This is a genomic window from Methylotetracoccus oryzae (assembly GCF_006175985.1).
GTDB lineage: Bacteria > Pseudomonadota > Gammaproteobacteria > Methylococcales > Methylococcaceae > Methylotetracoccus > Methylotetracoccus oryzae.
Map to the genome: position 1 here is coordinate 113,083 of NZ_SRSH01000008.1, position 57,671 is coordinate 170,753.

Consider the following 57,671-nt stretch of genomic DNA (forward strand, 5'->3'; position numbering starts at 1 on the left):
GGCAACGGGATTCAGCGCGGATCTGCGGGTACTCGCGCGCCTTGGAGTGCAAACGCCCGCCGGTGACGACCTTCAGGGCACGGTCTTCGCGCCTTCCGTCGAGGACGAGTCGCTGCATAGCGAGATCCGTAGCTTGAGAGCTGCCGGGCGGACCGTGATCTGTGAGCTTCCCGGTCAGGCAGCCTCGCCGCAGGCCATGGGCTGCACCCACCGATTGGAGTCGCGGGCGGGCGCATGGCAGTTGACGCCGGTGGCGGAGTTCGACGGACCGGCTTGATTCGGTCTGCATAGCAGGGGTTTCTCTTCTGTTCTCGCGCCGGTTCGCGGGGTCTGAAATACCCCCGCCCCGACAGCTAAGCTCGCGCGGGTGCTGCCCGACGGAAGCCTTCGGGCCCAACATCATTTTGATTGGTTAGAGAGTGTTTTCATGGGAAAAAACGTCGTCGTCATCGGCACGCAGTGGGGCGATGAAGGAAAGGGGAAACTGGTCGACCTGCTGACGGAGAACGCGGATGCCGTGGTGCGCTTCCAGGGCGGTCACAATGCTGGACATACGCTGGTGATCGACGGTCGGAAGACCGTACTGCATCTGGTGCCCTCGGGGATCCTGCGGGCAGGCGTGCAGTGCCTGATCGGCAACGGCGTCGTCCTGTCGCCCGAAGCGCTGCTCAGTGAGATTGACGTGCTCGAAAAGGCCGGTGTGGCGGTACGCGAACGTCTGCAGATCAGCCAGTCCTGCGCCATCGTGCTGCCCCTGCACGTGGCACTCGATACGGCCCGGGAGAAGGCGCGAGGCAGCAAGGCCATCGGGACGACGGGGCGGGGCATCGGTCCGGCCTACGAGGACAAGGTGGCACGGCGCGGCATTCGCGCCGGCGATTTCCTGAATCCGGCCTTGTTCAGCGAGCGTCTGCGCGAACTCTGGGAACTCCATAATTTCGTGCTGACGCGGTATTTCGCGGAGCCTGGCATCGACTTCGACCGCATGCATGATGAGGTCATGGCGGTCGGCGAAAATATCCGCGGGATGCTGGGTGACGTCGCGGAAACCTTGTATGGCCTGCAGGCGGCGGGTCGCAACGTGCTTTTCGAAGGCGCCCAGGGCGCGATGCTCGACATCGACCATGGTACGTATCCCTTCGTGACCTCGTCCAACACCACCGCCGGTGGGGCTCCGTGCGGCACCGGCGTCGGGCTGCTCGATTTCGACTATGTACTCGGCATCACCAAGGCCTATTCGACCCGAGTCGGCAACGGCCCGTTTCCGACCGAACTGTTCGACGAGACGGGTGAGCATTTATCGTCTCGCGGCGCGGAGTTTGGTGCCACCACTGGCCGGCGGCGGCGTTGCGGGTGGTTCGATGCGGTGCTGATGCGTAAATCCGCCCGGCTCAACAGTCTGAGCGGCTTGTGTCTGACGAAGCTGGACGTGCTGGATGGGCTAGAGAGCATCGGTCTGTGCGTCGCTTATCGCCACGACGGGGCCGTGATCGATGTCGTGCCGCAGGGTGCAGAGAACTATGCCCGGTGTGAGCCGGTAATCGAAACGCTGCCGGGATGGTCGCAGTCGACGGCCGGGATTACACGGATGGACGAACTACCCGCCAATGCGAGGAATTACATCCGGCGCATCGAGGATCTGGTTGGGGTGCCGGTCGACATTCTTTCGACTGGGCCGGATCGTCAGGATACGATCATCTTGCGGGATCCGTTCGCGTGAACGGGGAAGGGTGGTGCCGAGGAGAGGACTTGAACCTCCAAGGGTCTCCCCACATGAACCTGAATCATGCGCGTCTACCAATTTCGCCACCTCGGCATGTCGAGCGCTTGACGCTCTCGAACAGCCGCGAAGAATAATGACTCGCGGCCAACCTGTCAACCATGTTTCCATTTTTTCCGTATTCCGCGCGTCATGTCGGTTCGAGAGACCGCGACTTGCCCGCGGTTGACAGCCGGCCTGACTCCGCGTGGGGCGCCGCTAATCTGATCTCCCATCCGTTTTTCGGTCGTGGCTATCCCGGCCGGCTCAACCTTCTTGCTTGCAGATGACTAACCCCTCTTCGACGAACCCCGCCAAATTCAAACTCAAGGACCCCTTCGCCGAGCGTGAGGCGGGAAAGTACGAGCGCCCCATTCCGAGTCGCGAACTGATTCTGGAAATGATGAAGGAGCAGGCGCGACCGCTGAATCTCGACGAGGTGGCGGCGGCGCTCGGTGTGACCGAGGAGGACGATCTCGAGTCGCTACGGCGACGGTTACAGGCGATGGAACGCGATGGCCAGTTGCTGCGCAACCGGCGCGAGCGCTACTGCGTGGTCAATCGCAAGGATCTGACAGCCGGACGGGTGCTCGGTCATGCCGACGGCTTCGGCTTCCTGCGTCCCGACGACGGCGGCGAAGACCTGTTTTTGTCGCCGCGGGAGATGCGCGCCCTGATGCCGGGTGATCGCATCGTGGCCAGCGTGACCGGCATCGATCGGCGTGGACGCCGTGAGGGTGCCGTCGTGGAAATCCTGGAGCGGAACACGCAACGGGTCGTCGGCCGGCTGTACATCGAGCGCGGTATCGCGTTCGTCGTGCCGGAACAGCGCAACATCAACCATGACATCCTGATCCCGGAGTCGGCCGTCGGCGAAGCCCGGAACGGCCAGATCGTCGTCGTCGAGATCATCGAGCAGCCGACGCTGCGCCGTGAGCCCATCGGTCGCGTGACCGAAGTGTTGGGCGACCACATGGCGCCCGGCATGGAGATCGAGGTCGCGATTCGTAGCTACGATCTCCCGAATGTCTGGTCGGAGGCCGTGCTGGCCGAAGTCGCGCCCTTCGAAGGGCAGGTTGCGCAGGACGCTCATCCGGCGCGGGTCGACCTGCGGCATCTGCCGCTCGTGACGATCGATGGCGAGGATGCGCGCGATTTCGATGACGCAGTGTACTGCGAGCGGACCCCCAAGGGCTGGAAGCTATACGTGGCGATCGCCGACGTGTCGCATTACGTCCGACCTCGTTCCGCTCTCGACAACGAGGCGCTATTGCGGGGCAACTCGGTGTATTTTCCGCAGCGGGTCATCCCGATGCTGCCGGAGATCCTGTCGAACGGGCTGTGTTCGCTGAATCCCGACGAGGATCGGCTCTGCATGGTCTGCGAGATGAGCGTCAACGTCGACGGCACCGTCATCCGTTCCCAGTTCTACCGCGGGCTGATGCGGTCCCAGGCGCGTCTGACCTATACCGAGGTGGCGAAGATCCTGGTCGACAGCGACAAGCATCTGCGGCGTGCGCGGCGACATCTGGTACCGCACCTGGAGGAACTGTTTGCGCTCTATAAGCGCCTGCGGTGGGCCCGCGAGGAGCGCGGCGCTATCGACTTCGAGAGCCGTGAGTCCAAGATCATTTTCGGCGAAGGTAAGAAGATCGAGAGCATCGTCGCGGCGGAGCGCAACGACGCGCATCGCCTGATCGAGGAATGCATGATCCTGGCCAACCAATGCGCGGCGCGCTTCCTCGCGCGCTCGAAGTTGCCGCATCTGCTCCGTGTGCATGATGGTCCTTCCGCCGAGAAGCTCGCCGACCTGCGGGCCTTTCTGGGGGAGGTCGGCCTGTCGCTGGAAGGCGGCGACAGCCCCGAGCCCATCCATTATTTTCAGGTGCTGGACAAGATCGTCGGCCGTGTTGACGAACACCTGATCCAGACCGTTCTGCTGCGATCCCTCTCGCAAGCCGTTTACAGTCCGGAAAAGAAGGGCCACTTCGGCTTGGCGTTGCCCGCCTACACCCATTTCACATCACCGATCCGGCGCTACCCCGATCTGTTGACCCATCGTGCGATCGTGCATGCCATTGACGGTGGGAAGGCGGACACCTTCGAGTATGCGCTGAACGACGTGCTGATGATCGGTGAGCAGTGCTCCAGCACCGAGCGGCGCGCCGACGAGGCCACGCGTGGCGTCGTCAGCTGGTTGAAGTGCGAGTACATGCTCGACAAGGTCGGTCAGACCTTCGACGGGGTCGTTTCGGCCGTGACGTCCTTTGGCCTGTTCGTGGAACTGCGCGAGATCTTCATCGAAGGATTGGTGCACATTTCCAGCCTCGACAAGGACTACTTCCATTACGATCCGGTAGGGCACCGGCTGGTCGGGGAGCGCACCGGCGTGCGTTACCGGCTCGGTGATCCGGTGCGCGTGACGGTGGTGCGCGTGGATCTCGACGACCGCAAGATCGACCTGGAGCCGGCCGCCAAGGCCAGTCGTCAGGACGATGGCGTAAAGAAGAGAAGGCGACGTTGAAACAGGCCCGGCGTGTGTTCGGGCTGCACGCGGCGGAGTCCGCGCTGCAGCAGCACGGTGGTGTGCCTATCCTCGCGGCTTATTTTGACGCGCAGCGGCACGACGCCCGCCTGGGCCGATTGGCGCAGGCCCTGGATGCAGCAGGGATCGCCACCGAACGAGTCGCCCGTGCGCAACTCGACCGTATGGCGGGCGGTGGCAATCACCAGGGAGTCGTGCTCGAGCTGAATTTGCCGGTAGAGCAGGGTGAGGAGGAACTGTTCGAGCGCCTTGCCGCAGCGAAGGCCTCGCCGTTATTGCTGGTGCTGGATCAGGTTCAGGACCCCCACAATCTGGGCGCCTGTTTGCGAACGGCGGATGCATCGGGGTGCTGTGGCGTGGTGGTCCCCAAAGACCAGGCCGTTGGCCTGACGGCGACCGTGGCCAAAGTGGCCTCGGGCGCTGCTGAAACGGTGCCGGTCTATCGCGTCACGAATCTCGCGCGCTGTCTGGATCGGCTCAAGGGAGCAGGGCTTTGGATCGTGGGAGCTTCGGGGCGCGCCGAGAAGACACTGCACAGCGCCGAGTTGACCGGCCCGCTGGCCGTGGTGCTCGGCGCCGAAGGCCGTGGCCTGCGGCGCCTAACCGAGCAGAAGTGTGATTTCCTGGTGCGCATCCCGATGGCAGGCAGCGTCGAGAGCCTGAACGTATCGGTTGCCGCCGGTGTGCTGCTTTACGAGGCGGTACGCCAGCGTTCCGCTCAGTCTTCCGTTTCGGGCAAATAATGCCCGTCGACCTGGACTTGCTCATGACTGCCCTCGATCATCAAACCCGCCTGCGAGGGCTTGAATCCCTTGCGGATCAGGTCGACGTTGACATAAATCAACGGTCCGATGAACAGCAGCGCCAAACCCAGAAGATACCCGCCCCGCCGCAGACAGTACCGCAGCTGCATGCGCGGCCACAGCCACAGATAAAGCTCGAGAATCACGCGCGCACCTCACATCGACGGTTAGAGTGAAGGGTCATTTCGTTTTGGGTGTCCGCAAGATAATATGCGCCTTCATCGTTCGGCGCTCGGGTTTCACTCGCTGAGATTATCGGTCTGATGATCGACTCTCTGGAGAAGAGACTCCGGCGCTGACTGAAAAGTTCGTCATTTCATTCCCTGGTTCCTATTTTTCATGACGTCGAATCCGTACCACGAGGCAGTCGAGGATAGCGTGCGCGCGCTGCGTTGGTCCGATGAGGGCTTGCTGGTCTTGGACCAGCGGCGGCTCCCGGACACCTGCGACTACCATTGCCATTCGACGGCCACGGGTGTGGCCGAAGCCATTGCCACCATGCAGGTTCGCGGCGCCCCGGCGATCGGCATCGCGGCGGCGTATGGCGTGGTACTCGCGGCGCGGGCCCGATTTGCGCAGAGTGCCGATGACTGGAAGCAGGCGATAGCGAGGGACCTGGAGGTTCTTGCCGCATCCCGTCCGACGGCGGTGAATCTGTTCTGGGCGCTTGACCAGATGCGCTCCGTCATTGCTGCAACGGTGCCGGGCACGTCGCCTGTCCCCGGTCTGCTGGCTAGGGCCGAGGCCATCCACGCCGAAGATGTCGCGGCGAATCGGGCTATGGGCGAGCTGGGGGCCGATCTGATCGGGGAGGCTGCCGGTGTGCTGACCCATTGCAATACCGGCTCGCTGGCGACCGGTGGCTATGGCACGGCACTGGGCGTGATTCGGAGCCTCTGCCGGCGCGCGCGGCGGGACGTGTACGCGACCGAGACCCGTCCCTGGTCCCAGGGCGCGCGGCTGACGGCCTGGGAATTGTCACAGGACCGAATACCGGCGACCCTGATCGCCGATTCGGCCGCGGGCCTGTTGATGCGTCGCCAAGGGGTGCAATGGGTGATCGTCGGCGCGGATCGAATCGCGGCGAACGGGGATACGGCCAACAAGATCGGTACCTACTCGCTGGCGGTTTTGGCTCGACAACACGGGGTCAAATTCATGGTCGTCGCACCGACCTCGACCGTCGATCGGAATTGCCGCTCCGGCAAGGACATCGTAATCGAGGAGCGCGATCCACGGGAGTTCCTTCCGCCCTGTTTCATCGGGTCGAACAGTACGATCAGCGCGTGGAATCCGGTTTTCGATGTTACGCCCGCTGCGCTGATCGACGTCATCGTGACGGAAAGGGGCGCGGTGCGGAATCCGGCGAACAGCGGTATGCAGGCTGTTCTGTAGACCATGGTAGCCCGCGGCACACCGCGTTACATGCTTCGCCGCGACAGCCTTAAGATCTTCGAATCAGGAAAAGGAGCCTAGACCCGACTATGTTGGATCCGCGTTTAGTTCGCACCGACCTCGATGCCGTGGCCAAGCAACTCGCGCGCCGGGGCTTTCAACTCGACACAGCGGCGTTCGCCGAACTGGAAGCCCGCCGCAAGGCGGTCCAGAGCCGTACTCAGGAACTTCAAAGCGAGCGGAACGCCCGTTCGAAAAGCGTCGGACAGGCCAAGGCCCGAGGCGAGGACGTAACCCCGTTGCTGGCCGAGATGCAGGGCTTCGGCGACGAGTTGAAGCGCAACGAGCAGCAACTCGACGCGATCCAGCGGGAACTCGAGGACCTGCTGCTGAACATCCCGAATGTATTGGACGGGGACGTGCCGGATGGCGCGAGCGATGCCGACAATCGCGAGATGTTCCGCTGGGGCGAGCCACGTTGTTTCGAGGTTCCGCCAAAGGAGCACTTCGATCTGGGCACCGCACTGGGCGGAATGGACTTTGAGGCGGCGGTCAAGATTACCGGTTCGCGTTTTGTGACCTTGCAGGGCCCACTGGCTCGTCTGCAGCGTGCCTTGACCCAGTTCATGCTCGACATGCATACGACCGAGCACGGTTACGTCGAGGCCTACGTGCCGTTCATGGTCAACGCCGACAGCCTGCGCGGCACCGGCCAACTGCCGAAGTTCGAAACGGACCTGTTCAAGCTGGTGCGCGATCCTCCGTATTATCTGATCCCGACGGCGGAGGTCCCTGTGACCAATCTGGTGCGGGACGAGATCGTTGAAGCCGACCGTTTGCCGCTGAAGTGGGTGTGCCACACGCCATGCTTCCGGAGCGAGGCCGGGTCCTACGGCAAGGATGTCCGCGGCATGATTCGCCAGCACCAGTTCGAAAAGGTTGAATTGGTACAGATCACGCGACCCGAAGACTCGTCGGCTGCCCATGAAGCGTTGACCGCCCATGCCGAGGCGATACTGAAAAAGCTGGATCTGCCCTTTCGTCGCGTCGTGCTGTGTGCGGGCGATACCGGTTTCTCGTCGGCCAAGACCTACGATCTGGAGGTCTGGCTTCCCGGGCAGAACGCCTATCGCGAAATCTCGTCGTGCAGCAATTTTCGCGATTTCCAGGCCCGGCGCCTGCGCGCGCGGTGGCGTAACCCCGACACCGGCAAGCCGGAACTGGCGCACACCCTCAATGGCTCCGGCCTTGCGGTGGGGCGAACCCTGATTGCTGTCATGGAAAATTACCAGGACGGGGAGGGGCGCGTCGTGGTGCCTGATGCTTTGCTGCCCTACATGGGAGGACTCCGCACCATAGGTTAATGGTGCCGTGCGTGCAGATCCGTTCTCCGAGGTTGACGCCAACCGGCTCAGCCAATCAAAATACTCGGTTTTTCGCAGCGTTGAATCACTCGCCTCCATGACGATCGCCGACCGTTCGGGGGATGGAAACCTGGTTTCCATCCGCGATCTCGTTTTTTCCCGGGATGAAAGAAAGATCTTTGACGGTATCGATCTCGACATTCGTCGTGGCAAGGTCACGGCAATCATGGGGCCCAGCGGTACCGGCAAGACGACTCTGCTGAAATTGATCGGCGGTCAGCTGCGGCCGGATCGGGGTACTGTCGTCTTCGACGGCAAGGTCGTGCATGAGCAGGGCTTGCGTGATCTGTATGCGCTACGCAGAAAAATGGGCATGTTGTTCCAGACGGGCGCGCTGCTCACCGACATCGACGTGTTCGAAAACGTCGCTTTCCCCCTGCGAGAACATACCCGCCTGCCTGAGTCGATGATTCGGACACTGGTCTTGATGAAGCTGCAGGCGGTGGGCTTGCGCGGCGCCCGTCATCTGATGCCGGCGCAGCTGTCGGGCGGCATGGCGCGGCGCGTCGCGCTGGCCAGGGCGATTGCGCTGGATCCGATGATGATCATGTACGACGAGCCGTTCACCGGACAGGACCCCATCTCGCTGGGCGTGCTGGTCAAGCTGATCCGCGATCTGAATCACAGTCTTGGCCTGACCAGCGTGCTGGTCTCCCATGACGTGCACGAGACGCTCTCGATAGCCGACTACATCTATATGATTTCGGAAGGCAAGATCGTGGGACAAGGCACGCCGGAAGAATTGGATCGCTCCGCTTCGCAGTTCGTGGCCCAGTTCGTTCATGGTCTCGCGGACGGACCGGTTCCGTTCCACTACCCGTCGGACGCCGACTATGCGGGCGACTTGATGGGACCGGTAAAGCGGCGGCCGGGAGCCCGCCATTGAGGGTCCTGGACGTGCTGCAGGGCTGGGGCATCTGGGCGCTCGGCGGCGTCCAGCGCATCGGCCGCGCTCACATTTTCCTGGCGCACGTGCTGTTGGGCCTGCCGGGCTTGCTGCTGCGCTTGCGACTGCTGGTGCGCGAGATGTATGTCGTCGGCGTGCTCAGCATGCTGCTGATCGCCATCTCCGGCCTGTTCGTCGGGATGGTACTTGCTCTGCAAGGGCACAATGTGCTGTCCGAATTCGACGCCGAGCAGAGCCTGGGTGTACTGGTCGCCGCGTCACTGGTGCGCGAACTGGGCCCCGTGGTCACCGCCTTATTGTTCTCGGGCCGGGCCGGGTCGGCTCTGACCGCTGAAATCGGACTGATGAAGGCCACCGAGCAGCTGTCCGGCATGGAAATGATGGCGGTCGACCCGATCAAACGGGTGGTGGCGCCCCGGTTCTTTGCGGGTCTGCTGTCGATGCCTTTGCTGGCAGCGCTGTTCAGCATGGTGGGGGTGCTTGGTGGCTATTTCGTTGGCGTCGGTTTGCTGGGTGTGGATGAGGGCGCCTTCTGGGCCCAGATGCAGGCCAAGATCGACTTCGAGGAAGACATCATCAACGGCATCATCAAGAGTTTGGTGTTCGGCCTGATAGTGACCTGGATCGCGGTATTTGAAGGTTACGATGCGGTACCCACGGCTGAGGGCGTCAGTCGGGCGACGACGCGCTCGGTCGTCTACTCGGCTTTTGCGGTGCTGGGATCGGATTTCGTACTGACCGCCCTGATGCTCAGAGGAGAGTGATTGATGCATTCGCGGGTCGTGGAAATTTGGGTGGGACTGTTCGTCGGGATTGGTTTCCTCGCACTGTTCTTTCTGGCCATGAAGGTCAGCAATCTTGGCGAGCTGAGCTCCAGTCGCGAGGGATATACGCTCTTTGCCCGATTCGAGAACACCGGGAATCTGAAAGTACGCGCGCCGGTTTCGATGGCCGGCGTGACGATCGGGCGGGTAAAATCGATCCGCTTCGACAAAGCGACCTACGATGCCGTGGTCGAGATGCGGATCGATCCGCAATACGACACCTTGCCGGAGGATACCAGCGCCAGCATCCTGACCGCCGGTCTGCTCGGGGAGCAGTTCATCGGCCTGACGGCCGGAGCGCTGGAGACGTACCTTAAGGACGGTGACCAACTCGAGCTGACGCAGTCGGCGCTGGTGCTCGAGCAGTTGATCAGCCGGTTCCTGTTCAATAAGGCCGAGGGCGGTGATAAGAAGGCCGACGCATCGGCTGCCGCGGAATCGAAATGAACGCCGCGCCGTTCCGTTCGGGTCGCGACGCTCCCGGGCGCGCGCAAGTGGCGGATGACGAGGTGCGTTTTGCCGTGCGACGCATGGGCGAGGGTTGTTATCACATTGCCGGAACGCTGAGCTTTCTGAACGCCCGTGCCGCTCTCAAGGCTATCGGCGACGTCATCGAAGGCGAACGCGGCGACGTGTTGCTCGATTTGGGGGAAGTTACCCGGGCTGACAGCGCCGGGCTGGCGTTGCTGATCGAGGCGATGCGGCTGGCGTGCCAGCGTGACGTGCGTTTGCGTCTGCGTAATCTGCCCGCGCAGGTCGAGGCGCTGGCTGTCGTGTCCGGCGTCGATGCGATGCTGCCACGCGAGGAGAAGGGCCGTTGAAAATCGTGAATCTTTTGCTAGGTGCCAATGGATAAATTACTGATAACGGGCGGTCAGCCGCTTTCGGGCGAACTGCGGATCTCTGGCGCGAAGAACGCCGCGCTGCCGATCCTTGCGGCTACGCTGTTGTCGGAAGGTCCGGTGACGATTGGCAACGTGCCACACCTGCACGACATCACGACGACGATGGAGTTGCTGGGGCGCATGGGCGTCGAGTTGCTGATCGACGAGAAACTCAACATCGAGGCGAACGCCGATACCATCAAGAACTTCGACGCGCCCTACGAGCTCGTCAAGACGATGAGAGCCTCGATTCTGGTGCTCGGACCGCTGGTCGCGCGTTTCGGGCGAGCGGATGTGTCGCTGCCGGGTGGTTGCGCCATCGGTTCGCGACCAGTGAATCTGCATCTTGAGGGGCTTAGTGCGATGGGTGCGGACATCACCGTCCGCAATGGCTATATCCATGCCGAGGCGAAGCGGCTGCGCGGTTGTCGGCTGGTCCTTGACCAGGTGACCGTGACCGGCACCGAGAATCTGGTCATGGCGGCTGCGTTGGCCAGTGGCACGACCGTGATCGAGAATGCCGCCCGGGAACCCGAGGTTGTGGATCTCGCGAACTTCCTGAATGAAATGGGGGCAAAGATCCACGGTGCAGGCACCGATATCATCGAGATCGAAGGCGTCGAATCGCTGTCGGGTGCCGGCCTCCACTACTCCATCCTGCCGGACCGGATCGAAACCGGCACTTACCTTGTCGCGGCGGCAATGACTGCCGGCAAGGTGAAACTCAAGAATACGCGTCCCGATCTGCTCGATGCGGTGCTGGTCAAGCTGCGTCAGGCCGGCGCTGAAATCACCTGTGGCGAGAACTGGATCGAACTCGACATGAAGGGACAGCGGCCGCAGGCCGTCTCGCTCCGCACCGCACCTTATCCGGCCTTCCCGACCGACATGCAGGCGCAGTTCACGGCGATGAACAGCATTGCCCAGGGCGTCGGCGTGATCACCGAGACGGTCTTCGAGAATCGCTTCATGCACGTGCACGAGATGCAGCGCATGGGCGCAAATATCGAGGTGGAGTCCAACACAGCGATCATCCGCGGTGTCCCGATGCTGACGGCGGCGCCTGTCATGGCGACCGACCTGCGTGCCTCCGCGAGCCTGGTGCTCGCGGGCCTCGTGGCGGAGGGGCAGACCGTCGTGCAGCGTATCTACCACATCGACCGCGGTTACGAATGTATCGAGGAGAAGTTGTCGCAGTTGGGCGCAACCATTCGTCGCGTGCCGCAGTGACGCCATGCTGACACTGGCCGTCTCCAAAGGGCGAATTTTCGAAGAGGCGCTGCCGCTGCTGGCGGCAGCCGGCGTTGTGCCGACCGTCGACCCCGACAAAAGCCGCAAGCTGATCATCCCGACCAACCGAGAGGACGTCCAGTTGCTGATCGTCCGCGCCTCGGATGTCCCGACTTATGTCGAATACGGTGCCGCCGATCTCGGCATCGCCGGCAAGGATGCGCTGTTGGAATACGGCCCGGAAGGGCTGTATGAACCGCTGGATCTGAACATCGCTCGCTGCCGCTTGATGACGGCGGCGCCGGTCGGCGGTATCGCGAGTCGGCGGCGTCTGCGCGTAGCGACCAAATATGTCCGTACCGCGCAGGGTTATTTCGCCCGACGGGGCATACAGGCGGATATCATCAAGCTCTATGGCTCCATGGAGCTTGCGCCCCTGGTAGGGCTGGCCGACTGCATCGTCGATCTGGTCGATACCGGCAACACGCTGCGAGCGAATGGTCTTGAACCGCGTGAGCTCATCATGGAGATCAGCAGCCGGCTCGTGGTCAACAAGGCTGCCATGAAGATGAAACACCGGGCCGTTTGTGCGATCGTTGACCTGTTGGGTCAGGCGGTCGCGCGGCAGGGCATGCATTCGGAGTAGGCGATGGTCAACATCACGATCAAACGACTGGACAGCGGCAGTTCCGGCTTCGATCACGCGCTCGACGACCTCCTGGCCTGGGACGAGACCTCCGATCGTGAGATACACGAGCGCGTGACGGCCATCCTGGCGCGCGTGCGGCGGGATGGCGACAGTGCCCTGATCGATACCACGCGCGAGTTCGATCGGTGTGACGTGGCGTCCGCAGCCGAACTCGAGATTCCGCGAAGCCAGTTGCAAGCGGCTTGGGAGGGGTTGTCCCCGGACGGTGCCGAGGCGCTGGAGACAGCGGCGGCGCGCATCCGCGCCTATGCGGAGCGGCAGGCCATGGAATCGTGGGAGTACCGGGAGCCCGACGGCACGGTGTTGGGGCAACAGATCACGCCGCTGGACCGCGTCGGTGTCTACGTACCGGGTGGTAAGGCCGCATACCCTTCATCGGTGCTGATGAACGTCGTACCCGCCAAGGTCGCCGGCGTCCCGGAGATCATCATGGTCGTGCCCACACCCGGCGGCGAGACGAATCCCTGGGTGCTGGCCGCCGCTTATCTGGCCGGCGTCGACCGCGTCTTCCGGATCGGTGGTGCCCAGGCGGTCGGCGCGCTCGCCTACGGGACCGAGACGGTGCCGCGGGTCGACAAGATCGTCGGGCCGGGCAACATCTATGTGGCGACGGCCAAGCAACTTGTCTTCGGCCAGGTGGGGATCGACATGATCGCCGGGCCCAGCGAGATCCTGATCATCAGCGATGGCTTGACCGATCCGGACTGGATCGCGATGGATCTTTTCTCGCAGGCCGAGCATGACGAGAACGCGCAGGCCATCCTGATCACCCCGGATGCGGCTCATCGCGATGCAGTGGAAGCGAGCATTCGCCGACTGCTGCCGGACATGGAACGTTCGGCGGTGATTGCCGCCTCCTTGTCGTCGCGAGCGGCACTGATCCTGGTTCGCGACCTGGATGAGGCGGCCGCCGTCGCGAATCGAGTTGCGCCGGAACATTTGGAACTGTCCGTTGCGGATCCGCGGAGCCTGGTGCGTAAGATCCGCAACGCCGGTGCGATCTTCATGGGGCGGTACACCGCCGAGGCTCTGGGAGATTACTGCGCCGGGCCGAATCATGTGTTGCCGACCGGGGGCACCGCGCGCTTTTCGTCACCGCTGGGCGTCTACGACTTCCAGAAGCGCTCGAGTCTGATTTTCTGCTCGGCCGACGGTGCTGCCGCTCTCGGGCGAACCGCCTCGCGGCTGGCCCGTGGTGAAGGGCTGACCGCACACGCACGCTCCGCGGAGTATCGGATCCCGAAGGACGAATGAGCGCTTTGGACGACCGGCTCCGCTGGGTGTTGCGCCCCGAACTGGCGCTGCTCGCCGCCTATCACGTGCCTCCCGCCGTCGGGATGGTGAAACTCGACGCCATGGAAAACCCCTATACCTGGCCCCCGGCCATGATCGACGAGTGGCTGGGCTGCTTGCGCGAGGCGGCCCTGAATCGTTACCCCGACCCGGGGGCCGACGCGGTGCGCGAGGCGCTGCGGGTCACCGCGGACGTGCCGGCCGAGGCGGATATCCTGCTCGGCAATGGTTCGGATGAGCTGATTCAGTTGATCCTGATGGCGGTGGCCGGTCGGGACGCGGTCATCATGGCGCCGGAGCCGACCTTCGTGATGTACCGGCAGCTCGCCGAAGGCTTGGGCCTCAGATTCGTCGGCGTGCCGCTGCGGTTGGACGACTTTTCCCTCGATATGCCGGCGATGCGCGAAGCCGTGGCGCAGCATGCGCCTGCGGTCATTTTTCTCGCCTACCCGAACAATCCAACCGGGAATCTGTATGCCGCGGAAGAGATCGAAGAACTGCTGGCACTGGCGCCTGGGCTGGTGGTCGTGGATGAAGCCTATCTGCCCTTCGCCGGCACCACTTTTTTGCCGAGGGTAGGTGCCCATGACGGACTGCTGGTCATGCGGACCCTGTCCAAACTCGGGCTGGCGGGTCTGCGACTGGGCTACTTGGTGGGGGCGCCGGCCTGGATACGGGAATTCGACAAGCTGCGCCTTCCCTATAACATCAACATCCTGACCCAGATCAGCGCCGAGTTCGCGCTGAGCAAGCCGCACGTGTTCGCCGCTCAGGTCGAGCGAATTCTCGCAGAACGCGAGCGGCTCTATCGGGCCTTGACCGAACTCTCTGCCGTTCGAGCCTTTCCCAGCAGTGCGAATTTCATCCTGTTCGAACTCCTCTCGCAGGATGCGCGCGCGGTGTTCGAGTCGCTGAAGACACAGGGTGTTCTGGTCAAGGCCTTCGCCGCCGGCAGTGGTCCCTTGCGCCGTTGTCTGCGCGTGACCGTCGGCAAGCCGGATGAGAACGATCGGTTCCTGGCTGCGCTGGCCGTGGCGCTGGACCCGTGACCTAGTGCGGTTTGCGGGTACCCGCCAGCGTCGGTGACCCGGGTTTCGTGTTACACTGTTTGACCGTCACCGGTGTCGAGCCAGAAATCGATGGTCCGGCCCGCTCGCGAACCTACAGACGGCATAAGCCACAGTAATTCATACAGGCATGAACGAACCGACAGGCCGCTGCGGACCGTGCCGCATCTCGGTCGTTCGCGGCTCGACAGGGTGACGCGTGGCTAGTTCGGCTGGCCGCAAGGCCGCGATGATACTGTTCTGTTCCCCCACGTGCGCCTACGGTCACCAGATCCGCATCGTGCTGAACGAGAAAGCGATCGACTCGGGCGTTGAGTTCATCGATCCTGCGCATCCTCCCGAGGATCTGATCGACCTCAATCCCTATGGTTCGATGCCGACTCTCGTCGACCGCGATCTCGTGTTATACGACGCACGTATCATCATGGAGTACCTGGACGAACGGTTTCCGCACCCTCCGCTGGTCCCGACGGATCCGGTTGGGCGTGCGCGATCGCGTATGCTCGTGCACCGGATCGAGCGCGACTGGTACCCTTACCTGGAGCCCATCGAAGCCGGGGATGGGCCCGGTGCGGCACATGGGCGCAACCGCCTGCGCGAAAGCCTGATCGCCGCCAGTCCGGTGTTCGGCGCGAAACCCTACTTTCTCAGCGAGGACTATTCCTTGGTCGATTGCGTGCTTGCGCCCTTGCTGTGGCGACTCGGCGCCCTCGGGGTCGACTTGCCCAGTTCTTGTGACACGATCCGCCGGTACGCGCGCCGAGTATTCGAGCGCGAAGCCTTTCAGGCCAGCCTCAGCGAGCACGAGCGGGGACTGGTTGTCTTTGCTGAGGCCTGGGTCGTCTGATGGTGCCGCTCAAGCCGTATCTGGTTCGGGCGATCTATGACTGGATCGTCGACAATGCTCTGACGCCCTTCCTGCTCGTCGACGCCACCCGCTCGGATGTCGACGTGCCGCGGCAATACGTGCAGGATGGTCGGATCGTTCTGAACCTGAATCCTCAGGCGGTGGCCGGGCTGTCGCTGGGCAATGACACCATCGCTTTCAACGCACGCTTCGGAGGAACTCCGACACAGGTTGTCGTGCCGTTGTCCGCGGTGCTGGCGCTCTATGCCAAGGAAACCGGCAAAGGTATGGTCTTCGACAGTGAGGAGGACTCGGAAACGCCCCCTCCGGAGCCGGATACCCCCAGTCCCCAGAAGAAGAAACCGGCGCTGCGCGTTGTGAAGTGACGCGGCCGCGGTCGCGCACTTCTCAGACCTTGTCGGGGTAGGCGAATTTAGCGATCTTGCCTGTCGGCGCCGCCTCGCGATCCAGCGGGATGATCTTCGCGGTACCGCGTCGTTCGACCTGGTCGATGCGGATGATCTCGTGCATGGGCACGAAGGACCGCTTGATGTTTTCGAATTCGCTGCGGAGCTTTTCTTCCGCGGGGTCGATGACGATCGAACTGGTCTCGCCGAAAACAAAATCCTCGATCACGACGAATCCGAACAGCTCTGCCTGGTACACACGCTTCGCATAGAGTTCGTAAACCTGCTGCTGGTTTACGAAGACGACGCGATAAAGTAAGTTGTCGCTCATGCCTGAGGAAATACCGGAACGGGAACCGCGCGCCGAGGCGCCTTTGTCTACAGGGCGGTATGTTATCAGAATCGCTTGATGAACCGCGGCGCTTGGACCCCTGCAACACCGAACGGCGGCACCGTCACCGCTTGTCGTTCACGCCAACAGAGACTGCGAGGAAGCCATGACATCTTCGAATCGTAAGGGAAACGACCGACTCGCCTTGAGTCTGGTACTGGCCATCGCATTGACGCGTATACCGGGCATTTTTTCTTTCCAATTGCCGGATGCCACTCTGGCTGCCTTCTTCCTCGGCGGCCTTGCTCTGGCGCAGCCCCGGTCGTTCGGTTGGCTGCTGCTTGTGGCCTTCCTGGCTGATTGGGTCGCGTTCCAGACGGGCTTGGCACCCGGGTCCTGCCTGACACCGGCCTATGTTTTCCTGGTGCCGGCTTACGGTCTGGTATGGGGCGCTGGCCGGCTGGCTGGAAAGTGCGGGCCGATCGGGTATCTGTGGCTGGTCAATGCGATGCTTTGGGTCCTGCTCGGCGTAAGCGCGGCGTTCATTGTGTCGAACGCGGGCTTTTACGCAGCGACCGCAGCGGCAACGGGGCTCGGCGGATGGGCCTACGCCGAGACGGTGGGCCGCTATTTCCCTGCTTACGCCGGCGATGCCTTGGTTTATCTGGTACCGGTGCTGCTGGCGGTACTTTGGTCTTCACAGAGCCGTCGCGCGTCGCCATCACCCGCTTGAACCTATCCGCTCGTCGCTTTCGACCGCCCCGCGGCCCCCAAAGGCATGCAGCACTTGGGGGCGTGATTCCGGCACGTCGGATTGCCCAAGCCGATTTCCGGACGATCCATCCTGCCGGCCGACCTCCTGCTAGAAGCGCAGGTTGAAGCCGGCAAACCCAGAAACTCCGGCTGTGCCGTAGCCGTAGACTTCCTGATATGTTTTGTTCAGCAGATTGATCGCGCGAGCGAACAGCTCGACGTGGTCGTTTACTGAGTAGCGCGCGGTCGCATTGAAGATGACGTACCCCGGAACCGTGACGCGTTGGGCCGGAAAGACGGCAAAGTCGATATCGTCCTTGCGTCCAACCGCGACCACGTTCAGGTTGACCGTCGATGCCTCCGTCGGGCGCACGATCGCTTCGAACGTCCCTTTGTTGCGCGGCCGGCGCAGCAGCGACTGGCCCCCGTACAGTTCGTCCTGGGGATTGGCGGCATCCGGTAGCTGCTCGGTGTCCATATAGGTGTACTGCCCGCGCAGGCTCAGCCTGTCCCAGGGATCCAGTTGCAGGAAGACCTCGGCGCCATCCGCCTTGGCGCGTCCGACATTCACGTAGCCCTCGCTGAAATCCAGTACCTCGATCAGGTTGTAGTAATCGTTGTGGAAGTAGGAGGCGCCGACGAGCGCTCGGTCTTGCCACAACGTCTGCTCCAGCCCGATGTCCCAGTTGCGGCTGCGTTCCGGTGTCAGGTTGGGATTGCCCAGCGCCGGGAACACGATCGGCTCCTGCCCCTGGACCGTGAACACCGTCGGCGGTGCAAACAACTGGTACAGCGTCGGCACCTTGAAGCCGGTGCCGTAGTTCCCCTTGATGCGGAGTCCGATCCGGTGGACGGCGATCGACTGGCTGGTCCGCCAGGTCACCTTGCTGCCGCTGATATTGTTGTCGTCATAGCGGATGCCCGCCGTGCTGAACCAGTTGTCCTGGATACGGGCGCGGTGCTGCAGGAATACGCCGCCCGTGTTCATGCTCTTGTCCAAAGGGCCTTCGGCAGACGTCGTGCTGCCTTGGAGAAAGGTGGAGTCGCTGGTGATCGCATCCTGTTCGTCCTCGCCCCCGAAAGTCAGCACCTGCTTGTCCGTCACGGCGACATCGTTCAGCCAGCTCACCTTGACCTTCTGTCCGTCGAAGTTGCTGCCGAACACGAACGGATTCAGCGGGTCATATGGGTTGAGCAGCTGACGGTCGGTCGAACTCAGTGCGACGCCCAGGGTTTGCTGCCAGCGGCCATCGAACAGCGACAGTTTGCCCTGGCCGCGCGTGAATAGCTGGCTGGTCGTGCTGCGGTTGTTGGGATCGTCGCAGCCGCGTCCGCCGCAGTTGTCGAGTTTCGTATGGCCTTGGTTGTAGTGCAGTGTCCAGTCCAGGTCCAGGTGGTCGAGCGGCTTGCCGCTCAGGCCGGCCGTGACGGTCGTATTCCGATACCCGTCGCGCTCCCCGTTGCCGAGGTCACGTGCCGCGGCCGAGAAGCCGCGGTTTTCGAAACGGCTCGCGCTCAACTGGTAGTTCACCGGGCCCAGGCTGCCACTACTGTCCCCACCGACCTTGAATTCATCGTAGGTGCCGCCTTGCGCGGAGATCTGGGCTTGCGGTTTCCCTTGTCCTTTCTTGGTGATGATGTTGATGACGCCGCCGATCGCGTCGGAGCCGTAAATCGCACTCTCTCCGCCACGGACGACTTCGATGCGGTCGATCTGGTCGACCATCAGGTTCGCGAAGTCGAATTGCCCGCCCGGATTGGCCGGGTCGTTGGCCTCGATGCCATCGATCAGGACCAGCGAGAAGCGGGCGTCCGCGCCACGCATGAACACCGACGTGGTCTGACCGACTCCACCATTGCGAATGACGTCGAGTCCGGCAACGTAGCGCAGCACGTCGGCGACGTCGACATACTGTCGTTCCGCGATCTGTTCGGCGGTGACCACGGTCACGTTGCTGCCGATCTGGTTCACCGGCGTCTGGGTGCGGGCCGCGGTGACGACCACTTCGTCGAGTTGGCGGGCTACCGGCTCCTGGCCGGCGGCGTGCGCGTGAACGGTTGCGCCCAACACTGCGGTCGCAGTCAGGCGGGTGAGGGGGCTGTGCATGCGTTACTGCCTCTGCGGGGCTCGGCCGTACCACCCGTACGGCGGCTTCGTGGGCCATGCATCGCGAGGCAAAAGGGAAAAGCGCGCAACAGGCACGTCGCGGCGGTCCCTGTCGACGCCCTCCGCGACGATGGAATGTGCCTTGCGGCCGGTCTCCGGGCTCATGAGCGACAGCGTCCGGCGGATCGCCTTCCCATGCCGACGGCACAGTGGCTTTGTCGAGATCCGCCTTGACTCATTTACCGTTGCGGGGGCAGCGCCGGTTTTGCACCGGCTTCCCGTTTAACCCTCGAACCGAACGGTTCTCAGGCACCAGCAAGGAGGGCGTATTTTATCCCAAACCCAGGGAGCCCGCTGTATAGAGTGGGCCTGTCGCGCGGCGGTCGCACATCCAACTCGCGAGCAGCGATGCGGGTTGCACCCCAGTGCCGCAAGCGCGTGAAGTTGCGTATATTGACCGTCCTCGGATCGGTTGCCATGAGGACGGTAGTCCGCCCCCGGATCGGGTTTCATGACCGGGCGACCAGGCAACGAACAAGAACCACCAGATCTGGAACAAACTGAATGAAGGAGGACCGCTAATGGCCTGGGACCCGTCAAGCTACAAAAAACCCGGTGAAGACGAGTTGCGTCAGCGGCTGAGCAGCGAGCAGTTCGCCGTGACGCAACGCGATAGCACGGAACGCGCCTTCCAGAACCCGCTATGGGACAATCACCGCGAGGGCATCTACGTCGATGTCGTATCCGGCGAACCCTTGTTCAGTTCGTTGGACAAGTTCGACTCGGGTACGGGGTGGCCGAGTTTCACCCAGCCGCTGGAACCGGCCAATCTGGTCGAGCGCTCGGACCGTTCATTCCTGATGACACGGACCGAAGTTCGCAGCCGACATGCCGATTCGCACCTGGGGCACGTCTTCGACGATGGTCCGGAACCCACCGGAAAACGTTACTGCATGAACTCGGCCGCCTTGCGTTTCGTCCCAAAGGAGGACATGGCCGCGGAAGGCTACGGCGATTACCTGAGCATTTTTGAGCAGGATTGAGGTCGATACTTCGGTTCGGTAACTAGAATGGCGGCTTCCGGCACATGCCGGCGAGCGGTCAGGGTGACTTCGCCGCAATCGCCCGACCGTTTCGCAGCATCCGCCGGAGGCAATGCGGATGGACTGCTTTTGGAGGATTCGGTTTGATCATCAGCGACGTGAAGGGCATCAGCAAGTCGACGCGGGCATGCCTGGCCGAGCATGGCATCTTTTCGGTCGAGGAATTGGCGAATGTCGCCGTCGAACGGCTGATTCTCATCCCGGGTTTCAGCCGGCAAAAAGCTCAGCGCATGATTCGCGCAGCTAAACATTTGGTCGGGGAGGGCGACGCGGTGGCGGATTTGGCGCAAGTGGTGCCGGCCAGTCCCGGCCGGAGTACGCCCGCGTCCGGTGAGATTCTCGCCCGCGCCCTCGACGATTCGCAGTGGTACATCAATCGGGAACTGAGTCTGCTCGAGTTCAATCGCCGCGTGCTCGAACAGTCCAAGGATTCGCGGACTCCCTTGCTGGAACGGCTCAACTTTCTGTGCATCTCCTGCTCGAATCTCGACGAGTTCTTCGAGGTTCGGGCCGCCGGCTTGATCCAGAGGTCCGAACTGGCCTCGCTGCAGACCGAGGCCGACGGGCTCACGCCGACCGAAGTCCTCACGGAAATCAGCAGTCGCGCGCACGCGCTGGTCGCGGAGCAGTACCGTGTCTTTAACGAAGCCTTGCTGCCCGCCCTGGCCATCGAGAACATCCGTTTCATCCGCCGCTCCGACTGGAATGAATCACAGCAGGCATGGCTACGGCGCTACTTCACGGATGAATTGCTGCCGATTCTCAGCCCGATCGGTCTCGATCCCACGCATCCCTTTCCGCGCATCCTCAACAAGGCGTTGAATTTCATCATCTCCTTGTCCGGCAAGGATGCATTCGGCCGGGACCTGGATCTGGCCATTCTGCAGGCACCGCGCGCCTTGCCACGGATCATTCAGCTGCCGCAGGTCGATACCGAGAGCGGGCCGCACGATTTCGTGTTTCTCTCGTCGATCATCCATGCATTCATCGATGATCTCTTCCACGGCATGAAGGTGCGCGGCTGCTATCAGTTCCGCGTCACGCGCAACAGCGATTTATTTCTGGATGAGGAAGAAATCCACGATCTGCTGCGGGCGGTCGAGGGGGAACTGGCCAGTCGGAATTACGGGGATGAGGTCCGTCTCGAAGTGGCCGCAAACTGTCCGGATGACCTGATCGATTTCCTGCTCGGTCAGTTCGGACTGACCAAGGACCGCCTGTACCGGGTGGATGGACCTGTCAATCTGAGCCGTTCGCGCGAGGTCTGCGATCTGATCGACCGGCCCGAGCTGAAATTTCCACCGTTTACGGCCGGCTGTCCGCCGCAGCTGAACGATCCCAAGTCGCTGTTCGAGGCGATCCGGAAACACGACATCCTCCTGCACCATCCCTACGAGTCGTTCAATCCGGTCATCGAACTGGTCCGGCAGGCTGCCGAGGACCCCCAGGTGGTTGCGGTCAAGCAGACCCTGTACCGGACCGGCTCCAATTCACCCGTGGTCGAAGCCCTGGAGAAGGCCGCGCGTGCCGGCAAGGAAGTGACGGTCGTGGTCGAGCTTAGGGCGCGCTTTGACGAGAAGGCGAACATCTCGCTGGCAACCCGACTGCAGGAAGCCGGGGTGCAGGTGGTCTACGGAATCGTCGGCTACAAGACCCACGCGAAGATGCTGCTGGTGCTGCGTCGGGAGGGCAAGCACCTGCGCTACTACACCCACCTGGGCACCGGGAACTACCATCCGAAGACGGCGCGACTTTATACCGACTACAGCCTGCTGACGGCCGACAAGGATCTCGGCGAAGATGTGCGCCGCGTGTTCGTGCAACTGACCAGTCTGGGCAAGGTCGGTCGCCTGAACAAGCTGTTGCAGGCGCCATTTACGCTACACAAGACGCTGATCAAGAAGATCGAAAGGGAGATCGAGCATGCGCGCAAGGGCAAGCGGGCGCGCATCGTCATCAAAGTCAACTCGGTGGTCGAGCCGGTGCTGATTCAAACGCTGTATCGCGCCTCGATGGCGGGGGTGGAGATCAGGCTGATCGTCCGCGGAATCTGCTGTCTGCGGCCGGGCGTGCCGGGACTTTCGGAGACGATCGAAGTCCGGTCGATCGTGGGCCGCTTTCTCGAGCACAGCCGCGTGTACAGTTTCGAGAACGATGGGGAGCCGGAACTGTTCTGCTCCAGCGCGGATTGCATGTCGCGGAACATGTTCCGCCGTGTCGAGACCTGCTTTCCGATCGAAAACAGGAAGCTGGCCGACCGCATTCGGGCCGAGCTGGATCTGTACCTGCGCGACGACAGCCAGGCCTGGATACAGCAATCCGATGGTCACTATCGCCGTGCCGAGCCCAACGCGACCGGAGGGGTCGAGGCGCAGTCCTACTTGCTCGAGCAGTTTCGACGCGCAGTCTGAGGGGGCGATGCCGCGAGGGCCTACGCGAACCTTAGGGCGAGTCCCGCTGCCTGCAGGACCTCAGCTTCCTGTTCCAGGTCGGCCATGGTAAGAGGGTGATCGGCCAGCCAGCCGTCCGGGAAACGGAGCGTAACCTGAACGTCCTGGAGTTGCAGTTCGACGGCGGGCAGTGGGGCAGGGTGCCGGCTGCGGTTCAACAACACCCCGAGCCGCAGGGCAATGGCAATGCGCGGCGCGAGCTCGTCCCACGGGTGAGCGAGGTCCCGGAACAGCTTGACCGGGAACTTGCGGCGGTGAGCGCGGACCAGCGTCGCGAGCAGCTTTTGCTCCTGTTGCGAGAAGCCGGGCAGGTCCGCATTCTCGACGATGTACGCGCCATGCTTGTGATAGGCGCTATGGGCGATGTCGAAGCCGATCTCATGCAACTCCGCGGCCCAGCCCAACCATTGCTCCACCGTTGCCAGATCCACCGCTTCCTTCCCCAAGGCCTGGCGCGCGAACTCCCTGGCGGTTTCCCGCACGCGCTCCGCGTGATCGCGGTCGACGTGGTAGCGCGTCGCCAGCGTCTCGACTGTCGTGGAGCGGATGTCGGTATGGTGTAACCGCCCCACGAGATCGTACAGCAGGCCCTCGCGCAGGGCGCCATCGGCGACTTTCATCAGTTCGATGCCGAGGATCTTGAACGCCGCATAGACGATCACTACGCCGCCGGGGAGCACCGGCGCGCGCTCGGGATTCAACTCGGGAAACTGCAGCTTCGCGACGTCGCCGGCGGCGATCATGCCCTCGGCCAGACGCTCCAGGCCGGCAATGCTGATGCCTTCCTTGCTCCAGCCTGCCGCCAGGATGATCTTTTGGATTGCGCGCAGGCTGCCGGAGGCCCCAACGGCTTCCGACCACTGGCCGCGGCGGAAGGCCAATTCGATGGGCTCCAGTTCGCGTTGTGCGGCGATCACGGCCCGCTTGAAGCGCTTGGCGGAAATCTTTCCGCCGGGAAAGTGACGGAGACTCATAGACACGCAGCCCATCCGGAAGCTCTCCTTGTGCAGCGGTTCCTGATCGACGCCGATGATGAACTCCGTACTGCCGCCGCCGATGTCCATGACCAACCGCCGGGTACCGTCGGGCGCCAGACTCCGGGCGACGCCCTGGTAGATCAGACGGGCCTCCTCGATGCCGGACACGATCTCGATTTGATGGCCCAGGGCATGCTCGGCCCGGTGCAGGAAGGGCTGTGCGTTCTGGGCCATGCGGAAGGTGTTGGTGCCAACGGCGCGGACGCTGCAGGGTGGGAGGTTGCGCAGCCGTTGCCCGAAACGCTCCAGGCATTCGAGAGCCCGGATCTGCGCTTCGGGCGTCAGGTTGTTTTGTGCGTCCAGCCCTGCTCCGAGACGGACCATTTCCACAAGCCGGTCGACGACGGTGAGATTCCCATTGCGGTGGCTGGCCACGAGCAGATGGAAACTGTTCGATCCCAGATCGACGGCGGCGAGCAAATCGGATTGGGGAGTTACGGTCACGCGGAGCCTCGGAATCGGTACGACGCAACGGAGGGCTGCGTCGTCGGTCTGATAGAATGCGCAGGCTTCATGCTGCGGGTGGCTGATGCCCGCCATTCTAAACAATGCCCGTCGAAAATACCCGATGTCAGCACTGCTACTGCGGGACCTGCGCAAGACCTACGGCAACCGCCTGGAAGCCCTGAAAGGCGTCGATCTGGAAATTCCGGAAGGCGAATTTTTCGCGCTGCTCGGTCCGAATGGCGCCGGCAAGTCGACCCTGATCAGCATAGTAAGCTCGCTCGTCAACAAAACGAGCGGTCGTGTCGAGGTCTGCGGCTACGATCTCGATCGGGACCGTGAAGCCGCCAAGCGCTGTATCGGACTCGTGCCGCAGGAGGTAAATTTCAACCAGTTCGAGAAGGTCGCGAATATCGTCATCAATCAGGCGGGTTACTACGGAATCCCTCGCCGGGAAGCGATCGTCCGGGCCGAGCGCTGCCTGCGTCAGGTCGACCTGTGGGACAAGCGCAACGTGGTGTCGCGGCAACTGTCGGGCGGCATGAAACGCCGTTTGATGATCGCTCGGGCGCTGGTGCACGATCCGCGGCTGCTGATTCTGGACGAGCCCACGGCGGGGGTGGATATCGAGATCCGCCATTCGATGTGGGAGTTTCTGCGTTCGGTCAATCGGCGGGGTACGACCGTCATTCTGACGACGCACTACCTGGAAGAAGCGGAGAATCTGTGTCGGCACATCGCGATCATCGACCACGGCCGGATCGTCGTGAACCGCCGGATGCAGGAACTGCTCGCTGAAGTTCAGACGCAGCGATATACCCTTGAACTCAAGTATCCGATCAGCCAAGTGCCGGTCATCGAAGGCTACGCGGTGGAGCGGGAGGATGCGTATACCTTGATCGCAGAAGTTCCGCCCGAGGGCGGCGTGCATGGCTTGTTTACGCGACTGGCGGCTCAGGGCATCGAAGTCCAGGGCATCCGGAATGGGTCGAGTCGTCTGGAGCAGTATTTCATGCGCTTGATCGCGGAATCGGGAGATCGCGATGGGGCAGGCGCAGCCGCATGAGGAAACGCGGGTGGTCCGGTACAGGCCAATGGATTGCGCTGCAGACCATTCTGTTCAAGGAAATCGGCCGCTTCTTCCGGATCTGGCCGCAGACCATACTGCCTGCCGCGGTGACCAATGCGCTGTACTTGCTGATTTTCGGTGCGCTGATGGGGCAGCGCATCGGCCCGATCCACGGCATCGCCTACCTGGACTACATTGTGCCGGGCATTGCACTGATGTCCGTCATCACCAACGCGTACAGCAATGTCGTGTCCTCGTTCTACTCGACCAAGTTCCAGCGGCACATCGAGGAGTTGATTACGGCGCCGGTCTCCGAATGGGCGGTGCTGGCGGGGTATGTGGGCGGGGGCGTGGTTCGGGGGCTCGTCGTCGGCGCTGTCGTCGTCGCCACGGCCGGGTTTTTTACGCAACTTCAGGTCGCCCATGCTGGCGTGCTGCTCGCCATGGGCACGCTGACAGCGGCGCTGTTCGCGCTGGCGGGGTTCATCAATGCCGTCTATGCGAACAGTTTCGACGACATCTCCATCGTGCCCAACTTCGTGCTGACGCCGCTGGTGTATCTGGGCGGCGTGTTCTATTCGATCGAACTGCTGCCGTCCTGGTGGCGGACCGTCTCGATGGGGAATCCCATCCTCTACATGGTCAATGCCTTCCGCTATGGCTTCGTCGGGGTGTCGGATGTGCGTTTGGACGTCGCCTTTGCCTTGATCGGCGGCCTGATTGTCCTGCTGCTGACCTGGGCCTACGTGCTGTTGCGCCGGGGCACGGGTATCAAGAGTTAATCGCGCGCTGCGGTCACCGAAGGGTGGCGGTCAGGCCAGCCCCGTTCGAATCGTCGTCTCATATTCCGGAAAGTAGCGCGCGATGACGGGCAGTTCGAAGCTCCGCAGGATGCTGGTGTTGGGCTCGCGTTCGAGCAGGAATTCGAACGAACGGCGGACGAGTTCTGCGGAGGACAGGCGTCCGCCGGTGAGGCGGCGCGCGTAGTCGGGGTCGACCGCGACAGTGTGGGTCGTCGGGTTGGGTCCCTGAACTGTGACCTGGAAGGTGCGCGCGTCGCGGGATTCGATGGTCAATAGGGTCATGCGGTTGCTCCTCTCCTGCCAGTGGAAGCGGTGACGCTCGTCGGTCAGCGTGCCTTGCGGTTCTGCGCCTCCTGCCGGATCTTGTCCTCGTACTTCAACATTTCGCTGACGATCTGGTCGGCGGTCTTCTGCACGTCCTTACCCGTGGCATCCTTTTCCATCATGAATTTCGCGGCCGCGACGTAGGGGTTCATTGTCACTGCGGCCCCCGGCATTTTGCTTGGATCCTTCACCGTGCCGAACACCATGAACGGTTCGCGCGGATGGGCGCCGGCAAGATCGCTGATGCCCACCTGAACCTCCATCGTCGAAGCGCCCTGGCCAAAGCCAATGATGGCGCGCTTGAAGCGATTTCCTTCGCCAACCTCGGTGAACACACCCTGCAGCAGCCAGCCGTCGTTCGGTAACGCGCTGTCCGATCCCTGGTAACGCTGGGATGGGAAACCCTTATCACGCAGGCTGTTTACCAGCGAGGTAGCCATCGCATCGACGATTTCCCGGGCTCGCGCAGCGGGGTCGGTAGTCGCAAAGTGATGCGGCAGGCGCTCTCCCGCTTGTCCCAGCAGACCTTGCTGGGCACGTTCCGGCAGCATGCCTCGGACGCCCTGATCGCCCTGGAAGTCGCTCGAATCGAGAGCGAAGTCGGCGACATAGACCTGGCGCGGCCCCTGCTGCGGCGGGTGCGCGCCCAGCGTTTCGTTCTTCAGTTCCACACCGCCCCGCAAGCCGTGCCCGGCGTGTTCCTGGGCAAGTCGGCAACCGGTGCCCGAAGCCGCCAGCAGGGTTCCGCAAAGCCCCGCCAGCACACAATAGCGATCGAAAACAAACATCCGCCGCAGTCCCTCTTGTTGTAACCCCATGGAGCCGGGGCGCGTGCCCGTCTGGCGGTCGTTTCCGATTCGCCGGCTTGCGCGTCTCGATCTTAACATGCACGTATTCGCCGGGTGGGGCTGGTCTCACCGGCCGAGATCGACGCGAGGCTGGGGGGAAGTGTGGCTGCGTGTGGGTGACACGCAACCTAAACCCTTGACGGACCTTCGATGACGCGCAACCATTGTCCGGCCGAGTCAAAAGGACGATCCCCTTTACTGGAGAACATGGTGTTCATCGATTCAGCGCGTTGGCCGTGATGGCCGTCGGTACGCTCAGCTACCTTTCGGGCGCGCTGGCCCAGCTGTTCCTGGCGGTGCTGCTGACGCTCCGCCGACCGCAGAGCTTGCGGGGTCGCTGGCTGATCCTGTCATCAACGGTCACGACCGCCTGGTGCCTTTTGCTGGCGCTACAGGAGGCGTTCGGTGTTCTGCCAGCGGCGCTGATCTGGACCATCGAACTGCTGCGCGATTACGTCTGGCTGGCTTTCTTCGGAAAGCTGCTGGGCCAGCATGAAGGCGTTGCGTACCCGCCCAGGCAGCGAGGTATCGGCGCGGTTCGCGCCAGCGTGCAGGTGGCCGTGCTGAGCATGGGACTTTACGCATGGCTCACTCCCTATCTGCAGTCCAGTTTTCCGCAATTCTTCAGCAAGTCCTGGCAGGAATTCGGGCTGGTCGCACTGTCCATTCTGGGGCTGGCGCTGGTCGAGCAGGTGTACCGCAACACCCGGCCGGACCTGCGCTGGCGGATCAAGCTGATCTGCCTGGCACTGGGAGGAATGTTCGCCTACGACTTCTATCTGTACACCGACGCGCTGCTGTTTGATCGCATCAATCCCGACCTTTGGGCGGCGCGGGGGGCCCTCGCCGGCATCGTCGTTCCCCTGATCGCCACCTCGGCAGCGAAGAATCCGGAATGGAATCTGGATCTGTACATCTCCCGGCGCATCGTCTTCCACTCGGCAACGCTGCTGGGGACCGGCATCTATCTGCTCTCCATGGGCACCGTCGGCTACTACATCCGTGTGTTCGGCGGCGAGTGGGGGCCGGTCATACAGATCGTGTTCGTCGCGGCCGCCTCGCTGGCGTTGGTGTTGCTGCTCTTTTCCGCACAGACGAGGGCGCGCGTCAGAGTCTACCTGACCAAGAATTTTTTCAACTACGCCTACGACTATCGCGAGGAGTGGCTTACTCTGACCCGAACGCTGGCCGATGCCGCTTCGGGCTTGAGCCTCGAGGAGCGAGTCATCTACGCCATCGGGCGCTTGGTCGAAAGCCAGAACGGCGTGCTGTGGTGGCGGGACTCGACCGGGGCATTGGCCTGGCGGGCCAGCTATGGCGCGCCTCAAGTGGACGTCGCGCGCCTGGAGAGCAACGATCCGGTGGTAGCATACATGATGGAGCGCGAATGGATCGTGAATCTGGCGGAGATGGAGTCCATGCCCGAAGCCTATGACGGGCTGCAGCCGCCTGTGTGGCTGAAACCGGAAAGCAACGCCTGGCTGCTGCTGCCGATGTTCCGTGACGAAGGGCGGTTGTACGGCGTGTTGCTGCTGTCGAAGCCGCGGGCACCCATCAAATGGGACTGGGAAGTGCTTGATTTGCTGAAGACGGCCAGCACCGTGGCGGCTAGCTACCTGGCGCTGGATGATGCCGGCCGGCAGTTGACTGAAGCGCGCCAGTTCGAAGGCTTCAACCGCCTGTCGGCGTTTGTGATCCATGACCTGAAGAATCTGATCGCGCAGTTGACGCTGGTGTTGCGGAACGCCGAGCGCCATCACGACAACCCGGCCTTCGTGCGCGACGCCTTCAAGACCCTGGACCACGTCGTGGAACGCATGAATCGTTTGATGAACCAGTTGCGCAACGCGGGTCCAAGTGTCGTGTCGGAGTCGGTCGATGTCGGACGGCTCCTCGGTGAGGTGACGACCGCGCGTGCTTCACAGGTGCCGGCGCCGCTGTTCCAGGACGGTGCGGAAGGGGTCGTGGTGACGGCGAATCGCGATCGCCTGTTTTCCGCCTTCGAACACATCGTACACAATGCACAGGATGCCGCCGGCAAACACGGTCGCGTAGAGTTGCGCGTCATGCATCCGGCACCGGACAGCGTCGCCATAGAGATAGAAGATACCGGCCCGGGCATGAGCGCAGAGTTCATCCGGACCCGGCTGTTCCGGCCCTTCGATACGACGAAGGGTCTGACCGGCATGGGCATCGGCGCGTATGAGTCGCGCGAGTATGTGCGTTCAATCGGGGGCGAAATGGTGGTTACCAGCGAACAGGGGAAGGGCACGACGTTCCGCATCGTGATCCCCAGACAGAACGCCGAAAATCGGCAGGAACAGCGTGTGGAGGCACTGGCGTGATGGATCAGACATTGCTGATCGTTGAGGATGATCCTGGTCTGCAGAGCCAGTTGCGGTGGAGTTTTACCGATTACAAGGTCTGTGTTGCCGACGACCGGGAATCGGCGTTGGCTGCAGTTCGGAAACATGAGCCTGACGTCGTGACCCTCGATCTCGGTCTTCCTCCGGATCCTGGTGGTGTTTCCGAAGGCTTCGCGACGCTGCAGGAGATCCTGTCCGCTGCGCCGCATACCAAGGTCATCGTGATCACGGGCAACGACGATAAGGTCAATCCGGCCCGTTCGATCGGTTTGGGTGCCTACGATTTCTACCAGAAGCCCATCGATCCGGAGATTCTGGCTTTCGTGGTCGAGCGTGCCTTCAGGTTGCGTGCGCTCGAGGAGGAGAACCGGAAGCTGTCCCGCCTGCACATCACGAATCCACTGGAGGGGATTGTTGCCGCGAGTCCCGAGATGCACGAGATGTGCAGGATGGTCGAGCGCCTGGCACCGACCGACATGACGGTGCTGCTGCTCGGCGAGAGCGGTACCGGCAAAGAGGTGCTGGCCCGGGCGCTGCATCGGCTGAGCCCCCGGGCGAACAAGCCATTTATCGCGGTAAATGCGGCCGCGATCCCGGAGACGCTGCTCGAAAGCGAACTCTTTGGTTATGAACGCGGCGCCTACACCGGCGCCGCGCAGCAGACCAAGGGCAAATTCGAACTTGCGAATGGCGGCACGTTCTTTCTCGATGAGATTGGCGACATTCCGTTATCGCTGCAGCCCAAGCTGCTGCGCGTGCTGCAGGACCGGGTCCTGGAGCGCGTCGGTGGCCGGCAGGAAATCAAGGTTGATGTGCGGGTCATTGCCGCGACGCACCAGAATCTTACCCGACTGATCGAGCAGAGCCTGTTCCGCGAGGATTTATTCTTTCGTCTGAATGAGATGATCATCAATATCCCGCCGCTGCGTGAACGAACCGGGGATGCGGTCGTGCTCGCAAACGCCTTTCTCGAAACGTTCAACAAACAGTTCAGTCGCAACCTCCTGGGCTTCTCCGACAGCGCGCTGGCCGCGCTCGAGGCCTACCACTGGCCGGGAAACGTCCGCGAAGTCCAGCACAAGGTCAAGCGGGCGGTGGTCATGGGTGCGGGGCCACTGATCGAGCCCAAGGATCTGGAATTGTCGGAGGGCGAGACCAGACCTCGCGTCACGCCCTTGCGTGAGGCGCGTGAAGCGGCGGAGCGCAAAGCCCTCTGCGCGGCGCTTACCGAGGCGGGTGAGAACGTTTCGAAGGCTGCGGAGCTGCTTGAAATCACTCGTCCGACACTGTATGCGTTGCTGAACCGTTTCAATCTGAAGGTCTGAAGCGTCGCGGTCGATCACGCTACCCGTTACGGTAGGGTGGTCGCCGCCGTGCCAAGGCCCGATAATGCGCCATCGGTGACCGTCCGCAGCGGTTACGATGTGTTCGCAGTCACGAACAGCACCCAGCAACAGCGGACCCTTGCCGGTGAAGCCCCATTTCAGCAGGCCAACATGACGACCATCTCGGATCCTGAAAATACCCACGGTCATATCTCCAAACAGTATGACCACGAACTGTTCGACATCCGGAGCCGGGTGCTGAGTCTCGGCGGGCTCGTCGAGGAGCAAATCGCAAGTGCGGCGCAATCCTTGATGGAAGGCAACGTCCCGCTCGCCGAGCGAGTGATTGCGGACGATTACAAGGTCAACTCGCTGGAAGTGTCGATCGACGAGGAGTGCACGCAGATTCTTGCGCTGCGACAACCGACCGCTCGGGACCTGCGGCTGGTGGTTGCGGTGATCAAGACCATTACCGATCTGGAACGCATCGGTGACGAAGCCAAACGGATTGCACGGCACGGGATCGACCTGGCCTCGCATTATCCGAAGCGCAACCAGTTGACGGAAGTCGAACAGTTGGCCCGACTGGTCCGAGCTCTGATCCGTCAGGCCCTGGACGCCTTCGCGCGCATGGACGTCGACTCGGCGCTTCAGGTGGCGCAGCAGGACAGGCAGGTCGACAGCGTTTACGAAAACATCATGCGGCAGCAGATCACCTACATGATGGAGGATCCGCGCCTGATTCCGGTGTGTCTGGCGATTATGTGGTCGTCGCGCTCACTCGAGCGCATTGGTGACCGCGCCTGCAACATCTGTGAATACGTCATCTACTACGTTAAGGGAAAGAACATCCGGCATATCAGCCTGGAGCAGGTGCAGCAGGATTTGTTGGGCCGCGGACGCCGGGACTAGGTGTCTTTGCTCGACGCTGCTGGGGCGGCTTCGCGACGGTGCCTGACTCTTGCCCAGTGGCGCTTTCGCGCACCGATCAATACAATACGGATCTGCAGTGCCGAAGCGGTTATCGTTTTCCGCTTTGTTGTCCTCCCCCCGGCAGTCTCTGATTCCACCCTATGAAGCGTTTGCGACTGGCGGCCGCGTTGCTGTTCTTGGCGGTCACCTCAACGACGGTCTGGGCCTTTGATTCATTTGTGATCGACTCGATTCGTGTCGAAGGGCTCGAGCGGGTGTCCGAGGGCACGGTGCTGAACTACCTGCCGGTCAAGGTGGGCGACGTGTTCGACCAGAAACAGTCGACCGAATCGATCAAGGCGCTGTTCAAGACCGGTTTCTTCAAGGACGTGCGTCTGGAACACGATGGCAGTCAGTTGGTGGTTCTGTTGGAGGAGCGTCCCGCCATCGCCAGCATCACCCTCGAGGGCAACAAGGATCTGAGCTCGGAAGAGTTGCTGAAGGCACTGAAAGGCATCGGCCTCTCCGAAGGCAAGGTCTTCGATCGACAGATTCTGGATAAGGTCGAACAGGAACTGCGGCGGCAGTACTACAGTCGCGGAAAATATGGTCTGCAAATCGACTCGGAAGTTGCCGATCTCGATCGGAACCGCGTTGCGGTCACGATCAAGATTTCCGAGGGAAAAGTAGCGAAGATCAAGCAGATCAATGTCGTAGGCAATGCCGCCTTCGAAGACGAGGATTTGATCGACGAGTTCGAGCTCAGTACGAGCAACTGGCTGTCCTGGTATACGAAGGACGACCAATATTCGAAGCAGAAGCTGTCAGCGGATCTCGAACGTCTGCGCTCGTATTACCTGGATCGCGGCTACATCAAGTTCGAGATCGAATCCACACAGGTTTCGATTACTCCCAACAAGAAGGAGATTTACGTTACGGTCAACGTCCGGGAAGGCGACGTCTACAAGGTCAATGAGGTGAAGCTGACCGGCAAGATGATCGTACCGCCGGACCAGATCATGCCGCTGGTCCAGATCGGACCGGAAGACACTTTTTCCCGCAAGCTGGCGACCGAAACATCGAAGGGCATCTCGGATCGTCTGGGCGAAGAAGGGTTCATCTTCGCCAACGTCAACATGGTGCCGGACATCAACGAAGAGAAGAAATCGGTCAACATCACGTTCTTCGTCGATCCCGGCAAACAGGTTTACGTCCGCCGTATCAACTTTCAGGGGAACACCAAGACGCGAGACGAAGTTCTGCGGCGGGAGATGCGGCAGATGGAAGCGGCCTGGGCATCATCCACGAAGATTGAGCGGTCAAAGATGCGCCTGGAGCGGTTGGGGTACTTCCAGGAGGTCAATGTCGAGACGCCGGCCGTTCCCGGCACCGCGGACCAGATCGACGTGAACTACAGCGTGGTCGAGAAGTCGTCGGGGAATATCACCGCCGGCGTCGGCTTCTCGCAGGTGCAAGGGATCATCGTCAATGCCGCGGTGACCCAGGACAATGTCTTCGGTACGGGGAAGCGGGTCAATCTGACCTTCAACAACAGCCAGGTCAACACCATTTACCAGTTCGGCTATCTGGACCCGTATCTGACCCTGGACGGCATCAGTGGGGGATTCGACGCATCCTATCGGGAAACCAACTTCGCGCAGGCCAATCTGGCGCAGTACCTGACGGACGTTGGTGCCGTCGGTGTCAACGTCGGCGTGCCCTTTACCGAATTCGACAGCCTGCGCACCAACCTCGATTACGAGTATACGAACCTAAAGACGACCAACCAGACGCCGACGCAGATTTTGGATTTCATCTCCGAGAACGGTAACGCGTTCAACGAGTACACGGTGGCTCTGGGTTACACCCACGACACCCTGAATCGTGCGATTTTTGCGACACAGGGCGGTTCACACACGGTGCAGGTGCTCGGCGCCATGCCCTTCTCCGACCTGGACTACTACAAGGCGAGTTTGCGGTCGCGGCACTATTTTCCGCTCGCGCAGGACCTCACGCTGTTGCTCGGGGGGGAAATCGCCTATGGCGGCGGCTATGGCGGCACCAGTCAGCTACCGTTCTTCGAAAACTACTTCGCCGGTGGTCCGAACTCGGTTCGAGGGTTCTTGCAGAACACCCTCGGTCCACGCGACTCGAACAACCGGCCGATCGGTGGTTCCAGTAAGTTGATCGGTTCGGCCGAATTGCTGTTCCCGGTGCCCTTGATCAAGGAAAGCAAGAACCTGCGTCTCGGGGCCTTCGTCGATGCCGGTAACGTATTCGATGGGGGCTACGACTTCAACGAAATCCGCGTTTCCGCGGGGTTGTCCGCCCGTTGGCTGTCGCCGTTCGGTGCGATCATGGTCAGTCTGGGCCAACCACTGAATTCCAAGCAGGGCGACCGCATCCAAAACTTCCAATTCAATTTCGGCTCCGGATTCTGAGTGAGGGACCTGTACAGTCGCTCCCGTTCGGGGAGTTCTTGTATAATCCGGAGATTGCCGAGCTGTCAGCGCACTTGGCGGAGCGGCGTCCAAGTCGAAACCACTGCTTCAGGAGTCTATGCTTCCCGGTTTTTTTACGGGAGTCTAGCGGAGCTTCAGGATTCAATAAAGTAGGTATGGGACCTTTAATCATGCGTAGAAGATTGCTGAGCGTTTTCGTGGTGTTCGTATTCGCGAGCCCTTCCTTTGCTGCCGACCTCAAGATCGGCTTCGTCAACGTGGCGCGGTTGCTGGAAAAGGCGCCCCAGGCCGAGGCCGCCAAGAAGGACCTTGAGCGGGAATTCAAGCCACGAGACTCCAAATTGGTCAGCGAGCAGAAGACAATCAAGGCGTTGGAGGAAAAGCTGGCTAAGGACGAGGCTGTCATGAACGAAGCCGAGCGGCAAAAACTGGAGCGCGACCTGATGAACCGCAAACGCGATGCTAAGCGCGTACAAGATGAGTTCAGGGAAGACTTCAACCTCCGCCGCAACGAGGAACTCGGCAAATTGCAGAAGTCCATCTTCGAGGCGATTCAGTCCCTGGCCAAGGAAGAGAACTATGACCTGCTGCTGACCGACGGTGTCGTTTTTGCGAAGGAAAGCATCGATATCACCAATAAGATTGAGCAGAAACTGCAGGCGAGTTTCAAGCGCTAACCCGCGTCGGGAAGCTAGTTGCTCCATGCGCTCCCTATAGGCTTTTAACTGCAGGAATTCTCATTGGATATTCAACAGATAAAGGAGTACCTCCCGCATCGCTACCCTTTCTTGCTGATCGATCGCGTGGTCGCCTGCGAACCGGGCGTTCGTCTCGTCGGGTACAAGAACGTCACCTACAACGAGCCGTTCTTTACGGGACATTTTCCCGAGCAGCCGATCATGCCAGGTGTGCTGATCATTGAGGCGCTGGCGCAAACCACGGGTTTGCTGGCGGCGGAGACTGCGCCGAGCGTGCTGGGCAAGGGCAAGACCTACTACTTGGTGGGTCTCGACAAGGTCCGTTTCAAGCGCCCGGTCGTGCCCGGCGATCGCTTGACGCTGGAGGCGACCTATCTGCGGCACAAGCGGAATATCTGGGCATTCTCTTGCCGTGCCGAGGTCGACGGTGAATTGGTCGCCAGTGCGGAGATCATGTGCGCCGCCGCGGAGCAGGAGACTTGATTCATCCTTCCGCCATCATCGATCCGTCGGCGCAGATCGCGGACGGTGTGTCTATCGGCCCCTTTTCGATCATCGGCCCGGGGGTTTCGATCGGTTCCGGCACGGAGGTCGGGCCCCATGTCGTGATTCGTGGTCCTACGCGCATCGGTTGCGACAATCGCATCTTCCAGTTCGCGTCCGTCGGCGAAGACCCGCAGGACAAGAAGTACGGCGGCGAGTCGACCACGCTGGAAATCGGCGATCGCAATGTGGTTCGGGAGTTCGCCACGATCCATCGCGGCACGGCTCAGGATCGGGGCATAACGCGGATCGGTAGCGACAATCTCTTCATGGCCTACACCCATGTCGCCCACGATTGCGTGGTGGGTAACCGCATCATCATGGCGAACGCGGCTTCCTTGGCCGGGCACGTGGAGGTCGATGACTTCGCGATTCTGGGCGGTTTCAGCCTGGTGCATCAATTCTGCCGGATCGGGCAGTACAGTTTTTCTGCGATGGGGAGCGTCATCTCGCGCGATATCCCTCCCTATGTCATGGTCGGCGGGCGGCCGACGAAGCCCTACGGGATCAACTCGGTCGGACTGGAGCGCAATGGTTTCGGTTCGGAAGCCCTGCGCCAGATCAAAAAGGCCTACAAGATCATCTACAAGGCCGGTTTCAAGCTGGATGAGGCCATCAAGCTACTGGACGAAGTTACCGTCGAGCATCCGGAGATCGTGCCTCTGGTGGACTTCCTGAAGACCACCGGCCGCAGCATCATGCGCTGATTCGCGCGCGTCGGGTCCCTATGGTCGTTCGTTCCGTTTCATCTGGGCCACTCATTGCGGGAATCGACGAGGCGGGGCGGGGCGCTCTCGCTGGTCCTGTGATTGCCGCGGCTGTGCTATGGGATCCCGCCGCGGGCGCGATCGAAGGTCTGGACGACTCGAAGCGCTTGCAGCCCATGCGCCGTGAAGTGATGGAAGGTCTGATCAAGGACCGTGCAGTGGCATGGGCCATCGGTCGTGCCGAAGCAGGCGAAGTTGATCGGGTCAACGTGCTGGAGGCGTCGATGCTCGCGATGGAACGTGCCTATCGGTCCCTGACTGTGGTGCCCGATGAGGTTCTCGTCGATGGCAACCGCTTTCCACCGTTGGGCTGCAACGGCCGCGCAGTCGTTGGCGGCGACGGCACCATCCCCGCGATCATGGCGGCGTCGATTCTGGCGAAAGTCGCTCGGGATCGGGAAATGGTGTTGCTGGACGCGCTCTATCCACACTACGGGTTTCTCCTGCACAAGGGCTACCCGACCCGCGCACACAGGCAGCGCTTGCTTGCCTACGGGCCTTGCGCAGTCCACAGGCGAACGTTCGCACCGGTCCGGGCCTGCGTCGAGGGGCCGTCAAGTTCGTGACACATGTCGAGACAGGCCGGAAACCCTGTTGTTTCCCCGCGGCGGCGCGCTACGCGCGCGGTGCCTGGCGGGGGCGTCGCGGTTTACGGAAGTTGGAGCGGTGGGCTGGGAGTCCAGTCCTGGGCTCGATGCTCGGCCACCACGGTCGTATAGATACCGCCTCGCACATTGAAGCGAGCCGTGATGCGCATGAAGCGTGGCCGGCAACATCCGCAGAGTTCGGTCAGTATGCGGTTGGTGACCGCTTCGTGAAACGCGCCCTGATCCCGAAAACTCCAGATGTAGAGTTTGAGTGCCTTCAATTCGATGCAGAGTCCGTCGGGTACGTATTCGAGCACGATCGTCGCGAAATCCGGCTGGCCGGTCTTGGGGCAGAGGCAGGTGAACTCCGGGATCTCGATGCGGATCGTGTAGTCGCGGTCGGTCCGGGGGTTTTCAAAAGTTTCGATCATGGGTGTTTTGGTTGGGCAGATGATTCAGATGGGCGCTGCATGTCGGCAGGTGTCGTGCTCGAAGACAGGCGCCGTGAATTCCCGAATTTGAGTCGTTACATGGGCGCCATGTTCCCGTGTCGCGTGCAAGGCCCGGGTGGTCCAAATTCCGCAGAGGCTTGGCGCGATGCGGCTTGAAAAAATCAAGCTGGCCGGATTCAAGTCATTCGTGGATCCGACGACACTGCCCTTGCCCGGTAACCTGGTGGGGGTGGTAGGTCCCAACGGTTGTGGGAAGTCAAACATCATCGACGCCGTGCGATGGGTCATGGGCGAAAGCTCGGCCAAACATCTCCGGGGCGACACGATGGCGGACGTCGTCTTCAACGGGTCCAGCACGCGCAAACCGGTCGGCGTCGCGTCCGTGGAACTGTTGTTCGACAATACCGACGGTCGCGCGACGGCAGAATACGCAGGCTACCAGAAAATCGCAATCAAGCGGCAGGTTGGCCGTGATGGACAATCCACCTATCTGCTCAACGGTTCGCGCTGTCGCCGCAAGGACATCACCGACCTGTTTCTCGGCACCGGTTTGGGCGCACGCAGTTACGCGATCATCGAGCAGGGAACAATCTCCCGCTTGATCGAAGCCAAGCCGGACGAACTCCGCGGGATCGTCGAGGAAGCGGCCGGCATATCCCGCTACAAGGAACGACGCCACGAGACCGAGATCCGGATGCGCCATACCCGGGAGAATCTGGAGCGTGTCGATGATCTGCGCGGGGAACTGACGAAACAGGTCGAGAGCCTGCAGCGGCAGGTCAAGAAGGCGGAGCGCTACCTGGCCTTGCGGGATGAGGAGCGCCGCTCGAGGAGCAACCTGCTGCGACTGCGTTGGCAGGCCTCACGCGCCGCCATGACCCAGTTGCATACCGAGCTGGAGGGGTTGGGCGCTGCTCTGCGGGAGGCCGTGTCGGCGGGCCGGGAAAGCGGCGAGAAGGCGGCCGAGTGGCAGTTGGCGCGGGAGCGTCGGCAGTCCGAGATGCAGGAAGTCCAGGCTAGCTTCTACGAGGTCGGTGCCGATATCGGCCGCCTCGAGGACCTGATTCGCCGGTCAGAGAAGTCGCGGGAGGAAACCGTGAAGGACCTTCAGCGTCTGGAAGCGGAGACGCAGCGGGCCGGCGCGGAACTTCAGCACGACCGGGCGCAGCTCGCCGAGGTTCGGCGGGAGCTTGTCGAACTCGCCGGAATTCTCGATGCGTCGCGGTCGACGGCACAAGCAGCGACCGCCCGGAAGGAAGCCGCTGGCCAGGGGGTACGCGCGGCCCGGATCCAACTCGAGGCCGTGCAGTCCCGACTGGCCCAGGCAGCGAGCCGCACCGAGATCATTCGCGCGCGCGATCGCCAACTCGGAGAGCAGCAGCGTCAGACCGACGTTCGCTGGCAGCGGCTGGCCGACGAACGCCGGGACCTGGAGGCGGGGCTCGGCGGCGATGAACTTGAGTCGCTGCGCCAGACCATCGCCGAAGAAGAGGCGCTGGTCGCGGAGCATGCCGCGCGGGTCGAGGAATTGACGGGAGCCTTGAAGGAGGGTCGGACGCGGCTGGAAGAGCAGCGGCTCGGTCTGAACTCGGTGCGGGCCGAAATCCATACGGCGCAGGGGCGCCTCAGCTCCCTGGAGCTCTTGCAGCAGCACGCCATGGGTAAAGACCGTGCGGCCGTCCAGGCTTGGCTGGCACAGCTCTCGCTGGACCAGGCGCCGCGGCTGGCCGAACGCCTGGATGTCGGTCTCGGCTGGGAGGCCGCGGTGGAGGAAGTGTTGGGGCAGCACCTCGAAGCCCTGTGCATCGACAGCATGCAACCCTTTCTGAATGCGCTGGTGGCAAGCCCGCCGCAGGAATCTCTGGCTTTTTTCGAGACCTGTGATGTTGTGCCGCGTTCCTCTCCCCAGGACAAGGCGCTGCCGCGGTTGCTGGATCAGGTGGCTGCTCCGTGGCGGCTCGAAGCGCTGCTCTCCGGTGTGTTTTGCGCCCCCGATCTGTCCGCGGCTGTGGCGGCCGGCGCCTGGCTCGAGGACCACGAGTCGGTCGTCACTCAAAAGGGCGAGCGGCTCGGGCGCGGTTGGGTCAGGTTACAGAAGGCCGAGGATGCGAGAAGCGGCGTCATCCGGCGTGAGCGGGAGGTGCGTCAGGCCAAGGATGCGCTGCAGCGCTTGCTGGCCGACGAAGGCGATCTCGCCGGCAAGATTGCAACACTGGAGCGTGAGCTGTCGGCGGCCGAGGAAGAGCGGCTCCGACACGAACAGGAACGACGTCGACTCGAACGTAGCGTGCTCGAACTGCGCAATGCGGAACATCAACTGAACGCACGCCAGCAGCAGGCGCTCAAGCGTCTCGCCGCGGTCACGCGAGAACTGGAGGAAGCGGAAGCGCTGCGGGTGGATCTGGCGGAGCAGCGGGCCGAAGCGGGCCAGGAGCTCCGCGAGACCGGGGCCGCCATCGATGCGCAGACGGCGGAGGTCACGGTGTGTCGGGAACTGCTCGCAGATGCCGAAGAGGCGTGGACCGAAGCGGAGCGGATTTGGCAGTTGGCCCAGGATGAGCTCCGTCGCCTGGAGAGCCGTGACGAATCCCTGCGCTCGAATGAGCGATTGACCGCGAGTCACCTGGAGCGTGCGGAAGCCCATGCGACCGATGCGGACCTGCGGCTAAAGGATCTGCGCGAACGCTTCGAAGATCAGCCGCTGGTCGAGGCGGAGAAGGAGCGACTCGCTGAGCTCAGGAGCGAACGGGAGCGGCTCGAAAGCCTGCTGGCCGACCATCGTGGCCGGTTGGGCGATATCGACAAGGCGGCACGCGAGGCAGCGGAAGAGCGTCTCCGGCATGAGCGGGAGATCGAGCGGATCAAGGAACGCCTCGAACGGACCCGGATCGAGCTCGAGGGACACCAGGTGCGCGAGGACGGCTTGCGAGAGCAACTGACGGAATTGGGGCTCACCGTGGAAGTGAGTCCGGATGCGGGGGAGGGTGGGCTTACCGCTGAAGCGGGCACGGAAGCGGAGCTGCAGCAGGCCATCAGCCGGCTCGCTCAGGATATCGAGAAGCTCGGCCCGGTGAATCTGCTCGCCGTAGAAGAGTTTGCCGACCAGAAGGCGCGCCTCGATCTCTTAGAGCAGCAGCGTGCCGATCTCAACGAGTCGCTGGAGATCCTGATGCAGGCCATCGAGAAGATCGACCGAGAGTGCCGCGCGCTGTTCAAGGGGACTTTCGAACGGATCAATTCGGGATTTCAGGTCATGTTTCCGAAGCTGTTCGGCGGTGGCAACGCCTATCTGGAACTCAACGAGCGCGATCTGCTCGAAGCGGGCGTCAGCGTGATCGCGCGTCCGCCCGGCAAGCGCAACAGCTCCATTCACCTGCTGTCCGGGGGCGAGAAGGCGCTGACGGCAGTCGCGTTGGTGTTCGCAATCTTCGAGTTGAACCCGGCACCGTTTTGTTTGCTGGACGAGGTCGATGCGCCGCTCGACGATGCGAACGTCGGCCGCTTTTCGGCGTTGGTCAAGGAAATGTCGGAGAGGGTACAATTTTTGTTTATCACGCATAACAAGGTCACTATGGAAATTGCCGACTATCTGGCCGGAATCACGATGCGGGAACCGGGCGTATCGCGCATCGTTGCCGTGGATATCGAAGCGGCGGTCGAACTGGCGAACGCATGAGGCAACAGGATGGACAGAGAGACGGTTAGGCTTATTCTGCTGATCATCGGAGTCGTCGTGATCGCGGCCATTTATCTGCATGGTCGCTACGGCTCGATGCTCGTGCGCCATCGACGCTCGTCCGATGGTTTGGGGGAACTGCCCGCGGACTGGTCCGGCGGTGATGGCGCGAACGCCGAGAACTGGTCGTCCGCGGACGTTTACGATGAAGCGGCGGACGATGAGCGTGGCGATGGGTTTAATGAGAGTGTGCCCTCGACGGCGCTAAAGGAGGATTCGCGACTGACGCAGGACAATGCGGTCGGCGCTCCTTTCCTGATTCAGGCCAGCGTAGTCGCCCGGCGTGGCGAGACCTTCTCCGGCGAGGAATTGCGCGATGCGCTGCTGGACCTGGGGCTCGTGCACGGCGAAATGGATATCTTCCACCGCTACGACCGCAGCTTTCGGGAGCCGTTGTTCAGTGTCGCGAGCCTGGTAAAGCCCGGTACCTTCCCGATGGACGACATGAAGGCCTTCGATTGCCCAGGGGTCGTCTTCTTTTTTCAGCCCACCAAAGTGCCGGATCCGCTCGCAGTATTCGATGACTTGTTTGAGACCAGCCGAGATCTCGCGGAAAAGCTCGACGGCATCGAGTGGGACGAGCACCGGGAACCGCTGACCGAAGAGAGCGTGCGGGCCCTGCGCGAACGGGTCGAAGCGGCCTGCGGCTGACCCGGTGCCAGCACCCGACTCGGCGCGCCGGCGCGCCACGGATCTGCGCGAGCAGATCCGTTTTCACGACCGGCAATATCATCAGCTCGATGCCCCGCAGATCACCGATGCCGAGTACGATCAACTCGTGCGTCAGTTGCGCGACCTCGAAGCCGAATTTCCCGATCTGGTAACGGCTGATTCGCCGTCGCGACGCGTCGGTGCAGCGCCGCTGCGAACCTTCGCGCCAGTGCAGCATGAGGTGCCCATGCTGTCACTGGATAACGCCTTCACCGCGGACGAAGTGACCGCTTTCGATCGCCGCGTCAGGGAACGTCTGGAACTGGAATCCACCGAGGTGGGCTACGTCGCCGAGCCAAAGCTCGACGGTCTGGCCGTGAGTCTCCTCTACGAAGGGGGCAGGTTGGTGCGGGCTGCGACCCGGGGCGATGGACGGACCGGCGAAGATATCACTGCGAATGTGCTGACGATACGGGAGATTCCGGCCCGCCTGCGCGGCTCCGCCTTCCCCGGCCGGTTTGAAGTTCGCGGCGAAGTCTTCATGCCCAGGGAAGGCTTCCGCCAGTTGAACGAACGGGCGCGTGCGGCAGGCGAAAAGACCTTCGTGAATCCGCGCAACGCGGCGGCCGGGAGCCTGAGGCAGCTCGATTCCCGGATTACCGCAGCCAGGCCGCTGGCCTTTTTCGCCTATGGGCTCGGCCTCTTTCCCGGCGACGCATTGCCGGCGGAGCACGACGAATTGCTCACTGCGCTGCAGGCCTGGGGACTACCGGTCTGTCCGGAAGTCGAGAAAGTGTCGGGTCTTGCGGGCTGCCTCGCTTACTTCGCGCAACTGTCCGCAAAGCGACCCACGCTGCCGTATGAGATAGACGGGGTTGTCTACAAGGTCAGCCGATACCGCTATCAGACCCTGCTTGGTTATGTTGCCCGCGCCCCCCGCTGGGCCATCGCCCACAAGTTCCCGGCGGAGGAAGCCACGACTCGGGTCGAGGCGATTGAGGTTCAAGTCGGGCGCACCGGCGCGTTGACTCCCGTCGCGCGCTTGTCGCCGGTGTTCGTTGGGGGCGTGACGGTCACTAATGCGACCCTGCATAACCTCGACGAGGTGCGTCGCAAGGACATTCGTGTGGGGGATATGGTAGTCGTTCGAAGGGCCGGCGATGTGATCCCTGAGGTCGTCAGGGTGCTGCCGGAACAGCGCGCGCCGGAGGCGCCCGAGTTTGTGATGCCGGGTTCTTGCCCGGCGTGTGGGTCAGTCGTCGAAACCATCCCCGGGGAGGCAGTGTCCCGCTGCAGTGGAGGGCTGTACTGTCCTGCGCAGCACAAGGAGGCCATCAAGCACTTCGCGTCGCGCCGCGCCATGGATATCGACGGGCTCGGTGACAGGCTGATTGACCAGTTACTGGATCGGAAGCTCGTGGGCACCGTCGCGGATCTTTACCACCTCACCGCTGAGGATCTCGAGTCACTGGACCGCATGGGGCGCAAGTCGGCGCAGAACCTCATCGCAGCGCTCGAGACCAGCAAGGCTAGTACCTTGGCGCGCTTCCTGTACGCACTGGGTATCCGCGAGGTCGGCGAGGTCACCGCACAAATACTCGCGCGGGAGTTCGGCACGCTCGAGGCGATCATGGCGGCGGACCGGGTGCGCCTCATGGCAACGCGTGACATCGGCCCGACGGTGGCGGCTCACATAGAGACCTTTTTTGCCCAGTCGAGCAACCGGGACGTCATTGCGCATCTGCGGGCGGCTGGCGTGCATTGGCCCGATGAAACGGCCGTTGCGGGTGCGGGCCCCCTCTCCGGACAGCGTTTCGTGCTGACTGGAACGCTGGAGTCGATGCCTCGCGCCGAGGCCAAACGGCGCATTGAGACGCTCGGGGGACAGGTCGTCGGTTCGGTTTCTTCGGCGACCAGCTATCTGGTTGTCGGCGCAGACCCGGGCTCCAAGCACTCCAAAGCAGAGTCCCTCGGGATTCCGATCTTGCTGGAACCTGCGTTCATCGCTCTTCTCAGTCGTGCCGAAGCGGGCGGCACGATCCCCGAATAAGCCCCATGCCTAGTCCGCGCGCTGCGTCGGGCTGCACTCCGTGCTTCACATCCCACTGCGTCTGAGCTCTCGGCGCATTCTCGAGACTCGACCGACCCAACTCATCGGGAAAAACCCGAAATCCCGTATCCGCACCAGGTTAGTCCCTGATGGCGGCACCGTCCCGACACCATCCAACTATGTGCATCAATCGTAATCTATACAGTATCTTGTGCTTGACGATATCTACGACCACATTTTATAGTGACGCTTAAAGAAGTCGCCGGTATTCGGAGGACCTCCTGGAAAGCAACCAGTTGTGGGCTATGTCCGACGCGGCCGAAACGAACTTTTCCATTGGGGTATCTGGGCAGGCACCACCCGCGCCCGGCGAATCGCCCGCGATTAACCCACTCGAGACCTCGGATGAATCAGCCGCATTGCGCTGCGGCCAGGAGGGTGGCGTTCGATCGCCTGCTTAAAGATTTGAAATAAAAGATGTTATTTTTGCGTCGCCTACTTCGGTCGCCGGATGGAATCCGCCTGCGTGTCTGATCACAGTCCCCATCATAGAACCTTGTCGAAACTTCTCCTTGACTTGCATCAGGCAGGTTTCTATAGTCGTGCGCGTGGGGAAAAGTGGGGAGAAATGGGGAACAGTGGTGTAGGGGGGGGATTTGTTTCGGGGCATCAACGCCATCAATTTGGACGAGAAGGGTCGGATGGCGATTCCGACCCGCTACCGTGCCGAATTGGCGGAGTCGTGTGACGGACAGATGATCCTGACGATTGGCTTCGATCGATGCCTGCTGTTGCTGCCTTTGCCGACCTTTGAGGACGTCGAGCGCAAGCTGATGAAGCTGCCGATGATGGATCCCCGCGTACAGCGCGTGAAACGGCTGCTGATCGGGCATGCGGCCGAATGCGAACTCGATGGGCAAGGTCGGTTTCTGGTGCCTGAACTGCTCCGAAGTTTTGCCGGTATATCGAAGCGGGTTGCGCTGGTTGGACAGGGCAACGTGTTCGAGATCTGGGACGAAGAGTCTTGGCATCAGAACCGCGAACAATGGCATGGGGTGGTCGGTCTCGATGACTTGCGGGAGCTGTCTCCCGAGCTTGGATCCCTCACCTTTTGATGGCAGCCGGACAGGAGTTCCGCCACGCCCCGGTCTTGCTGGAAGAGTGCATTGAAGGTCTGGCGATCCAGTCCGACGGCCTGTACATCGACGGCACCTTCGGGCGCGGCGGGCACAGCGCGGCCGTTCTTGAGCGCCTCGGTGAATCCGGCCGGCTACTGGCGCTGGACCGCGATGCCGAAGCTGTGGGTTCGGCCAGCGCCTTGGTCTTGGCTCAAGATCGCCGGTTCCGTATCGCGCATGCGCGGTTCGGCGAACTCCGCGAGCTTGCCTCTGAGGCCGGTTGGGCGGGGCGGGTATCGGGCATCTTATTGGATTTGGGCGTCTCGTCGCCCCAACTGGACGACGGCGGCCGGGGCTTCAGCTTTATGCGGGACGGGCCCCTCGACATGCGTATGGACCAGAGCCAGGGGATGACGGCTGCAGAGTGGTTGGCCGTGGTCAGTGAAGCGGAACTTTGCCGGGTGATAAAGGAATATGGAGAGGAACGCTATGCTCGCCGGATTGCGCGCGCCATTGTGGAACGCCGTGCGCGAGGTGCTCTGGTGAGCACGGCGCAGCTTGCCTCCCTGGTCGCGGCCGCGATGCCGCGACGGGAGAAAGGTCAACATCCCGCAACGCGTACTTTCCAGGCGATTCGTATCCATACCAACCAGGAACTGAACGACATTCAGGCGGTACTCGAACAGGCGGTGGACGTGCTCGCGACCGGCGGGCGTTTGGTCGTCATCGCGTTCCACTCATTGGAGGACCGTATCGTCAAACGTTTTCTGCGTGACGAGAGCCGAGGCGGGCACGCCGATGACGCCGCGTTGGGTTGGCCCGCAATGACGGGTTGGCAGGCGCCGCGGCTGCGGCGCGTGGGGCGCGCGATTCGGGCCGGGACCGGCGAAATCGCCGCCAACCCGCGCGCGCGCAGCGCGGTATTGCGCATTGCCGAGAGACTGCCGTCGTGAAAGTGGTCGCCATATTGATTGCCGTGCTGGTGGCCTCAGCGTTGGGGGTCATCTATGCGAAGTACCGATCGCGGATGTTGTTTACCGAGGTTCAGCGGCTGGAACAGTCGCTCGAGGCCTACGATGTCGAATTGGGTCAGTTGCAGCTTGAACAGAATACTTGGGCCGAGCACAGCCGTATCGAGAAGCTGGCCCATACACGGCTCGGCATGATACTGCCGTCCCGGGAATCGATCATTTACCTTCACGTCGGACAATAGCGCGGGTTACGATCATGATGATTTACCCTACTTCCTCGAAGCGCCTCGACGATGATGAATACGCGGTGCGGTGGCAGGTTCTGCTGTTCCTGATACTGGCAGGTTTGCTCGTGCTCATGGTGCGTGCTTCTTACCTCCAGGTGCTGAACCGTCAATTTCTGCAGAACGAGGGTGATCGACGCCATGTGGGCGTCATGCCGATTCCCGCGCATCGCGGGCGCATTCTGGACCGCAATGGCGAATTGCTGGCTATCAGTTCGCCCGTCAAATCGGTATGGGTCAATCCTCGGGAATTCAATCCGACCGAAGAGCAGTTGCGGCTGATTGCCGGCATTCTGCGCCTGCCTGTGACGGGAGTGCGGGCGCATGTCACGGGGCAGGACGAGGGTACTTTTGCCTTTCTGCGGCGGCGCACGAGCCCGGAGCTGGCGGATCGCGTTCTGGCTCTCGGGGTTCCTGGCGTATATGCCGACCGGGAGTATCAACGCTATTATCCGAGCGGAGAAGTAGCCGCTCATGTCGTCGGTTTCAACGACATCGATGACCGCGGCCAGGAGGGAATTGAGCTGGCTTATGACCGCTCGCTGAGAGGTGTTGAAGGCGGTCGGAAAATCATTCGCGACGGCCGTCGACGTATTATCGAGGACCTCGACGAGGTCACTGAACCGGTAGCAGGCAAGGATGTCCGGCTGACGATCGATCAGCGGCTCCAGTACCTTGCTTACCGGGAGCTCAAGGCGGCCGTGCAAAAGAATCGCGCGAAGTCGGGGAGCCTGGTGCTGCTGGACGCGCGCAATGGCGACATTCTCGCGATGGTCAATCAGCCCTCTTTCAATCCCAACAGCCGGCAGGGTTTGAAAGGCAATCTGTTCCGTAATCGTGCGATAACGGATCTGTTCGAGCCCGGCTCCACCATGAAGCCATTCGCCGTCGCTTGTGGTCTCGAGCTGGGTCTGTTTAGGCCCGAGTCGGTGATCAACACCAATCCGGGCTCCCTGCGGGTCGGCACCAATGTTGTCAAGGATATGCACAACTATGGTGTCATGAACGTGACCCGCATCCTGCAAAAGTCCAGCAATGTTGGCGTGAGTCGCATCGCACTCGCGATTCCTTCCGCGAAGTTTTACGCCTTCTACAATAATCTCGGTTTCGGCCAGCCCCTTCACACGGGGTTCCCAGGCGAGGCGCAGGGCCGGTTGCCACATCACCGGGGCTGGAACCATTTCGAACAGGCCACGCTGTCCTTCGGCTACGGGCTTTCCACCTCGGTGCTCCACTTGGGGCGTGCATATCTCGCATTCGCCAACGAGGGGCGCGTTCCCTCGGTGAACCTCGTCGCTCAGCGCGAGGCCTCAAAAACCTATCAGGTGATGTCGGCCAAGACGGCGGCATCGGTTCGCACCATGCTGGAGCAGGTCGTCACACGGGAGGGTACCGCGCTTCGCGCCGCCGTTCCTGGATTCCGCGTCGCAGGCAAGACCGGCACGGTCAAGAAGGCAATGGGACGACGCGGGTATGCGTCGGCTGCGCATTCTGCGGTTTTTGCCGGGCTGGCACCGGCCAGTGACCCCCGCCTGGTCATGGTGGTCATGATCGACGAGCCCTCGGCCGGTGAGTATTACGGCGGCACCGTGGCGGCACCGGTCTTTTCGAGCGTCATGGAAGGAGCCTTGCGGCTGTTGAACGTCGTTCCGGATGAGCCTACCAGCTTTCCGTTGCTGACGGCGCAGGGAGACTGATTCCATGGCTCTCGGAACGGGCGAGCGGTCGATCCCGTTGAGTGAATTGCTCGGCGGTCTCGTTCCGGTGAGCGTAGGCGGTGCGGTGGAAGTGAGTGGGCTGTGTCTTGATAGCCGCGCCGTTCGTCCGGGGGACCTTTTCGTCGCCGTGGCGGGCCATCAGCAACATGGGATGCAGTTCAGCGCGGAAGCGGTTCGGCGAGGCGCTCGCGCCATCCTGTATGATCCGGCGGGCGGCGGTGAGGCTTACGCCGGGGCGCTGCGAGATCTGCACTGCGTTCCCGCCGAAGGACTCCTCCAAAAGGTCGGCTTCATAGCCGACCGTTTTTTTGGACAGCCCTCATCGCACCTGGACGTTATTGCCGTGACAGGGACGAATGGAAAGACCTCATGCACCCATTTTTTGGCCAACGCGCTGACCAACGGTGATCGAGCCGCCGTGATCGGTACGCTGGGTTGGGGGGTACCCGGTCATCTGCTGCCCACCGACCAGACAACCCCGGACGCTATCGGCATCCACTCGATTCTTGCGGAGATCAGGGCACGGGGTGTGCGGTGCGTGGCGCTCGAGGCCTCGTCGCACGGGTTGGTGCAGGGTCGGCTCAACGGGGTCTTGGCGAAGGCGGCTCTGTTTACCAACATCACGCGGGATCATCTCGATTACCACGGCACGCATGAGGCCTATGTGGCCGCAAAAATGCGATTGCTGGATTTTGCCGGTCTGGAGACCATCGCCTTCAACGCGGATGACCCCGTAACCCGCCAGGTTGGCGAGCGCCTGCCCTCGGGGGTGGTCGGAATCCCCTTCAGTGTGGCGGGGAGCAAGATGGCTGAGGCCGCCGGCGTGGTGGCGCGGCGAATCGAACAGCACGACGAGGGCCTGCGCCTGTCCGTCGAATATGCCGGTTGCGATGCCGATTTCGTCGTGCCTCTGTTCGGACACTATAACGCCGAGAACATTCTTGGTGTGCTTGCGGTAATGCTCGGCTTGGGCTTCGGGCTTGCCGACTCCGTGGAGCGTATCGGGAACGTTCGACCGGTTCCCGGTCGCATGGAGCATTTTCGCAGCGCCGCCGGTGCCAACATCGTGGTCGACTACGCCCACACGCCCGATGCGCTCGAACGCGTTCTACTGAGCCTCCGTCGCGGCTGCGCCCGCGATCTCTGGGTCGTCTTCGGGTGCGGTGGTGAACGCGATCGGGGAAAGCGACCGTTAATGGGGCGTATCGCCGGAGAACTCGCAGACCATGTCGTGATCACCGACGATAATCCTCGCCGCGAGGACGGTGACGCGATTGTCGCCGACATCCTGGCAGGGTGCGCCGGAAGCGACGTCCGGGTTCAGCGTGACCGGCGCCAGGCCATGCAGATTGCAATAGCGGCGGCCGCCGCAGGCGACGTGGTTTTGATCGCCGGAAAAGGCCATGAGGTCGTGCAGGACGTCAATGGCACGAAAACACCATTCGATGACCGCGTGGTGGCGCGCGAGTTAATGCAGTGAATGGCGTAGGATGCGGGCCGGTGCGGCGACGGCCAACCCACTTGAATGCGGGCGCACAACTACGGATTGCGACCGTCGGTACCAATCGAGGTTTCATGCTTTACAAATACGAAATACAACCTGACTTGCCGCGACATCCGGCTTCTCACCCGCCTCGGTGCATTGGGTCACCGAGTCGTTTCGCCGCGGGTATTTGCCGCTGGAGCTCGCCATGCTTCTGACCCTGACGCGCTGGCTGGAAAGCTATTTTGACATTTTCCGTGTTTTCAACTACCTGACCTTCCGCGGGATCCTCGGGGTACTCACAGCTTTGTTGATCTCGTTTCTGGTCGGGCCGGCGATGATTCGGCGGCTGAGCCGTTACAAGATCGGGCAAAGCATTCGTGAGGACGGGCCGCAGAGCCATTTCTCGAAGGCCGGCACGCCGACCATGGGCGGTGCATTGATCCTGGTTTCGATCGCCGCCAGCACCCTGCTCTGGGGAGACCTGACCAATCGTTACATCTGGACCGTGCTCTCGGTCACGCTTGCCTTTGGCATCGTCGGTTTCGTCGATGACTACCGTAAGCTGGTACTGCGAAACAGCAAAGGGTTGCTGGCTCGCGAGAAGTACTTCTGGCAGTCGGTGTTCGGCCTCGCGGCCGCCTTGTTTCTTTACTTCTCGGCGTCGACGCCAGCCGAGACGCAATATATCGTGCCGTTCTTCAAAAGCGTTGTGATCGATCTCGGTCCCGGGTACGTCTTGCTGACCTATCTCGTCATCGTAGGCACTAGCAATGCCGTGAACCTGACCGACGGTCTCGACGGTCTTGCGATCATGCCAACCGTGATGGTCGGAGGGGCCCTCGGCATCTTCGCCTACGCGTCGGGGCACGCGAGCTTTGCCGAATATCTGGGTATCCCTTTCGTACCGAAGGCGGGCGATCTGGTTGTATTCTGCGGCTCACTGGTCGGCGCGGGTCTCGGGTTTCTGTGGTTCAATGCCTATCCTGCTCAGGTTTTCATGGGCGACGTGGGCGCGCTGGCTCTCGGCGCGGCACTCGGTGCCCTGGCTGTCCTGGTACGCCAGGAAGTTGTGCTGATGATCATGGGCGGCGTCTTCGTAATGGAAACGGTCTCGGTCGTATTGCAGGTCGCCTCCTTCAAGATGACCGGAAAGCGCATCTTCCGCATGGCGCCGCTGCATCATCATTTCGAGCTCAAGGGCTGGCCGGAGCCGCGCGTGATCGTTCGTTTCTGGATCGTCACCGTCATTCTGGTGCTCGCCGGTCTGGCGACCTTGAAGCTGCGCTGAGCAAAGGGAGTTCGCCTTGACCCGTAACCTGACCGATTCCCGTCTGGCTGCCGCCGGGCTAAGCCCCGATTCGCGGGCGCTGATCGTCGGTCTCGGCAAGACCGGTTTGTCGGTCGCCCGTTTCCTGGCCGGGAAAGGTATCCGCTTCGCCGTGGTCGACAGCCGTTCCGACCCCCCGGGCCTGAATGCGTTGCGGGAAGCATTCCCCGATGTCGGGGTTTTCCTTGGTGATTTCGCCCCAGCGGCCTTCGCCGCCGCGACGCATCTGATCGTGAACCCCGGCGTGGCGTTGGATATTCCTCCCATCGCGGCGGCGGCTGCCAGGGGGGCGCGAGTGCTGGGTGATGTGGATTTGTTTGCCTGCTGCGCGAACGCGCCGGTGGTCGGCATTACCGGCTCAAACGGCAAGAGCACCGTGACGGCGCTGCTCGGGCTGATGGCAGAGCGCGACGAACGCCGAGTCCGGGTCGGCGGGAACCTGGGCGAGCCCATGCTCGATCTGCTGGACGACGAAGCCGAACTCTATGTGTTGGAGTTGTCGAGCTTTCAGCTGGAACGCTCGTCGCTGCTGGAGCCGCTCGCCGCAACCGTGTTGAACGTCACTCCCGACCATATGGATCGCTACGCGGATCTGGAGGGCTACGCGGCGGCCAAAGCGCGGATCTTCAATGGAAATGGTGTCATGGTGCTGACCCAGGATGATCCCATCGTAGCCGCGATGGCGCAGCCGGGGCGTCGGGTCGTCTGGTTCGGCTTGAACGGCGCTGCTGATTTCCGTCTCCAGGAGCGCGAGGGAGAGGTGTGGCTGACCCGGGGTGAGCAGTTCCTGATGCCGGCGGGCGAGGTTCGGATTCGCGGGCAGCACAATCTGAGCAATGCGCTCGCGGCGCTAGCCCTGGGGACGGCTGCCGGCCTTTCGGAGCAGGCGATGGCCGATGCGCTGAGAGTTTTCCCGGGATTGGAACACCGGATGCAGTGGGTTGCCGAGCGGCATGGGGTGACTTACGTGAACGACTCGAAGGCGACCAACGTCGGAGCCTGCCTGGCGGCGCTTTCGGGTCTGACCGGAAAGGCCGTGCTGATTGCGGGCGGGGACGGCAAGGGCGCGGATTTCAGCATACTGCGGGATGCTGCGGCCCGACACCTTCGGGCCGCGGTGTTGATGGGCAAGGATGCGGCGCTGCTGCAATCCGCCCTGGGTCACGTGGTGCCGGTCTCCCGAGTGAACAACATGCACGAGGCGGTCGCCGCCGCCGCGGCTCTGGCTCAGGACGGGGATACCGTCTTGCTCGCCCCGGCCTGTGCCAGCCTTGATCAGTATCGCGATTATCAGCACCGGGGTCAGGTATTCGTGGAAGCCGTTCGGAGTTTGCCGGCATGAAGCATGCGGTTGTAGCACAACGCAGCCAGGGGGTGGTCCTGGCCTGGGGACAGAATCGTTTTTACGTCGATACCCTACTCCTGCTCGCGGCGAGTGGTTTGCTGATTCTTGGGTTCATCATGGTGTCGTCGGCTTCGCTTCATCTGGGCGATAAGTTCGCGGACGACAGCTTCTTTTTTCCCAAGCATCAGTTGGCCCATATCCTTGCCGGCTTTCTCCTGGCAGTGACGGTCGCCACGGTTAAACTGGATACTTGGCAGAAGTCCTCATTCGTTTTGTTTGGTTTCGGCATCCTGTTATTGCTGATCGTGCTGATCCCAGGGTTGGGCACCCGCGTCAATGGGGCTATCCGCTGGCTTAACCTGTTCGGCGTCCGGATCCAGGTTTCCGAGATCTTCAAACTCATCGCGGTCATCTATGTTGCCAGTTATCTGACGCGACATCTGGACGTCGTCCGCTCGTCCGTGCTCGGGATGGTGTACCCCCTCGGTTTGTTGGCGATCGCCTGCGGGTTGCTGTTGATGGAGCCCGATTTCGGAGCCTCCGCGGTGATCATGGCAACGGCGCTGGGCATGCTGTTCGTCGGGGGCGCGCGTCTTTGGCCTTTCGGGGTTTTGGCCGGCCTGATGGCGGTTTCAGCGGTCGCCCTCGTCGTTACGGCAGAATATCGCCTGAAGCGCGTGTTGAGCTTTCTGGACCCGTGGGCGGATCCGCTGAACACCGGATTCCAGTTGACTCAGGCGCTAATCGCCTTCGGACGTGGCGAATGGACGGGTGTGGGACTGGGATCTAGCGTTCAGAAGCTCTTCTATTTGCCGGAGGCCCACACGGATTTCCTGTTTTCCGTAATCGGCGAGGAACTGGGTCTCCTGGGTGCCTGCGCCGTGATCCTGCTGTTTGCCGTCGTCGTGTGGCGGGCGTTCGCCATTGGTCGGCTGGCCGAGCAGCAGGGTTTGCGCTTCGGTGCGTATCTTGCGTACGGCATCGGGATCTGGTTCGGCCTGCAGGCTTTCATCAACATGGGCGTCAACATGGGGATGCTGCCGACCAAGGGCCTGACCTTGCCCCTTATGAGCTACGGCGGCGGCAGTATGATCGTGACCTGCGCGGCGCTGGCGCTATTGCTGCGTGTGCGCTCAGAAGCCGTTGAGCGGCGACTCGGCGGACCCCGGATCCGGACGACATGGGCACGCGCATAGTCATCATGGCCGGTGGTACCGGCGGACATGTCTACCCGGCGCTCGCCGTCGCGGAGGAATTGCGCACCCGGGGGTGCGAGCTGGTCTGGATGGGGACGCAACGAGGCCTGGAGTCGCGTGTGGTGCCGTCCGCGGGGTTCGCATTGGAGACACTGAGTGTCGCAGGTCTTCGCGGTAAGAATTGGCGCGAACGCGTCACCGGCCCGTTTCTGTTGCTCAAGTCCTGTCTGCAGGCCATCGGCATCCTTCGGCGCCATCGGCCGCAAGTGGTGCTGGGATTCGGCGGGTTCGTCTCGGGCCCGGGCGGGCTGATGAGCCGTTTGTTGGGCGTCCCGCTCGTGATACATGAACAGAACTGCATCCCCGGGACTACCAACCGCTGGCTTGCGAAAAGCGCCCGCAAGGTGTTGGAAGCCTTTCCCGGCAGTTTTCCGAAGGAGCGGCAAGCGGAGTGCACCGGGAACCCGGTGCGCCGAGCCCTGATCGAGATTGCCGCGCAACGCGCATCCCGACTGCCTGATGCTCCGCTCCGCATCTTCGTTTTCGGCGGAAGCCTCGGCGCACAAGCCTTGAATGAGATCGTCCCGGAGGCCTTGGCCCAGCTAAATCTCCCTTGCGAGATCCGGCATCAGACCGGTGCGGCGATGCGGGATCAGACCGCTGCGTTGTACCGTCGTCTGGGGGTGGCTTCGGAAGTCGTCGCGTTCATTGACGACATGGCCAGTGCCTATCGCTGGGCCGATCTGGCGGTTTGCCGGTCCGGTGCCATGACCGTCAGCGAGCTGGCGGTCGTCGCCTTGCCGGCGATCCTGGTGCCCTATCCGCACGCGATCGATGATCATCAGACCGCCAATGCTCGGTTTTTCGAGCAGGGAGGCGCCGGTCGCTGTGTCCCTCAGAACGAATTGACCGCCGCAGGCCTTGCTGCGCTCATTCGTGAACTGGCCGCCGATCCCGAGACATTGGTGGCAATGGGCCGCCAGGCAAGCACTCTCGCCAAGCCGGAGGCGGCGCAACGGGTCGCGGATATCGCTCTGGAGGAGGCACGATGATGACCAGTTTCGAGGCCCCGCTGAGCGGTTCGCCCATGCGTCGGATTCGCCGTATACATTTTGTCGGTATTGGCGGTGCGGGCATGAGCGGGATTGCCGAGGTGCTGCTCGGCCTCGGATACCAGGTGTCCGGGTCTGATCTGAGGGAAGGTCCTGCCACCTTGCATCTGCGCCATTTGGGGGCAGAGATTGCGATAGGCCACGCTGTCGCGAATGTCCAAGGCGCTCAGGTCGTGGTAATATCCAGTGCCGTCGCGTCGGCGAACGTCGAGGTGGTTGCTGCGCGTGAGCAACGTATCCCGGTGATTTCGCGGGCGGAGATGCTGGCCGAGCTAATGCGGTTTCGCTACGGGATCGCCGTTGCGGGCACGCATGGCAAGACCACGACGACCAGCCTCACGGCCAGCATTTTGGCCGAGGCGGGGTTGGATCCGACATTCGTTATTGGCGGGAAGCTGAATAGCGCAGGCACCAACGCCCAGTTGGGGGCGGGACAGTATCTGGTCGCAGAGGCTGACGAAAGCGATGCGTCCTTCCTGCACCTACAGCCGATGATCGCTGTTGTCACGAACATCGATCAGGACCACATGGAGACCTACGGTGGGGACCTCGGCAAGCTCCAGGACACTTTCATCGAATTCATACATCAACTGCCGTTCTATGGCCTCGCGGTACTATGCCGTGACGATCCCGGCGTTCAGGCAGCGTTGCCCCGCATCAGTAAGCCCGTGAGATCCTATGGCATCTCTGAGGGGGCAGACGTGCGTGCCGAGAATATCCGCCAGGTCGGGCTGGCGAGTCATTTCGAACTCGTCCGCGAGGGGCGGGCGGGACGCCTCGACGTCACGCTCAATCTGCCAGGGCGGCACAATGTTCAGAATTCGCTGGCCGCCATTGCGGTCGCGACCGAACTGGAGGTGCCGGACGACCTTATTCTGCGGGCCTTACGCAATTTCCGCGGCATCGGCCGCCGTTTTCAGATCAATGCCGAAGTCCCGCGGGGCGAACAGAGCGTGACATTCGTCGACGACTACGGTCACCATCCGCGCGAAGTGGCGGCAACCCTTGACGCCGCGCGCGAAGCATGGCCGGATCGCCGGCTGCTGATGGTATTCCAACCGCATCGCTATACCCGTACCCGCGATCTCTTCGAAGACTTCGTCCGGGTGCTCTCGAAACCTGACCTTCTGGTCCTGCTTGACGTCTACGCCGCCGGCGAGGCGGCGATCGCGGGTGCCGACGGGCGCTCGTTGAGCCGCGCCATCCGTGTCAGAGGGCGGATCGACCCAATTTTCGTCGAAGAGTTGGATGAGTTGGCGGAAGTCCTGGCCCCCCTGATCGAACCGGGTGACGTCGTCCTGACGCTGGGCGCTGGAAATATCGGTGCGGCCGCGGCTGCGCTGCCGAAAGCGCTTGCGGAGATGTGGCATGGCGACCGCTAGTTTCCGCGTGGAGCAGCCGGTCGGGCTGGCTGGGCCGGCCGGTACCGAGACTTTTAATGCAACGTTGGCCGAATTCACGTCGTGGCGCGTTGGCGGACCAGCCGACCGGCTGTATCTCCCCGCAGATGCGTCCGATCTCAGCCATTACCTGCAGACACTCGCGCCGACGGAGTCTGTCTTTTGGCTGGGTCTCGGAAGCAACCTCCTGGTTCGAGATGGGGGTGTCCGGGGTGTCGTGATTTGTACGAAAAATCGCTTGAAGTCGATTGAACGTCGCGACGGCCTGCGCGTGTTCGTCCAGAGCGGCGTCCCGTGCGCGCACGTGGCGCGCTTCTGCGCCGACGCCGCGTGGGGTGGCGGTGAGTTCCTCGCCGGCATCCCTGGGACAGTGGGTGGCGCGTTGGCCATGAACGCCGGTGCTTTCGGCGGTGAGACCTGGGAACTCGTCGAACGCGTGCAGACCATGGATCGCATGGGCGTCTGCCGGTGGCGCGCGGCGGCGGAGTTCACGGTGGGCTATCGCTCGGTGGTCGGGCTTCCGGTGGATGAATGGTTCATCGGCGCCGAGTTGCGCCTGCAGCCGGGCAATGCCTCGGCATCGCGCAGCAAGATTCGGGAATTGCTCGCGCGGCGTGCCGGTACCCAGCCGACGAACCTGCCCAGCTGTGGCTCAACCTTTCGCAACCCGCCCGGAGATCACGCCGGTCGACTAATCGAAGCCTGCGGACTTAAGGGATTCCAGCTCGGCGGTGCGCAGGTCTCGACCAAGCACGCCAATTTTCTCGTGAATTTGGGCCATGCCACGGCAGAGGATATCGAGCGGTTGATCTTGCACGTTCAATCTGAAGTTAACCGGTTATGCGGCGTGACCCTGCATCCGGAAGTGCGGATCGTCGGGGAGAGGCTGGCGGCGACGGGAGGGCGTAGCAAGTGAAGTATCGGGTGCGGCAGGCTGAAGAGTTCGGGCACGTCGCCGTGCTGATGGGCGGTACGGCCGCGGAGCGCGAGGTTTCGTTGAAGAGCGGACAAGCGGTGTTGGCCGCGCTGCAACAGCGAGGGATTCGGGCGACCGCCGTCGATGTGCGCGGGAATCTCGTTGCCAGCGTCCTTGATCAGGGCTTTGACCGTGCCTTCAATATCATTCACGGCCGGGGCGGGGAAGACGGAGTGCTGCAAGGCACCTTGGAATCCTTACGCCTGCCATACACCGGCAGCGGGGTGCTCGCATCGGCCCTGGCCATGGACAAGCTCCGGACCAAGTTGTGCTGGATGGGAGCGTCCATTCCGACCCCGGCATGGTGCGCTCTGGACGACGACTCCGATTTGCAGCGCTGCGCCGAGACCATCGGCTTCCCGGTGATCGTCAAGCCGTCCGCCGAGGGTTCCAGCATCGGCATGAGTCGTGCGGAGACGCTCGACGAGCTGCAGGCCGCCTGGCAGGCCGCATCGGCCTTTAATTGCCGCGTCTTCGCCGAGCAGTGGGTGGAAGGCAGGGAATATACGGCGGCGATCCTGAAGGACGAGCCCCTGCCGCTGATTCGTTTGGAGACGCCTAACGCGTTCTATGACTTCGACGCGAAATACCGGGCGAACACGACCCGCTACCACTGTCCCAGCGGGCTCGACGAGGCGACTGAGCGTCGTTTTCAGCAGCTGGCATTGAAGGCATGTCGTGCCGTCGGCGTCGAGGGTTGGGGGCGTGTCGATCTGTTGGTCGACGGCAACGGTCAGCCCTGGCTGATCGAAGTCAATACCGTTCCGGGCATGACTGACCACAGCTTGGTGCCCATGGCCGCCAAGGCGGCAGGAATCCCGTTCGA

51 protein-coding genes, 1 tRNA gene and 1 riboswitch (2 of these 53 only partly in view) are annotated in these 57,671 nt (G+C 62.2%); of the genes, 44 read left to right on the plus strand and 8 right to left on the minus strand.

The features are described from left to right. Both BWR02_RS09875 and BWR02_RS09880 read left to right on the plus strand, forming a co-directional pair. Window positions 1-277, plus strand: the 3' end of a protein-coding gene (locus BWR02_RS09875; RefSeq protein ID WP_139557573.1) for an ATP phosphoribosyltransferase regulatory subunit. Its footprint begins 947 nt before the window's first position; only the last 277 of its 1,224 coding nucleotides appear in the window; the start codon falls outside the window, past its left edge; it ends in the stop codon at window positions 275-277. A gap of 150 nt (window positions 278-427) precedes the next feature. Further along, window positions 428-1,720 carry an adenylosuccinate synthase gene (locus BWR02_RS09880; protein ID WP_139557574.1) on the plus strand — a complete coding sequence of 431 codons (1,293 nt, stop codon included), beginning with the start codon at window positions 428-430 and terminating at the stop codon, window positions 1,718-1,720. Window positions 1,721-1,731: 11 nt separating this feature from the next. Here the strand turns inward: BWR02_RS09880 and BWR02_RS09885 are convergent. Beyond that, window positions 1,732-1,816, minus strand: a tRNA-Leu gene (locus tag BWR02_RS09885). A 229-nt stretch (window positions 1,817-2,045) separates the two neighbouring features. Between BWR02_RS09885 and rnr the strand changes: the two genes are divergently transcribed. After that, window positions 2,046-4,283: a ribonuclease R gene (gene rnr / locus BWR02_RS09890; protein WP_139557575.1), complete on the plus strand. Its 2,238-nt coding sequence runs from the start codon at window positions 2,046-2,048 to the stop codon at window positions 4,281-4,283. Then, entirely contained in the window at window positions 4,280-5,047 is a 768-nt protein-coding gene (gene rlmB / locus BWR02_RS09895; protein ID WP_139557576.1) for a 23S rRNA (guanosine(2251)-2'-O)-methyltransferase RlmB, read from the plus strand. The genes rnr and rlmB overlap by 4 nt, the downstream gene beginning before the upstream one ends. Here the strand turns inward: rlmB and BWR02_RS09900 are convergent. Beyond that, window positions 5,023-5,253: a hypothetical protein gene (locus tag BWR02_RS09900; RefSeq protein WP_129882385.1), complete on the minus strand. Its 231-nt coding sequence runs from the start codon at window positions 5,251-5,253 to the stop codon at window positions 5,023-5,025. The two genes, rlmB and BWR02_RS09900, sit on opposite strands and share 25 nt — an antisense overlap. Before the next feature lie 193 nt (window positions 5,254-5,446). On the opposite strand from BWR02_RS09900, the gene mtnA reads away from it, so the two are divergent. The 12 genes from mtnA (at window position 5,447) to BWR02_RS09960 (ending at window position 16,073) form a co-directional block, all read left to right on the plus strand. Then, a complete protein-coding gene (gene mtnA / locus BWR02_RS09905) occupies window positions 5,447-6,502 on the plus strand; it encodes an S-methyl-5-thioribose-1-phosphate isomerase (protein ID WP_139557577.1) in 1,056 nt (351 codons plus the stop codon). 89 nt (window positions 6,503-6,591) lie between these two features. Beyond that, window positions 6,592-7,866: a serine--tRNA ligase gene (serS, locus tag BWR02_RS09910; RefSeq protein WP_129882383.1), complete on the plus strand. Its 1,275-nt coding sequence runs from the start codon at window positions 6,592-6,594 to the stop codon at window positions 7,864-7,866. Window positions 7,867-7,963: 97 nt separating this feature from the next. Continuing rightward, entirely contained in the window at window positions 7,964-8,812 is an 849-nt protein-coding gene (locus BWR02_RS09915) for an ABC transporter ATP-binding protein (protein WP_129882382.1), read from the plus strand. Window positions 8,813-8,817: 5 nt separating this feature from the next. Beyond that, window positions 8,818-9,597, plus strand: coding sequence for a lipid asymmetry maintenance ABC transporter permease subunit MlaE (gene mlaE, locus BWR02_RS09920; protein ID WP_201276225.1), 780 nt, complete (start codon window positions 8,818-8,820; stop codon window positions 9,595-9,597). A gap of 3 nt (window positions 9,598-9,600) precedes the next feature. Then, window positions 9,601-10,104, plus strand: a complete 504-nt coding sequence (mlaD, locus tag BWR02_RS09925; protein ID WP_129882381.1) for an outer membrane lipid asymmetry maintenance protein MlaD — start codon at window positions 9,601-9,603, stop codon at window positions 10,102-10,104. Beyond that, window positions 10,101-10,478, plus strand: a complete 378-nt coding sequence (locus BWR02_RS09930; protein ID WP_139557579.1) for an STAS domain-containing protein — start codon at window positions 10,101-10,103, stop codon at window positions 10,476-10,478. The genes mlaD and BWR02_RS09930 overlap by 4 nt, the downstream gene beginning before the upstream one ends. A gap of 27 nt (window positions 10,479-10,505) precedes the next feature. Continuing rightward, window positions 10,506-11,771 carry a UDP-N-acetylglucosamine 1-carboxyvinyltransferase gene (gene murA / locus BWR02_RS09935; RefSeq protein ID WP_129882379.1) on the plus strand — a complete coding sequence of 422 codons (1,266 nt, stop codon included), beginning with the start codon at window positions 10,506-10,508 and terminating at the stop codon, window positions 11,769-11,771. A gap of 4 nt (window positions 11,772-11,775) precedes the next feature. After that, window positions 11,776-12,417, plus strand: coding sequence for an ATP phosphoribosyltransferase (gene hisG / locus BWR02_RS09940; RefSeq protein ID WP_139557580.1), 642 nt, complete (start codon window positions 11,776-11,778; stop codon window positions 12,415-12,417). 3 nt (window positions 12,418-12,420) lie between these two features. Beyond that, window positions 12,421-13,734, plus strand: coding sequence for a histidinol dehydrogenase (gene hisD, locus BWR02_RS09945; protein ID WP_139557581.1), 1,314 nt, complete (start codon window positions 12,421-12,423; stop codon window positions 13,732-13,734). Further along, window positions 13,731-14,822 carry a histidinol-phosphate transaminase gene (gene hisC, locus BWR02_RS09950; RefSeq protein ID WP_139557582.1) on the plus strand — a complete coding sequence of 364 codons (1,092 nt, stop codon included), beginning with the start codon at window positions 13,731-13,733 and terminating at the stop codon, window positions 14,820-14,822. The genes hisD and hisC overlap by 4 nt, the downstream gene beginning before the upstream one ends. Before the next feature lie 217 nt (window positions 14,823-15,039). Then, window positions 15,040-15,687 (plus strand): glutathione S-transferase N-terminal domain-containing protein, encoded by a 648-nt coding sequence (locus tag BWR02_RS09955; RefSeq protein WP_139557583.1) that lies wholly within the window; start codon window positions 15,040-15,042, stop codon window positions 15,685-15,687. Beyond that, on the plus strand, window positions 15,687-16,073 hold the full coding sequence (locus BWR02_RS09960; protein WP_139557584.1) for a ClpXP protease specificity-enhancing factor: 387 nt from the start codon (window positions 15,687-15,689) through the stop codon (window positions 16,071-16,073). Before BWR02_RS09955 ends, BWR02_RS09960 begins: the two co-directional genes overlap by 1 nt. A 22-nt stretch (window positions 16,074-16,095) precedes the next feature. Here BWR02_RS09960 and BWR02_RS09965 read toward each other — a convergent pair whose 3' ends face one another. After that, window positions 16,096-16,425 carry a DUF1820 family protein gene (locus BWR02_RS09965; protein WP_139557585.1) on the minus strand — a complete coding sequence of 110 codons (330 nt, stop codon included), beginning with the start codon at window positions 16,423-16,425 and terminating at the stop codon, window positions 16,096-16,098. 166 nt (window positions 16,426-16,591) lie between these two features. On the opposite strand from BWR02_RS09965, the gene BWR02_RS09970 reads away from it, so the two are divergent. Continuing rightward, window positions 16,592-17,158 carry a hypothetical protein gene (locus BWR02_RS09970; protein ID WP_139557586.1) on the plus strand — a complete coding sequence of 189 codons (567 nt, stop codon included), beginning with the start codon at window positions 16,592-16,594 and terminating at the stop codon, window positions 17,156-17,158. Window positions 17,159-17,287: 129 nt separating this feature from the next. On the opposite strand, the gene BWR02_RS09975 is transcribed toward BWR02_RS09970, so the two are convergent. Continuing rightward, window positions 17,288-19,285 carry a TonB-dependent receptor plug domain-containing protein gene (locus tag BWR02_RS09975; protein ID WP_139557587.1) on the minus strand — a complete coding sequence of 666 codons (1,998 nt, stop codon included), beginning with the start codon at window positions 19,283-19,285 and terminating at the stop codon, window positions 17,288-17,290. A gap of 129 nt (window positions 19,286-19,414) precedes the next feature. Continuing rightward, window positions 19,415-19,618: riboswitch (cobalamin riboswitch) on the minus strand. A 248-nt stretch (window positions 19,619-19,866) separates the two neighbouring features. Here BWR02_RS09975 and msrB point away from each other — a divergent pair. Both msrB and ppk1 read left to right on the plus strand, forming a co-directional pair. Further along, window positions 19,867-20,328: a peptide-methionine (R)-S-oxide reductase MsrB gene (msrB, locus tag BWR02_RS09980; RefSeq protein ID WP_139557588.1), complete on the plus strand. Its 462-nt coding sequence runs from the start codon at window positions 19,867-19,869 to the stop codon at window positions 20,326-20,328. A gap of 143 nt (window positions 20,329-20,471) precedes the next feature. After that, the gene (gene ppk1, locus BWR02_RS09985) at window positions 20,472-22,799 is read left to right on the plus strand and encodes a polyphosphate kinase 1 (protein ID WP_162560098.1); all 2,328 of its coding nucleotides are present in this window, start codon (window positions 20,472-20,474) and stop codon (window positions 22,797-22,799) included. A gap of 20 nt (window positions 22,800-22,819) precedes the next feature. On the opposite strand, the gene BWR02_RS09990 is transcribed toward ppk1, so the two are convergent. Then, complete coding sequence (locus BWR02_RS09990) at window positions 22,820-24,319, minus strand: Ppx/GppA phosphatase family protein (RefSeq protein WP_268921409.1); 1,500 nt, start codon at window positions 24,317-24,319, stop codon at window positions 22,820-22,822. A gap of 124 nt (window positions 24,320-24,443) precedes the next feature. Between BWR02_RS09990 and BWR02_RS09995 the strand changes: the two genes are divergently transcribed. Both BWR02_RS09995 and BWR02_RS10000 read left to right on the plus strand, forming a co-directional pair. Beyond that, complete coding sequence (locus BWR02_RS09995; RefSeq protein WP_139557591.1) at window positions 24,444-25,385, plus strand: ABC transporter ATP-binding protein; 942 nt, start codon at window positions 24,444-24,446, stop codon at window positions 25,383-25,385. Beyond that, a complete protein-coding gene (locus tag BWR02_RS10000) occupies window positions 25,382-26,170 on the plus strand; it encodes an ABC transporter permease (protein WP_139557592.1) in 789 nt (262 codons plus the stop codon). The genes BWR02_RS09995 and BWR02_RS10000 overlap by 4 nt, the downstream gene beginning before the upstream one ends. A 30-nt stretch (window positions 26,171-26,200) precedes the next feature. Here BWR02_RS10000 and BWR02_RS10005 read toward each other — a convergent pair whose 3' ends face one another. Next, window positions 26,201-26,473: a hypothetical protein gene (locus tag BWR02_RS10005; RefSeq protein WP_139557593.1), complete on the minus strand. Its 273-nt coding sequence runs from the start codon at window positions 26,471-26,473 to the stop codon at window positions 26,201-26,203. Window positions 26,474-26,517: 44 nt separating this feature from the next. Further along, entirely contained in the window at window positions 26,518-27,303 is a 786-nt protein-coding gene (locus BWR02_RS10010) for a DUF4410 domain-containing protein (RefSeq protein ID WP_139557594.1), read from the minus strand. 299 nt (window positions 27,304-27,602) lie between these two features. Between BWR02_RS10010 and prsK the strand changes: the two genes are divergently transcribed. The 8 genes from prsK (at window position 27,603) to rnhB (ending at window position 37,002) form a co-directional block, all read left to right on the plus strand. Continuing rightward, the gene (prsK, locus tag BWR02_RS10015) at window positions 27,603-29,708 is read left to right on the plus strand and encodes an XrtA/PEP-CTERM system histidine kinase PrsK (RefSeq protein WP_139557595.1); all 2,106 of its coding nucleotides are present in this window, start codon (window positions 27,603-27,605) and stop codon (window positions 29,706-29,708) included. Continuing rightward, the gene (gene prsR / locus BWR02_RS10020; protein WP_129882363.1) at window positions 29,708-31,054 is read left to right on the plus strand and encodes a PEP-CTERM-box response regulator transcription factor; all 1,347 of its coding nucleotides are present in this window, start codon (window positions 29,708-29,710) and stop codon (window positions 31,052-31,054) included. Before prsK ends, prsR begins: the two co-directional genes overlap by 1 nt. 75 nt (window positions 31,055-31,129) lie before the next feature. Next, on the plus strand, window positions 31,130-31,966 hold the full coding sequence (phoU, locus tag BWR02_RS10025) for a phosphate signaling complex protein PhoU (protein WP_236102099.1): 837 nt from the start codon (window positions 31,130-31,132) through the stop codon (window positions 31,964-31,966). A 161-nt stretch (window positions 31,967-32,127) separates the two neighbouring features. Continuing rightward, entirely contained in the window at window positions 32,128-34,407 is a 2,280-nt protein-coding gene (gene bamA, locus BWR02_RS10030) for an outer membrane protein assembly factor BamA (protein ID WP_139557596.1), read from the plus strand. Between the two features lie 191 nt (window positions 34,408-34,598). After that, window positions 34,599-35,105, plus strand: coding sequence for an OmpH/Skp family outer membrane protein (locus BWR02_RS10035; protein ID WP_201276221.1), 507 nt, complete (start codon window positions 34,599-34,601; stop codon window positions 35,103-35,105). 63 nt (window positions 35,106-35,168) lie between these two features. Beyond that, complete coding sequence (gene fabZ, locus BWR02_RS10040; RefSeq protein ID WP_139557597.1) at window positions 35,169-35,609, plus strand: 3-hydroxyacyl-ACP dehydratase FabZ; 441 nt, start codon at window positions 35,169-35,171, stop codon at window positions 35,607-35,609. Next, entirely contained in the window at window positions 35,606-36,376 is a 771-nt protein-coding gene (gene lpxA, locus BWR02_RS10045; RefSeq protein WP_139557598.1) for an acyl-ACP--UDP-N-acetylglucosamine O-acyltransferase, read from the plus strand. The genes fabZ and lpxA overlap by 4 nt, the downstream gene beginning before the upstream one ends. A gap of 20 nt (window positions 36,377-36,396) precedes the next feature. Next, window positions 36,397-37,002, plus strand: coding sequence for a ribonuclease HII (gene rnhB / locus BWR02_RS10050; RefSeq protein ID WP_139557599.1), 606 nt, complete (start codon window positions 36,397-36,399; stop codon window positions 37,000-37,002). Window positions 37,003-37,085: 83 nt separating this feature from the next. Here the strand turns inward: rnhB and queF are convergent, their stop codons facing one another. After that, window positions 37,086-37,454: a preQ(1) synthase gene (queF, locus tag BWR02_RS10055; protein ID WP_139557600.1), complete on the minus strand. Its 369-nt coding sequence runs from the start codon at window positions 37,452-37,454 to the stop codon at window positions 37,086-37,088. 166 nt (window positions 37,455-37,620) lie between these two features. On the opposite strand from queF, the gene smc reads away from it, so the two are divergent. From smc to BWR02_RS10130, 15 genes are all read left to right on the plus strand, one after another. Beyond that, the gene (smc, locus tag BWR02_RS10060) at window positions 37,621-41,151 is read left to right on the plus strand and encodes a chromosome segregation protein SMC (protein WP_139557601.1); all 3,531 of its coding nucleotides are present in this window, start codon (window positions 37,621-37,623) and stop codon (window positions 41,149-41,151) included. Between the two features lie 9 nt (window positions 41,152-41,160). After that, window positions 41,161-41,862 (plus strand): cell division protein ZipA, encoded by a 702-nt coding sequence (locus tag BWR02_RS10065; protein WP_139557602.1) that lies wholly within the window; start codon window positions 41,161-41,163, stop codon window positions 41,860-41,862. Window positions 41,863-41,866: 4 nt separating this feature from the next. Continuing rightward, window positions 41,867-43,912 carry an NAD-dependent DNA ligase LigA gene (gene ligA / locus BWR02_RS10070; protein WP_139557603.1) on the plus strand — a complete coding sequence of 682 codons (2,046 nt, stop codon included), beginning with the start codon at window positions 41,867-41,869 and terminating at the stop codon, window positions 43,910-43,912. Between the two features lie 656 nt (window positions 43,913-44,568). Next, window positions 44,569-45,027: a division/cell wall cluster transcriptional repressor MraZ gene (mraZ, locus tag BWR02_RS10075; RefSeq protein WP_139557604.1), complete on the plus strand. Its 459-nt coding sequence runs from the start codon at window positions 44,569-44,571 to the stop codon at window positions 45,025-45,027. Continuing rightward, a complete protein-coding gene (rsmH, locus tag BWR02_RS10080; RefSeq protein ID WP_139557605.1) occupies window positions 45,027-45,983 on the plus strand; it encodes a 16S rRNA (cytosine(1402)-N(4))-methyltransferase RsmH in 957 nt (318 codons plus the stop codon). The genes mraZ and rsmH overlap by 1 nt, the downstream gene beginning before the upstream one ends. Continuing rightward, window positions 45,980-46,243: a cell division protein FtsL gene (ftsL, locus tag BWR02_RS10085; protein WP_129882351.1), complete on the plus strand. Its 264-nt coding sequence runs from the start codon at window positions 45,980-45,982 to the stop codon at window positions 46,241-46,243. Before rsmH ends, ftsL begins: the two co-directional genes overlap by 4 nt. Window positions 46,244-46,257: 14 nt before the next feature. Continuing rightward, on the plus strand, window positions 46,258-47,982 hold the full coding sequence (locus BWR02_RS10090) for a peptidoglycan D,D-transpeptidase FtsI family protein (protein WP_328591515.1): 1,725 nt from the start codon (window positions 46,258-46,260) through the stop codon (window positions 47,980-47,982). 4 nt (window positions 47,983-47,986) lie between these two features. Continuing rightward, a complete protein-coding gene (locus BWR02_RS10095) occupies window positions 47,987-49,483 on the plus strand; it encodes a UDP-N-acetylmuramoyl-L-alanyl-D-glutamate--2,6-diaminopimelate ligase (RefSeq protein ID WP_139557606.1) in 1,497 nt (498 codons plus the stop codon). A gap of 211 nt (window positions 49,484-49,694) precedes the next feature. Further along, window positions 49,695-50,777: a phospho-N-acetylmuramoyl-pentapeptide-transferase gene (gene mraY, locus BWR02_RS10100; protein ID WP_139557607.1), complete on the plus strand. Its 1,083-nt coding sequence runs from the start codon at window positions 49,695-49,697 to the stop codon at window positions 50,775-50,777. Window positions 50,778-50,793: 16 nt separating this feature from the next. Beyond that, window positions 50,794-52,158 carry a UDP-N-acetylmuramoyl-L-alanine--D-glutamate ligase gene (gene murD / locus BWR02_RS10105; RefSeq protein WP_139557608.1) on the plus strand — a complete coding sequence of 455 codons (1,365 nt, stop codon included), beginning with the start codon at window positions 50,794-50,796 and terminating at the stop codon, window positions 52,156-52,158. After that, window positions 52,155-53,357: a putative lipid II flippase FtsW gene (gene ftsW / locus BWR02_RS10110; protein WP_139557609.1), complete on the plus strand. Its 1,203-nt coding sequence runs from the start codon at window positions 52,155-52,157 to the stop codon at window positions 53,355-53,357. The genes murD and ftsW overlap by 4 nt, the downstream gene beginning before the upstream one ends. Continuing rightward, window positions 53,342-54,409: an undecaprenyldiphospho-muramoylpentapeptide beta-N-acetylglucosaminyltransferase gene (murG, locus tag BWR02_RS10115; RefSeq protein WP_139557610.1), complete on the plus strand. Its 1,068-nt coding sequence runs from the start codon at window positions 53,342-53,344 to the stop codon at window positions 54,407-54,409. The genes ftsW and murG overlap by 16 nt, the downstream gene beginning before the upstream one ends. Continuing rightward, window positions 54,409-55,851 (plus strand): UDP-N-acetylmuramate--L-alanine ligase, encoded by a 1,443-nt coding sequence (murC, locus tag BWR02_RS10120; protein WP_139557657.1) that lies wholly within the window; start codon window positions 54,409-54,411, stop codon window positions 55,849-55,851. The genes murG and murC overlap by 1 nt, the downstream gene beginning before the upstream one ends. Then, the gene (gene murB / locus BWR02_RS10125) at window positions 55,838-56,785 is read left to right on the plus strand and encodes a UDP-N-acetylmuramate dehydrogenase (RefSeq protein ID WP_139557611.1); all 948 of its coding nucleotides are present in this window, start codon (window positions 55,838-55,840) and stop codon (window positions 56,783-56,785) included. The genes murC and murB overlap by 14 nt, the downstream gene beginning before the upstream one ends. Further along, window positions 56,782-57,671, plus strand: the 5' portion of a protein-coding gene (locus BWR02_RS10130; protein ID WP_139557612.1) for a D-alanine--D-alanine ligase. 37 nt of this gene lie beyond the right edge of the window; 890 of the gene's 927 nt are visible here — the first part of the coding sequence; its start codon is at window positions 56,782-56,784; its stop codon lies off the right edge, out of view. The genes murB and BWR02_RS10130 overlap by 4 nt, the downstream gene beginning before the upstream one ends.

What these genes read in the sequence shown, in the direction of transcription:
- BWR02_RS09880 (WP_139557574.1), top strand. Translation starts at nt 428, where the DNA reads ATGGGAAAAAACGTCGTCGTCATCGGCACGCAGTGGGGCGATGAAGGA.
- rnr (WP_139557575.1), top strand. Translation starts at nt 2,046, where the DNA reads ATGACTAACCCCTCTTCGACGAACCCCGCCAAATTCAAACTCAAGGAC.
- mtnA (WP_139557577.1), top strand. Translation starts at nt 5,447, where the DNA reads ATGACGTCGAATCCGTACCACGAGGCAGTCGAGGATAGCGTGCGCGCG.
- serS (WP_129882383.1), top strand. Translation starts at nt 6,592, where the DNA reads ATGTTGGATCCGCGTTTAGTTCGCACCGACCTCGATGCCGTGGCCAAG.
- BWR02_RS09915 (WP_129882382.1), top strand. Translation starts at nt 7,964, where the DNA reads ATGACGATCGCCGACCGTTCGGGGGATGGAAACCTGGTTTCCATCCGC.
- mlaD (WP_129882381.1), top strand. Translation starts at nt 9,601, where the DNA reads ATGCATTCGCGGGTCGTGGAAATTTGGGTGGGACTGTTCGTCGGGATT.
- BWR02_RS09930 (WP_139557579.1), top strand. Translation starts at nt 10,101, where the DNA reads ATGAACGCCGCGCCGTTCCGTTCGGGTCGCGACGCTCCCGGGCGCGCG.
- murA (WP_129882379.1), top strand. Translation starts at nt 10,506, where the DNA reads ATGGATAAATTACTGATAACGGGCGGTCAGCCGCTTTCGGGCGAACTG.
- hisG (WP_139557580.1), top strand. Translation starts at nt 11,776, where the DNA reads ATGCTGACACTGGCCGTCTCCAAAGGGCGAATTTTCGAAGAGGCGCTG.
- hisD (WP_139557581.1), top strand. Translation starts at nt 12,421, where the DNA reads ATGGTCAACATCACGATCAAACGACTGGACAGCGGCAGTTCCGGCTTC.
- hisC (WP_139557582.1), top strand. Translation starts at nt 13,731, where the DNA reads ATGAGCGCTTTGGACGACCGGCTCCGCTGGGTGTTGCGCCCCGAACTG.
- BWR02_RS09960 (WP_139557584.1), top strand. Translation starts at nt 15,687, where the DNA reads ATGGTGCCGCTCAAGCCGTATCTGGTTCGGGCGATCTATGACTGGATC.
- BWR02_RS09965 (WP_139557585.1), bottom strand. Translation starts at nt 16,425, where the DNA reads ATGAGCGACAACTTACTTTATCGCGTCGTCTTCGTAAACCAGCAGCAG.
- BWR02_RS09970 (WP_139557586.1), top strand. Translation starts at nt 16,592, where the DNA reads ATGACATCTTCGAATCGTAAGGGAAACGACCGACTCGCCTTGAGTCTG.
- BWR02_RS09975 (WP_139557587.1), bottom strand. Translation starts at nt 19,285, where the DNA reads ATGCACAGCCCCCTCACCCGCCTGACTGCGACCGCAGTGTTGGGCGCA.
- msrB (WP_139557588.1), top strand. Translation starts at nt 19,867, where the DNA reads ATGGCCTGGGACCCGTCAAGCTACAAAAAACCCGGTGAAGACGAGTTG.
- BWR02_RS09995 (WP_139557591.1), top strand. Translation starts at nt 24,444, where the DNA reads ATGTCAGCACTGCTACTGCGGGACCTGCGCAAGACCTACGGCAACCGC.
- BWR02_RS10000 (WP_139557592.1), top strand. Translation starts at nt 25,382, where the DNA reads ATGAGGAAACGCGGGTGGTCCGGTACAGGCCAATGGATTGCGCTGCAG.
- BWR02_RS10005 (WP_139557593.1), bottom strand. Translation starts at nt 26,473, where the DNA reads ATGACCCTATTGACCATCGAATCCCGCGACGCGCGCACCTTCCAGGTC.
- BWR02_RS10010 (WP_139557594.1), bottom strand. Translation starts at nt 27,303, where the DNA reads ATGTTTGTTTTCGATCGCTATTGTGTGCTGGCGGGGCTTTGCGGAACC.
- prsK (WP_139557595.1), top strand. Translation starts at nt 27,603, where the DNA reads ATGGCCGTCGGTACGCTCAGCTACCTTTCGGGCGCGCTGGCCCAGCTG.
- prsR (WP_129882363.1), top strand. Translation starts at nt 29,708, where the DNA reads ATGGATCAGACATTGCTGATCGTTGAGGATGATCCTGGTCTGCAGAGC.
- bamA (WP_139557596.1), top strand. Translation starts at nt 32,128, where the DNA reads ATGAAGCGTTTGCGACTGGCGGCCGCGTTGCTGTTCTTGGCGGTCACC.
- BWR02_RS10035 (WP_201276221.1), top strand. Translation starts at nt 34,599, where the DNA reads ATGCGTAGAAGATTGCTGAGCGTTTTCGTGGTGTTCGTATTCGCGAGC.
- rnhB (WP_139557599.1), top strand. Translation starts at nt 36,397, where the DNA reads ATGGTCGTTCGTTCCGTTTCATCTGGGCCACTCATTGCGGGAATCGAC.
- queF (WP_139557600.1), bottom strand. Translation starts at nt 37,454, where the DNA reads ATGATCGAAACTTTTGAAAACCCCCGGACCGACCGCGACTACACGATC.
- smc (WP_139557601.1), top strand. Translation starts at nt 37,621, where the DNA reads ATGCGGCTTGAAAAAATCAAGCTGGCCGGATTCAAGTCATTCGTGGAT.
- BWR02_RS10065 (WP_139557602.1), top strand. Translation starts at nt 41,161, where the DNA reads ATGGACAGAGAGACGGTTAGGCTTATTCTGCTGATCATCGGAGTCGTC.
- rsmH (WP_139557605.1), top strand. Translation starts at nt 45,027, where the DNA reads ATGGCAGCCGGACAGGAGTTCCGCCACGCCCCGGTCTTGCTGGAAGAG.
- BWR02_RS10090 (WP_328591515.1), top strand. Translation starts at nt 46,258, where the DNA reads ATGATGATTTACCCTACTTCCTCGAAGCGCCTCGACGATGATGAATAC.
- BWR02_RS10095 (WP_139557606.1), top strand. Translation starts at nt 47,987, where the DNA reads ATGGCTCTCGGAACGGGCGAGCGGTCGATCCCGTTGAGTGAATTGCTC.
- mraY (WP_139557607.1), top strand. Translation starts at nt 49,695, where the DNA reads ATGCTTCTGACCCTGACGCGCTGGCTGGAAAGCTATTTTGACATTTTC.
- ftsW (WP_139557609.1), top strand. Translation starts at nt 52,155, where the DNA reads ATGAAGCATGCGGTTGTAGCACAACGCAGCCAGGGGGTGGTCCTGGCC.
- murG (WP_139557610.1), top strand. Translation starts at nt 53,342, where the DNA reads ATGGGCACGCGCATAGTCATCATGGCCGGTGGTACCGGCGGACATGTC.
- murC (WP_139557657.1), top strand. Translation starts at nt 54,409, where the DNA reads ATGACCAGTTTCGAGGCCCCGCTGAGCGGTTCGCCCATGCGTCGGATT.
- murB (WP_139557611.1), top strand. Translation starts at nt 55,838, where the DNA reads ATGGCGACCGCTAGTTTCCGCGTGGAGCAGCCGGTCGGGCTGGCTGGG.